Raw genomic sequence first — 57,671 nt, 5'->3', positions numbered from 1 at the left:
AAAAAGGCTTTATCAGGCTTGAAGAGGCAGATGCCTGGAAGCTGAAGGCTGGCGGCAGATATTATGTCACAAGAAACGGCTCTGCTATTATTTCATTTAAGGTGCCCGGTAAAGATTATAAGGGCTTTTTGATGACAGCATCACATTCTGATTCTCCGTCTTTTAAGATCAAAGAGAATCCTGAGCTGAGGAGAATGGATGCATATGTAAGCCTGAATGTGGAAGGCTACGGCGGAATGCTGGATGGACCCTGGTTTGACAGGCCTCTGTCAGTGGCAGGACGTGTATATGTTAAGGGAAGAGGCAGCAGCATCAATATGAAGCTGGTCAATGTGGACAAGGACCTTGTCATGATGCCTTCCCTGGCTATCCATATGAATAGGGAAGCCAATAAAGGCTACAGTTTCAATGCCCAAAAGGATATGATACCTTTGTATGGAAGCGCGGATGCTCCTGCTTTTATGGAGACAATAGCTGAGGTGGCAGGTGTTAAGGCATCCTCTATACTGGGAAGCGATCTCTTTCTCTATAACAGAGTGGCCCCCAGTGTCTGGGGAGCATCCAGCGAATATATATCAGCATCAAGACTGGATGATCTGGAATGTGTCTATACCACCTTCAGAGGTTTTATGGAAGCTGAAAACGATAAGTATGTATGCCTTCATTGTGTATTTGATAATGAGGAAGTAGGAAGTGGTACCAGACAGGGAGCAGCTTCTACATTCCTGAAGGACACTCTTATCAGGATCGGTGACAGTATGGGCAGGAGCAGTGAAGATTATTACAGGTCCATAGCAGGCAGCTTTATGCTCTCAGCAGATAATGCTCATGCAGTACATCCCAATTATTCAGACAAAGCCGATCCTGTTAACAGGCCCTTTATGAACAAGGGTATAGTCATTAAATATAATGCAAATCAGAGGTATACAACTGACGGCGCGTCTGAGGCTGTTTTAAAATATATTTTGAATAAAGCCGGTATTCCTTATCAGGCATTTACCAACAGGAGTGATATGCCCGGGGGTTCCACTCTCGGAAATATCTCCAGTACTCAGATCCCTGTCAGGACTGTGGATATCGGACTTGCTCAGCTGGCTATGCACTCACCTTATGAGACAGCAGGAGCTCTGGATCCTTCATTTATGGCCAGGGGAGCAGAGGCTTTTTACCGCTCTGATGTTAGTTTGCGTACGCAATTATAATAAAGTATAATCAAATCATATTCATGAAAGGACTACAGCTTGGGACCTGTAAATGTCTGACAGCTGAAGGGGAAAGTATATCGATGGGATTTTTAGATCTGTTTGGGGGGAAGAAAAAAGAAGCTGAGGCTCAGAAAGAGGCTCAGGAAAAGAAGGAAGCCGAGGCAAAGAGCCTTGTTGAAAGACAGAAGGCTTCACATGAAGGGCTGGGATGGCCAAAGCCCATGCCTATATCAAGGATCAAGACCGAAGGCAGCAGCGTGGAGGTCATGGATGATCCTATAAGCGAAGAGAGAAAGGAAGAGATTGGACAGATGATCTTTGAGGAGAAGATCAGTTATGAGACTATCCGCTTCCTGTCTCTTCCTGAATTGCTATTTGTTCTCACAGCTTTGGAATATTATAACTCCAAGGAAAAGCTGGAGAATTTCTCTGAGAATCACAGAACACTTTATAATGAACTGCTGGGCAGGATCAGAAATGCCGAGAATATATATTGCCTGTATGATGCAGCTACAAGTTATCCTTTTGTTGATAATGGATTTGCATATATTTACCTGGAGAAGGATCTGGCTGAAAAGGTCTCTGAAGCATACAGGCGCCAGTACAGAAAGATCGATGTCAAGGAATGTCCTGCTCATCCGGAAGGCGCAGGAGCTGAATCCAAGGGCTTCTTTGATTTCCTTTATTATCTGGGTATCGAGAAGATCGTCATTGATAATGGCAGATACAAGGCAAGGTTCTCCAGGAGCGAGATCGTGGCTCCTCCGTCAGTTATAGGCGGAGATGACAAGATGAATCCCGTCAATCCTGCTCTTAGACTGGCTATGCTGGATTTTCTTTCAGAGCTTCGCTGGCCGGTTAAATATGAGAAGAGAAATGAGAACCTGGCTCAGAAGAATGGCAAGATGATGACATTGGCAGCTTCTGCCAAGTTTATCGTTCCCCTGCAGTATGAGGGTAAAGCTGATTTTACCCCGGATGGCAAGGTGAAGTTTGATGCATCCACCAAACTCAGATTCCCTATCATGAAGCTCAAGAATGGTATGGTGATGCTTCCTGTATTTACGGATGGCTTTGAGTTTGGCAAGAGATTTGGTAAGGATGGATTCCAGGGAGGAATATTTGGCTTTGGTGAGATCCTTCGCTTTATCCAGGACAAGGACGGCATAGCCATTAACCCCATGGGAGAGAATATACTGGTACAAAAGGATAATATGGCTATGGTATATGCCAGCTCCATGGCATCCAATAAGAGCAAGATCCTGAATACTGCTCCAAAGAAGCCTATGTCACAGGCGGATATGATAAAGAGAGCCAGCGCCGAAGATGTAGCAGGCAAGATAATACAGATGCCCCTTCCCAAAGCTTCCGAAGACAAAAAGGAAGATGCAGATGAGGGTAATGATAACAACTAAATAAGCCGATAATAATTGAGGGTGCAGCTAGTACATTAAGGAAGGCGGAGATTATGTTTGACAGGTTAATGGGCAATTTCCTCATAAGCCGAGATAAGATCACAGACAATCAGCTTGAAAGAGTGTATGAGCTCCAGGGAAGAAGCAGAGCCAGGCTGGGTGTCATAGCCGTTACCGAACATCTTATGACAATACCGCAGGCAGAGGAGATCAATTCGCTTCAGGCGGCCCACGACAAGCGTTTTGGTGATCTTGCTGTGGAGAAAGGTTATCTGACAGAAAGTCAAGTGGAGAGACTGCTTGAGCGTCAGGGCAATGAATATATGTCCTTTTGTCAGGCTATCGTCGATAGCGGTATCATGACTTTGGATGATATTTATGCCGAGACTCACGCCTATCAGATTCAAAACGGACTTATGGAGTCTGAGATGGAAGCCCTCAGAAACAATGATCTGGACAGGATAGTCCCTATCTTTGCCAAGGACGCTGATGATGATATCAGGCGTCTGTTCACCATCGCCATCAAGACTATATACAGACTTCTGGATCCCCACATCAGCATAGGTTATATGACAAAGAAGTCATCAGTGACCGGTGAATGTGTGGGATATCAGGCAATGACAGGCGGCTCGGGACTTATGACATCAGTGTCAGGTTCTTATCAGGATCTCCAAAGTGCTGCAATGCTCTATACCAAGGAAGAGTTCCTGGAGACCAGAGAGGATGTAATGGATGCCCTCTGTGAACTTATCAACTGTATTAATGGACTCTATGCAACAGAAGTTAGTACAGAGACTCTTCTTGTTGAGCTGGAACCGCCGATATATAAAACGACATTTGCTAATATTGTATCAACAGATATTTGTTCATTACCTTTGCAAGTTGGGAATGCTAATATATTCCTTAATATCTCCAAGGCTGAAGCAACCGAGCTGCATTGATAATAATAGTGTACATGGAGGAAAGCTATGGCGAATATACTGATTGTAGATGATTCAAGGACGTCCAGAAGAGTGCTTAGAGATATCCTCGAGAGAGGTGGACATTCGGTTGTTGGAGAAGCTGTTAATGGCAGGGAAGGAGCTGATCTTTATAACAATCTTAAGCCCGACCTTGTAACCATGGATATTACAATGCCAGAGATGGATGGTATCGAGTCTCTCAAGGTGATCATATCCAATGATCCCCATGCCAAAGTCGTCATGGTGACTGCTGCAAATCAGAAGCAGAAGATGATGGAAGCTTTGAAGATAGGCGCTGTGGAATTCATAGCCAAACCCCTTGATGAAAATGCTATTATCAAGACCATCGATGAAGTAAGTGAAAAAAAGACATGAAAAAACATGTGACAGATGTGTCATATAAGATCGCAATAGACTATTGTAAGTGACTTTCTGAAATACGTATGCACTGCATGCCCTAGAGAAAAGATGAGTCAAATAATTTAAGAGGATGCTCGAGGCATCCTCTTTTTATAGTTCTATTAAAAATATCAGCAAAGAGACTCGTGTGAGTATCAGGTCCAGCCGCCGTCCATAGTAATGACCTGACCGGTCAAATATACGGGACTATGGAGGATGTTAATAACAAGCTCAGCGACTTCGGTAGGACTGCAGAGCCTTCCTGCGGGGATTTCTATAACAAGCTGATCCAGATCCTCCTTGGAGAGATGATCTCTGTTCATATCGGTGTCCACCACGCCGCAGGCTATGGCATTGACGGCTATATTTGAGGGAGCCAGTTCCTTCGCCAGGGCTCTGGTAAAGGCATTGACTCCGCCCTTACTGGCAGAATAGGCCACTTCCGTAGAAGCTCCCACATTACCCCAGACAGAAGAGATGTTGATGATCCTGCCTTCGCCCTCGCGGAGCATAAGGGGGATGGCAAGTCTGGAACTATTATATATAGAAGTAAGATTGGTCCTGATCACATCATCCCACTCAGAAGGTGTCATATCCGTAAGGAGTCCAAGCCAGGCGATGCCTGTGTTGTTGATGACTCCGTCAAGCCTTGCGATCTGATTAAAGAGTTTCTCCACATCTGCGTAGTTGCCTGCGTCACACTGAATGGGAATGCACTTGACTGAGTGAGTCAATGACAATTCAAAGGCAAATTTACTCAGTTCATCAATATTATTTCTGCATGTGATATAGAGGTTATTGCCATCGGTGGCCAGTCTCTTTGCTATGGCTCTTCCAATCCCTCTTGATGCGCCTGTGATCAGATATGTTTTATCCATACTTTTCCTTTTGTGATATATTGTTCGTTTTAGATCATATTTTCTTTATTCATATTGATATATAATATAGAAAGTGTCAAATCATTTACTGTTCATGAGCTGCTGCGGGTGAACAGCAAATATCATTTATTTATTGTTCATCTGCCACCGGGGCATGAATGGTAAATATCAATCTAAAATAATCTTGCACACAATTAAAAGTTGTGTTATATTAAATTGTGCAAAATACAAAATATAGGCTGTTATTACATTCATATAAAGAAGGAGGCGTTATCATGTACGATACCATCATAGTAGGAAGCGGACCTGCAGGTCTCTCTGCAGCTATCTATGCCAAAAGGGCAGGGCTGTCCATGCTGGTGATAGAGAAGAATCCTGTATCCGGAGGACAGGTACTCAATACATATGAAGTAGATAATTACCCCGGGCTTCCTGGGATCAACGGTTTTGATCTGGGTATGAAATTCAGAGAACATGCTGATGCTCAGGGCGCCGAATTTGCAGACGGAGCTGTAACTGCTGTAAAGATAAAGGATCCCGGATCTGACAGCAAGGCTCCTGTATTTGAGATTGAGACTAGCGCTGCAAAGTATGAATCAAAGACTGTGATCATCGCATCAGGAGCTCTTCACAGTAAGCTGGGCGTAGCAGGAGAAGAGGAATTCTCCGGAAGAGGCGTATCTTATTGTGCAACCTGTGACGGCGCTTTCTTCAGGGGTAAGACCGCCATTGTGGTAGGCGGAGGTGATGTTGCTGTTGAGGATGCTATATTCCTGGCAAGAGGCTGCAGCAAGGTATACCTGGTACACAGAAGGCATGAGCTTAGGGCTACCAGGATCCTTCAGGATGAGCTTATGAGCCTGCCTAATGTGGAAATAATATGGGACAGCATTGTTACGGAAATTGTAGGAGATAATGCTGTTACAGGAGCCCGCATCCAAAATGTACAGACAAAAGAGACAACTCTTGTAGATACAGCAGCAGTCTTTATTGCAGTAGGTATCAACCCTGATACACAGCAGTTTGAAGGACTGGTTGATATGGATGATAAGGGATATATAACAGCTCCCGAAAGCTGTGCTACATCAGTTCCCGGCATTTTTGCAGCGGGAGATGCAAGAGGCAAGCGCCTTAGACAAATTGTTACAGCTGTAGCGGACGGCGCTAATGCAGTTACATCGGTACAGGATTTTCTTGTGGGTAAATCGTAACATTTGACTTTTATAAATTATCCCCACAATTATAAAATTATCATAAAAGTGGCGGGAGTTATCTGACAACTCCCGCCCTCTTTATTGCTGCTAGACAAAATAGCAGGCATAACTTTCGCTATTTTGTGCACTTTTTTGGGTTAAGAATATTTAATACCTTAAAAATGAATGCAGTATTGACAAAACTGTCTCCTGATAGTATATTTGAAAATGTGTAACAAATTCGTAACAATAGCATGGAGGTCCAAATTGAAGAATACCGGAATGCGGCTGATGGCTCTTTCAGTTACAGCCGTTGTAACATTTACCAGTATGAATATGCAGTCTTTGGCAGCCACGTCGAAGGTTACAAGCGTCCTTCCCTCAGCGGGTATCGGATTCGAGCTTGCATCTGAACAGTTATCACTGGCAGAGCTTCAGGAGAGCGTATCTCCCTCAGAAGGAACATCTGTATTTGGTAATTCGGCTGCATCAGTAGCATCCACCCAGAGTGGCAAGAGGATTTTTGAGACCGCATCTCTCACATCCAGAGTGGATGAAGAAGTGCTCAGCGATATCACTAAGGCTACCGGAGCAACAACATCTTCCGGTGAAGATGGAGATTCTGAAGAGGAATCCTTTAGCAACCTGGTTATCGCACAGGTTAATGATTACGTTAATGTCAGAAGCGGCCCCGGCGAGGACAATGAGATCCTGGGTAAGCTTTATAACAATTCAGTAGGAACCTTTATCGAAGAGGAGAACGGATGGTACAAGATCAAGTCCGGTTCCGTAGAAGGATATGTTAAGGGTGAGTACTGTGTAACGGGGAAGGGCGCCGTTGAACTGGCTCCCAAGGTTGGAACACGTATAGCTACGGTCACAACTACTACTCTTAAGGTTAGAGAAGAAGCTGGAACAGATTCCATCGTTCTGGGCCTGGTTCCCATCGAAGACGAGCTTGTTGTCAAGGAAGAGCTTGACGGATGGGTAAAGGTTGAGATTGAGGAAGGTGAAGGATACGTATCTACTGATTATGTAACACTTTCCACAGAGTTCGTAGAAGCTGAGTCCAAGGCAGAAGAAGAAGCCAGGCTTGCAGCTGAGGAAGCAGCAAAGGCTGCAGCCAGAGCAGCAGCAAGTTCAGGTACTTCCAAGAAGTCCGGCAGCAAGAGCGTGAAGAGTGCTGAGTCCTATACAACACAGTCCAGCTCCATCGGTGATGCTGTAGCAAGCTTTGCTCTTCAGTTTGTAGGCAATCCTTACGTATATGGCGGAACCAGTCTTACCAACGGTGCTGACTGTTCAGGATTTGTAATGAGTGTATATGCTAACTTTGGTGTAAGCCTTCCTCATTCTTCAGCAGCCGACAGAAACGTTGGTGCAGCAGTTGACGGACTTGCCAATGCACAGCCCGGTGACCTTATCTGCTACTCAGGTCACGTAGCTCTTTACATTGGTGGTGGTCAGATTGTACATGCATCCACATCCAAGACAGGTATCATCGTATCAAATGCTAACTACAGAACACCTCTGGCAGTTCGCAGAATCTTCTGATGATAATATGAATTCCTGATCAGACAGGTTATTTGCTTCCTTTATTGGAATTATTGATCAAGGTAGATATTTATGACAGCAGTCCTTGTTATGAGGGCTGTTGTTTTTTGCGTCCTGATAAAGGCAAGTATTTTTTTGGGGGGCAGGATGAATATTTGAATAATTTGTAAACTTTTTTGGATTTTACCGAAAATTGTGGTGAAAAATTGCAAACTGCCTGTCAATAATGTTATACTATTACTGTTTACAGTAGGCTTTAAATATGCAGTCTGTCCATAAGAGCAGGGGAGTGAAGGAGCCCTTTGTCGGCAGGAGGCGGAGGCCGTAACTAATAAACAATCTATTGATAAGGTGGTGACTGCCATGAAATTTACAATCGTAGGTAAGAACATCGACGTTACTGAAGGGCTTCGTTCTGCGATTGAGGATAAGCTCGGAAAACTGGAAAAGTATTTCAGACCTGATACCAATGTTAACGTGACACTCAATGTTGACAAGGATCGCCACAAGATCGAAGTTACGATTCCTGTTAAGGGCAAGATCATCCGTTCTGAACAGGTAAGCAGCGATATGTATGCTTCCATCGATCTGGTTGAAGAGGTGATCGAGAGACAGCTCAAGAAGTATAAGAATAAGATAATAGATAGAAATCAGGCATCTGCCGCTGCTTTTAAGCAGGAATTCCTTGAACAGGATTATATGGATGAGGATGAGATCCGTATCGAGCGTATGAAGAAGTTCGATATCAAACCCATGTATCCGGAGGATGCATGCGTACAGATGGAGCTGCTGGGACACAGCTTCTACGTATTTGTTAATGCTGAGACAGATGAGACTAATGTTGTTTATAAGAGGAAGAAGGGAAATTCATACGGACTTATAGAGCCCGAGAACTGATGACCCGGGGTGAACAGCATAATTACAGGGGGCGCACTTTTAGTGCGTCCCTTTTTTCGGGAAACATGAGCTTTGCTCATTTAAATATAAAGGTGTTGCAATCACTCTTTTTCAATGGTAAAATGTAGCTACTGTGATAAAAAAATAACAATCTCATATCAAATGGAGGTACGCAAATGGCAAAGAAGGTAGTACTCGCAGGAGCATGTAGGACTGCAATAGGCAAGATGGGCGGCGCCCTGAGCGGAGTTCCCGCTGAGAAGCTTGGCTCTATCGTTATCAAGGAAGCTTTGAACAGAGCCGGTGTTCCCGGAGATCAGGTTGATGAAGTTCTCATGGGATGCGTTATCCAGGCAGGTCTTGGACAGAACGTTGCTCGTCAGGCAGCTCTTCACGCAGGTCTTCCTGTTGAGGTTCCTGCAGTGACCATCAACGTAGTATGCGGATCAGGTCTTAACTGCGTAAACATGGCTGCAGATATGATACTTGCCGGCGATGCAGATATCGTTGTAGCAGGTGGTATGGAGAACATGTCTCAGGGACCTTACGCTGTAATGAACGGCCGTTTCGGTTATCGTATGAACGATGGCAAGCTGGTTGACACAATGGTTCACGATGCACTGTGGGATGCCTTCAATGATTATCATATGATGATCACTGCTGAGAATGTAGCTGAGCAGTGGAACATCACAAGAGAAGAACTCGATGAGTTCTCAGCTGACAGTCAGCAGAAGTGCGAAGCTGCCATCAAGGCTGGTGCTTTCAAGGATGAGATCGTTCCTGTAGAAGTTAAGGTTAAGAAGGAAACAGTTCTCTTCGATACAGACGAGGGCCCTCGTCCAGGCACAACAAAGGAGGCTCTTGCTAAGCTTCGCTGCGCATCAGGTAAGGAAGGCGGACTGGTAACAGCTGGTAACGCTTCCGGTATCAATGATGGTGCAGCTGCAGTTGTTCTTATGTCTGAAGAGAAGGCTAAGGAGCTGGGTGTTAAGCCTATGGCTACATGGATCGCTGGCGCTCTTGGCGGCGTAGATCCTTCTATCATGGGTGTTGGACCTGTAGCAGCTACCAAGAAGGTTATGAAGAAGACCGGTCTTACAATCGAAGATTTCGATGTATACGAAGCAAACGAGGCTTTTGCTGCTCAGTCTATCGCTGTTGGTAAGGATCTTGGCTTTGATATGAAGAAGCTCAATCCTAACGGCGGTGCTATCGCTCTTGGACATCCTGTAGGAGCTTCCGGATGCCGTATCCTGGTAACACTCCTTCACGAGATGCAGAAGAATCCTGATTACAAGCGCGGACTTGCTACACTGTGTATCGGTGGCGGTATGGGCTGTGCTACTGTAGTTGAGAAGTACGAAGGATAAATAAATAACAATCATACTTGCAGGGCTGTCACACCCGAGCTGTGGCAGCCCTGCTGTTAGTGGGTCCCTGGGATCTGCCAAAATAAAATTGCGGCTCGGAAGAAAGGATTATTATGAGTCTGGTTCTTTATGAGCAGAAGGACAAGATCGCTGTTATCACGATCAACCGTCCTGAAGCACTCAATGCACTGAATTCCGCAGTACTTGATGAACTTGATGCAGTACTTGACAACGTTAATCTTGATGAGGTCAGAGCTCTGGTCCTCACAGGCGCAGGAGACAAGTCTTTTGTAGCCGGAGCAGATATAGGTGAGATGTCTACCCTGAGCAAGGCTGAAGGCGAAGCTTTCGGTAAGAAGGGTAATGACGTATTCCGCAAGCTGGAGACTCTGCCTATCCCTGTTATCGCAGCAGTCAACGGATTTGCTCTTGGTGGTGGATGCGAGATTTCCATGAGCTGTGATATCCGTCTGTGCTCTGATAATGCTATGTTTGGTCAGCCTGAAGTAGGCCTGGGCATCACTCCCGGATTTGGTGGTACTCAGCGTCTGGCTCGTCTTGTAGGCGCAGGTATGGCTAAGCAGCTGATCTATACAGCACGTAATATCAAGGCTGATGAAGCTCTTCGTATCGGACTTGTTAATGCAGTATATACTCAGGAAGAACTCCTTCCCGCAGCAGAGAAGATGGCTGCAACTATTGCAGGCAATGCTCCTATTGCTGTTCGTGCCTGCAAGAAGGCTATCAATGATGGTCTTCAGACAGACATTGATGCAGCTCTGGTGATCGAAGAGAAGCTCTTTGGTTCATGCTTCGAATCAGAAGATCAGAGAGAGGGAATGGCTAACTTCCTTCGCAAGAAAGATGACCCCAAAAAAGTAAAGCATGTGGAATTTAAAAACGCATAAGGAGGAACTATCATGAAGGTAGCAGTAATCGGTGCCGGAACAATGGGATCCGGTATAGCACAGGCATTCGCACAGTGTGATGCAGTAGAGAAGGTATATCTCTGCGATATCAAGCAGGAGTTCGCAGATGGCGGTAAGAGCAAGATCGAGAAGAATCTTTCTCGTCTTGTTAAAAAGGAAAAGATGACTCAGGAAGCAGCTGATGCTATCGTAGGTAAGGTTCAGACAGGTCTTAATGAGATCGCTGTAGATCCTGATCTTGTAGTAGAGGCAGCTCTTGAGGTTATGGATATCAAGAAGAAGTGCTTTAAGGAGCTTCAGGATGAGATCGTTAAGAATCCTGATTGTATCTATGCTTCCAACACTTCATCCCTCTCTATCACAGAGATCGGTGCAGGTCTTGCAAAGCCCATCATCGGCATGCACTTCTTCAATCCTGCTCCTGTTATGAAACTTATCGAGGTTATTAACGGTGCGAATACACCTAAGGAAGTTACAGCTAAGGTTATCGAAATCTCTGAGAAGCTTGGCAAGACTCCCGTTCAGGTTAATGAGGCTCCCGGCTTCGTTGTTAACCGTATCCTGATTCCCCTTATCAACGAGGGTATTTTCGTGTATTCCGAAGGTATCTCCGATATCGAAGGTATCGACACAGCTATGAAGCTGGGTTGCAACCATCCTATGGGACCCCTTGAACTGGGTGACTACGTAGGTCTGGATATCGTACTTGCGATCATGGATGTTCTCTATAATGAGACCGGCGATCCCAAGTATCGTGCATGCACACTCCTTCGTAAGATGGTTCGTGCAAAGCACCTGGGCGTTAAGACAGGTATTGGCTTCTACAAGTACAATGAAGACAGGACCAAGACTCCTGTAGACCGTCTGTAATCAGGAACCATGCAGCATCCGGCAGATCTGCTTTTAGCGGATCTGCCGCTTACAGATATTATCATAGATAAAGGAGAACGAAGATGGATTTTTTGCTTGATCAAAAGCATGAAATGGCAAGATCTCTGTTCAGAGAGTTTGCTGAAAAGGAAGTTAAGCCTCTGGCCATTGATACAGATGAAACAGAGACATTCCCCAGAGAAACAGTTAATAAGATGGCTAAGGCAGGATTCCTGGGAATCCCTGTTCCCAAGGAACTGGGCGGCCAGGGCTGCGATCCTCTTACATATGTAATGTGCGTAGAGGAGCTGGCTAAGTGCTGCGGTACTACATCCGTTATTGTATCAGCACATACATCACTTTGTATCGATCCTATCCTTACATACGGTACTCAGGAGCAGAAGGAGAAGTATATTCCTGATCTTGCTTCCGGCAGAAAGCTTGGTGCTTTCGGTCTTACAGAGCCCGGTGCAGGAACAGATGCTCAGGGTGTACAGACCAAGGCTGTTCTGTCTGAGGATGGTAAATATTGGACACTGAACGGTTCCAAGTGCTTCATCACAAACGGTAAGGAAGCTGATGTTTATATCATCATCGCTTACACTGACGTAGTTGAAGACAAGAAGGGCCGTAAGCAGAAGAAGTTCACAGCCTTCATCGTAGATAAGGATACAGAAGGCTTTACATTTGGTACCAAGGAGCACAAGATGGGTATCCGCGGATCTGCTACTTATGAGCTGATCTTCCAGGATTGCAAGGTACCTGCAGAGAATCAGCTGGGTGCACGTGGTAAGGGCTTCCCTATTGCCATGCACACACTTGACGGCGGACGTATCGGTATCGCTGCTCAGGCTCTGGGACTTGCAGAAGGTGCTCTTGATAGAACAATTGAATATGTAAAAGAAAGAAAGCAGTTCGGCAGAAGCATTGCCATGTTCCAGAACACACAGTTCCAGCTTGCTAACCTTGCTACTGAGATTGATGCTGCAAAGCTCCTGGTATACAGGGCTGCTGAAGCAAAGAGAACTCAGGACAGATACTCTGTTGAAGCTGCCAAGGCAAAGCTTTTTGCAGCAGAGACAGCTATGGACGTTACAACCAAGTGCGTACAGCTCCTTGGTGGATACGGCTATATCAGAGAGTATGAAGTTGAGCGTATGATGCGTGATGCCAAGATCACAGAGATCTACGAAGGCACATCAGAAGTTCAGCGTATGGTTATTTCCGGTGATTTACTTAAATAATTAAAAGGAGAATACACATGAAAGTAGTAGTTTGTGTTAAGCAGGTCCCTGATACAAAGGGCGGCGTTAAATTCAAACCCGACGGAACGCTGGACAGAGGTGCAATGCTTGCCATCATGAATCCTGATGACAAGGCAGGCCTTGAGGCAGCACTCCGCTTAAAGGATCAGTATGGAGCAGAGGTTACTGTTGTGACCATGGGTCTTCCCAAGGCAGACGCAGTTCTTCGTGAAGCACTGGCAATGGGCGCAGATAAAGCAATTCTTGTAACAGACAGAGTACTCGGCGGCGCAGATACATGGGCAACATCTTCAACAATCGCAGGTGCTATCAGAAACCTGGAGTATGATCTGGTTATCACAGGTCGTCAGGCTATCGATGGCGATACAGCACAGGTAGGACCTCAGATCTCTGAGCATCTTGGAATCCCGGTTATCTCCTATGCAGAAGAGATCCAGGTAGATGAGAAGGAGAAGACTGTTACAGTTAAGAGACAGTTTGAGGATCGTTATCACATGGTTAAGGCTCAGATGCCTTGCCTGGTAACAGCTCTGTCAGAGCTGGGCGAGCCCCGTTATATGACTCCCGGCGGAATCTGGGATGCATTTGATGCAGAAGTTACTGTATGGGGCAGAAATGACCTCAAGGATGTATCTGATGACAACATTGGTCTGAAGGGTTCACCTACACAGATCGCTAAGGCTTCCGATAAGGTAAAGAAGGGTGCCGGTGAGAAGGTTGTTCCTGAAACCAGCGAAGATGCTGTTAAATATATCATTGGCAAACTTGATGAGAAGCACGTAATCTGATGCCTCGTGATAGTTTAGTGTAGATTATAAGGAGAAATAACATGTCTTTAGAAGAATATAAGGGTGTATTTATCTTCGCTCAGCAGGTTGACAATGAGATTTCAAACATTGCTCTTGAACTTCTGGGCAAGGCCAAGGATCTTGCAAAAGACCTTGATGAGAAGAAAGTAACAGCAGTCCTTCTTGGTGACAAGGTTGGCAACCTTGTTGACAAGCTTGCTGAGTATGGTGCTGACAGAGTCATCGTTGTAGATGATCCTGAACTGAAGGATTACAGAACAGAGCCTTATACACATGCTCTTGCATCTGTTATCAATGAGTATAAGCCTGAGATCCTCCTGGTAGGTGCTACAGCTATCGGACGTGATCTTGGTCCCCGTGTATCATCCCGTGTACACACAGGTCTGACAGCAGACTGCACACAGCTTGAGATCGGTGATTTCCCGCTTACAGTAGCTCCTGGTCAGGAGCAGCTTCACCAGCAGCTGCTGATGACACGTCCTGCATTTGGCGGTAATACAATCGCTACAATCGCTTGCCCGAACTTCCGTCCTCAGATGGCTACAGTTCGTCCCGGCGTTATGCAGAAGATCGCTCCTATCGCAGGTGCTAAGGCTGAAGTTGTTGACTACAATCCCGGCTTTAAGGCTAACAACTGCTATACAGAGATCCTCAAGATCGTTAAGGAAGTCAGCACAGCAGCTAACATTCAGGATGCCAAGATCCTGGTATCCGGCGGACGTGGAGTTGGAAGCGCTGAGAACTTCAAACTTCTGGATGAGCTCGCAGAGGTTCTTCACGGAACAGTATCCTGCTCTCGTGCAGTTGTAGATTCCGGCTGGAAGCCCAAGGAACTGCAGGTTGGTCAGACTGGCCAGACTGTTCGTCCTCAGGTATATTTTGCTATTGGTATCTCCGGAGCCATCCAGCACGTTGCAGGTATGGAAGAGTCCGATATCATCATTGCTATCAACAAGGACGAGAACGCTCCTATCTTCGACGTGGCTGACTACGGCGTAGTAGGTGATCTCAACAAGATCGTTCCTGAACTGACCAAGCAGCTCAAGGCAGCTATCGCAGCTAAGGCTGAGTAATGAGAGTTAGTTATATGACATTGGGGCTGAATGCTCGTGTTGTATGGTGCTATGTGACCTTTTAAGGGAATTATTACATCCGGCAGAGTATAGTATACGTTTGCAGGGGACTATTGGATAAGATTGAAATAATCTAACATTCTTGTTCTTTGGTTCTTGGCTCGTATTTTATCTGCCGGATGTTTTTTGCTATAACACATTGACAAACTGAAACTATAAAGTTGCTAATATAGTCGCGTAAAATGCAACTAACAAGAAAATGGGAGATAAATATTACGAGGATGAAAAAGGCAATGGGGATTAAATGGGGGCTGCTCAAAATTGAGTTGACCAAGGATGTTAGTGAAATTACAAAAGCATATAGGGCGGAATTAAGAAAAACAAATCCGGAGGATGATCCGGAAGGCTTTAAAGAACTTCGAGCAGCATATGAAGCAGCCCTAGAATATGCTAAAGAAGATGAAGAAGAAAATGACAATAAGACTGGTATTGATCGTTGGATTGATTCGGTTGAACATATATACAAAGATTTTGAGAAAAGAATAGATGAGAATTGCTGGAAAGATTTATTGGCTGACAGTGTTTGTGAAAGCATCGAGGATGGGGAAACGGCATTTGAAAGGTTGATGACCTTTTTGATGGATAATTTCAGGCTTCCTCAGAATGTTTGGAAAGTGTTGGATGCAAGATTCGATCTTCAGGCCAGACATGATGAACTATGTGAAAAATGGCCTTCGGAATTTATCGATTATGTTATAGTCCCAGGAATCAACAACAAGGAATTGATTCCATATTATATGTTTGATCCAGGGAAAAATGCTGATGAATGTGATCAACTGATCAGTCTTTACTGTAATGCTTTTTCGGAAAGTGATGACAATGCTCTAGATATCATAAAAAAAGCAGATGGATTATCAGAGTCTCACCCTTATATCAAAGCCCTGAAAAACTATTTGATTGTACAAGCTAAAGGGGCAGAATCTGAAAAGGCTCTTGCGGATCAGGAAAAACTATATCATTCTTTCTTGGAAGACAATTGCATACGTGATAGATATATTGCTACTTTGATTTTGAATAAAGATTATGCAAAATGCGAGGCACTCTGCAAAGAGATTAGAGCGGAAAATAAGGGGGATTTTAGTATTATATCATCTCTTTCTGAAGCGCTTGTTCAACAAAATAAGCTTGAAGAAGCTTATGATGTTATCCATGATGAGGTTAAACTCAAGGAACAGCCGATTGAAATATTAGCAGTGCTTCAAAAAATGAAATCAGATATATCTGATAAGATTCTCGAAGATATAAGCGTTGTAAAAAATGATAATAACAACGAGTATTATAAGAATCTTGTATGGTATGCTTTGTCTTCTTCGGGAGATAATTATGATAAAGCTAGAGAATTTGCAAAGCATCTTGATGCAGATACCATGGATCAATTTGATTACAATTATTTAATGTCTGCGTTGTATTCAGAGTCAAAGGAGTATGACAAAGTTGTTGAGTACAATGAGAAAATTATTGAATATATAAAAAGTAACAAGGCTGTTGAATGCATGGATGAAACAGAGAGAAAAAACAGGCTGGTAAATATTTACTGTAATCAGCTTATGAATTATTCTCTGATGAAAGACATGACTCAAACAGAAAAGTATATCAATCTGGCTATATCTGAATTTCCTGATAATGACACTATTCAGATTTGTGTTATAAAGGCAAAAATGAAAATGGAAGATTATGAGGGGGCCAGACATGTTAGTGAAATGATGTTGAAGACTAATGGTCTGAACATTATCGGATGGTATTATCTTAGTGTGTCAGCTTATGGCATGTGGGATGATAAGACTGCATTTGAGGCTGGATTCAAACTTGCCCAGTTACTACCTAATCAACCGGAGGGATATATTCTTCAGCTTCGAGTTTTAGCAAGAAATAATGCTTTGGAGCGGTTTGAAGAGACGATTGCATATATTAAGGATATTCAGATAGAGATAAAAGACGAACTGCTATATTTTGATACTCTTTTGCACGAGAAAGACAACCTCCAAAAGGCTTTTGATGAATACTTGGTTTTGTATGATAAAATACGGGATAATCTTGATTCCGAAGATCCGTTTTACATAGATGAATTAAAGTCCAAACTGCTTGAATGTTTTGATGAAAAAATCAAAATGCTTAGAAGACAGGGTGAAGGAGTGGAAGCTGCCAAAGAGTGTAAGAGATGCTGTGAGCTTTTGAACGTTAAGCTTGAAGACAGTCCTATACTTTCGATTTATAAGCAGTTTTCAATGTGGGAAGAAGCAGATGCGGTTATAGATCTTGTGATTGATAGTAATGATCCGGAATCGCTCTATCAGAGAGCATTGCTGGAATTGTCAAAAGGAAACGGACCCAAAGCTCAAGAACTATACTCTCGCATTATCACCGAATATGGACTAGATAAAAATGATATCCTACATACGCACTTTATGCGATTAAAAGGTGATCTGAAAGCTCAGAAAGACTTTTGGAAAAAGAAAATAAAAGTTTTGAAGAAAAATGATGGCGACACTTTGAATGCATATGTTCATCTGGCATTTGTTTCCAAATGCTTAGGAGAAAGATTGGCTTCTGCTAAGTATGCTAAACTGGCGATTAAAATGTCGGAAAGACGGATAGCCAATGGAACAGATTATGAACCTCTGTATAGAAATAATCTAATGTTAATGGATGCTATACTCGGTAATTACGAGCTCGCTGAAACGGAGCTAATAAAATTAAGAAATTGTCAGCTTTGTGGAATGTGTGAGTATTCAGAGTGTAAAGACTCTTATATTTTTGAAGGACTAATTGAAGTGCTTAAACATAATTATGATAAAGCGCGTGAAATATTCCAATACGGCCAAAAGAGATGGCCTGATGATGTGGATTTTTATTGTTATGAATGTGAAATAAATAGTATGGGGGTATAGTATCAGGAATGATAATTGGGATAGATTTGGGAACAACCAATAGCTTGGCTGCATATTTCGATGGTGGAATGGCAAGGGTTATTCCCAATCGTATTGGTGAGGAATTGACTCCCTCTGTTGTTAGTGTCAATGATAATGATGAGGTGCTTGTAGGAAAACTGGCGCTTGAATATGGCAAGCTTCATCCTCTTGATTGTGCCAGAGTTTTTAAACGTAGTATGGGAACGCCCCAAAAATTCAAATTAAGGGGAAGGAGCTTAGATGCTACTGAGTTATCCTCACTTTTGCTAAGATCTCTAAAAGAAGACGCAGAGGAGTATCTTGGCTGTATAGTAGATAGAGCTATCATTAGTGTTCCTGCGTATTTCAATGATATGCAAAGGAAAACAACTGCAGAAGCAGGAAAGCTTGCAGGGCTTGAGGTAGTCAGAATTATCAATGAGCCATCAGCAGCTGCTCTTACATATGGGGTGGGAGAAAAAAATCAAGATGAGAGATGCCTTGTATTTGATCTGGGTGGAGGAACTCTCGATGTATCAATCCTGGAATATAGTGATGGTATCATAGAGGTGCATGCTATAGCAGGTGACAATTTCATCGGGGGAGAAGATTTTACCAAAGTTCTGGCAGAAATGTTTCTGAAAAAGTCATTGATTGCTCCTGAGGATATTGATGCAAAGACTAAAAATATTGTTATGGCGGCTGCGGAGAAGGCCAAAGTTGATATGGGTGGGGCCAAGAATGTGACCGTGACGTGTAAGATTGATGGTCAGATGATTGAACACTCTTTTAGTTCGACGGAATATGAAGAAAATTGTGAAGCGCTAAAAAATAAAATAAGGAAACCCGTGGAAAAGGCACTAAGGGATTCTGGATTTAAGCTGTCAGATATTGATAGAGTTTTATTGGTTGGCGGAACTACAAAGATGGCTATGATAAGAAATTTTGTTGCCAAGCTTTTTTTGAACTTTCCAGAGACAAAGGTGGATCCTGATAAGGCGGTAGCCATTGGAGCAGGTATTGCTTGCGGTATGAAGGAAAGAAGTGAAGAGATAAAGGAACTTGTTTTTGTTGATGTATGTCCTTATACTCTTGGGACAGAAGTTATGCTAAATAATGGCCTGTTTGATGAACCGGGACATTTTTTGCCTATTATAGAACGAAACACAGTTATTCCTGTAAGCCGTACGCAAACTGTTGTTACTGCAAGAGATGATCAGTCGAGAGTATGTGTAAAAGTCTTGCAGGGAGAGAGTCGCATGGCCACAAATAATCTGCTATTAGGAGAAATCACAGTTCCTGTGCCATTAGCTCCTGCAGGGCATGAATCTATTGATATAACTTATACATATGATGTTAATTCTCTTTTAGAGATTGAGGTGCAAGTTAATTCAACTGGAAAGAAACGAAAAATCATAATTCAAAAGAGCGAAAATAAATTAACAAAAAAAGAAGCTGAAGAAAGATTTGAACTTTTGCAGCATCTTAAGCGTAATCCTAAAGAAGATGAGGAAAATTCTCTTTTGCTTCTCAGGGGGGAAAGATTGTATGAAGAGTGTTGTACTGATGACAGATATGGTATAGACCAGGAATTGATGAAGTTCGAGCGAATTTTGGCCGGGCAGGACAGGCGAAAGATTGAGACAGCCCGTGAGGAACTTGAAAAATATCTGGATACGATAGAATCGCAAATTTGATTAAGGATTTAGGTGAGTATTATATGAATAATGTATTTGATTACGAAACGGTTGCACTTGTTGATGAGGATGATGCCATTGAGATAATAGATCAGACTCTGCTCCCCGGGGAGTGCAAGCTGATAAGGCTTAGGACGGGGCAGGAAATCTGGGATGCTATTTATCTTCTTCAGGTGAGAGGAGCACCTGCTATCGGCGTGACAGCAGGTTTTGGAATATATCTTCTTACAAAGACTTCCAAAGCATCTTCTTATGAGGAGTTCCTTGCAGAACTGAAAGAACATAAAGATTTTTTAAATTCATCAAGACCTACGGCTGTTAATCTATCCTGGGCACTTAATCGTATGGAAGAACATATCAGGGATTATTATGCCAAGCTGATGGCCCAGGATAGTGAATGTGGTTTTGACAAGCTGTTGCCTCTCCTTATTAAAGAAATGAGAGCTGAAGCCGAGACTATCAAAGAGGAAGATATCAAGGTCTGCAGGAAGATTGGAGAATATGGTCTGAGCCTTATAAAGGACGGTGACGGTATCCTGACTCATTGTAATGCCGGTAAGCTGGCTACCATCAAATACGGTACCGCTACAGCACCTATTTATATGGCCCATGAGAAAGGCCTTGCCATCAAGGCGTATTGTGATGAGACCAGGCCCCTTCTTCAGGGAGCCAGGCTTACTGCTTTTGAACTATCTTCTGCAGGTATTGATACCACACTTCTTTGCGACAATATGTCAGGAAGCCTTATGAGATCCGGCAAGATACAGGCTATATTTGTGGGCTGTGACAGAGTGGCAGCCAATGGCGACGTGGCCAATAAGATAGGCACCAGCATGGTGGCAACCCTTGCGGCTTATTATCATATTTCCTTCTATGTGTGCGCTCCCACGTCCACTATTGATCTGGACTGCAAGAGCGGTGATGATATCGTGATAGAGCAAAGGAAAGCGGCTGAAGTGACCGATATGTGGTATGAGAAGCCTATGGCTCCTGAAGGAATAAATGTCTACAATCCTGCTTTTGATATAACAGACAACAGCCTGATCACTGCTATCATTACAGAAAAAGGAATATTCAGAAAACCCTATGACCTGAAAGTGAGTTTACAATAACGCATAATTGTTTGATGGATATACGGTATTATGATAATATAAATATGATAGCATAAGACAATGTCGCGCCCTGCCTGTTAATCAATTGACTGCCACAAAGAAGAAAACATACTATGGCTGATAACGCAAATTTAACCGCAGATGCTGAATTTGTTAAGTCGATTCAGGTAGCTAAGCCCGTCCTTATCACCCCTGATTCAAAGGAGTACAAGGCAGAGCTTGATTTGTGTGTGCAAAATGGAGTCAGCCTAAAGCGCCTGACAGAAGCCAAGCTGGATTATGATCAGCTTATCGAGATCAGAAAAGGACTGGAATCAGGTGTAGATATTGATAGATATTTCAGCAACTCTTTTCCTGCAGCTCAGATGGAGGAACTTCGTCATGAGATGGAGCAGGGTATTGATATGGCTACCTATCGCAAGGAAGGTTATTCCCTTGCCCAGGTAGTTGAGATCAGAGAAGGCATTGTTGCCGGTGTTGATATTCAGGAATACACCAATAAAGACTATAACGCAGCCCAGATGAGGGAACTCAGACTGGGACTCGAAAAGAAACTTCCGATAATTTTCTACAAGGCTCCTTCATTCTCGGATGATCAGATGAGAGAGATCAGGCTGGGACTGGAGGATAACCTTGATATTTCCCTATATGCCAAAAACACAATTCCATATATAAAGATGAAGGCCATCCGTGAAGCAACTATGGAGGGTCTGATCCTCACGGAAGAACAGATAGAGAAATACCCCTCCGGTGTGATAGTGATGATGCTGGAAGCATATCGTAGCAAGGTAGATATCAGCTCATATCTGGACAAGGATTTTGATGCAGAGCAGCTGTCACAGGTGATAGAGGCGGGTAAAGAAGGCCTTGAGATGGATCAGTATATTACCCCGGAGATGAGAGGAGAGAGTTTGCAGCAGATCCGTCTGGGTCTCCAGGAGGGTCTGGACGTGTCTATATATGCCAAACCGGAATATAACTGGCAGCAGATGCGTGAAATCAGAAAAGGTCTGGAGGCCAGGGTAGATGTATCACTCTATGCCAATCCCCTCTATATCTACAGTCAGATGCGCGAGATTAGGCTGGGGCTGGAATCAGGAGTGGACGTATCTGTATATTCCAGCATGGTCAATACTGCTTCCGAGATGCGCGTGCTCAGGAGAAGGCTTGAAAGCGGAGAAAAAATAGGTGCTAAAGAAGATGAGGACGCTCATCCTGAGGAATTCAAGGAGATATCAAAGGAGATATCCGACAGTCTGGGTGTGGAGTCCAGTGTAGTACACAAGAATTTTGATGGCTCGGAGAAGGTGCAGGTCCACTATCTGAAGATGACTCCGGACGGACAACATGCTATTCTTCGTTTGCCAAGTCTGGGTAACAGGCAGGCTTCCTATAATGTGGATTTTGTCCTGGACCTTTTAAAACGAGGTGGTATCACCCACGGTATCAAAAAGAAGGTCGTAGAGGATATGATCGAGCAGAGGCGCTTTAATGAAGACATCATCGTGGCTGAGGGTGTTCCTTCCAAGGATGGTGTGGACGGCTATTATGAGTACCTATTTGATATGGATGTACCCTCAGAGATGACCTATTTGGCCAATGGTAAAGCGGACTTTTCCAAGATGAGCTTCCTGTCCCTTGTTAATGTGGGCGATAAGCTGGCTGTATATCACAAGGCCGTCCATGGCAAAAATGGCTATACTGTAAAAGGTATAAATCTCTATGGCAAGAGCGGAAGAGATTTACCGGCTCTTAAGGGGCATGGCTTTATGGTGCTGCCTGACCATGTGACATATTGCGCAGCTGTGTCCGGAGCCATCAGAATGGAGAATAATCTTCTCAATATATACAGGGTGCAGGAGGTAGATGATCCTGAGACACCTGTTAATGTAGATTTTGCAGGGTCTGTCTGGATCAAGGGCAGCCTTATGGCAGGCTCCTATATAAAGGCCCAGGGCGATGTCATAATAGATGGTACTGCCGAGAGGACAGGTATCACTGCAGGTGGCGATGTGGTGATCAGAAATGGTGCCAACGGCTTGGAGGATAGGGCCAGCATCAAATGCGGAGGCAGCCTCTATGCCGGCTATCTGTCCAATGTGGATATGGTGGTAGAAGGCTCTATACATACCAATAATATATTTAACTGCAATGCTTCTGTTAACGGTGAAGTTAAGGTATATGGCGAAGAGGGTACCATATCCGGTGGTGAGATCACCAGCCAGATGGGTGTGGATACAGCATTTCTGGGAAGTGAAGGCGGACGAAGGACACTGGTGAGGATAGGTGTCACCTCTGAGATCAACAGGACAGTATCCGATAATAAGAATGCCCTTGATAAAGTGGATCAGGAGCTGACCATGCTCAAAAAAGAGCAAAAGAGACTGAGCGGTGCAGGTATGACCAGCAGAGAGCAGCTACAGTGGAAAATCAAGATCAATCTGGCTGTCAGCTCAAAAGAGCAGGAGAAAAACATGCTGATGCAGAAGAAAGAGGAGCTTGATGCTACAATGGCCAGGATCCACGATGCCAGCTGCAGAGTAAGAGATACTATATATGAGGGTACTTATCTGATCATAGATGGTGTGAAGTTCCCTATTGTAAATTCAAGGACAGAGAAGAAAGGTATTTTGTTTGAGAAGTAGCATTTGAAGGAGAGATAATATGTCATCCCAGGAAAATGTTGAAAGCAAGCCTACACTCCTGATCGTGGACGATTCGGAGATCAACAGGGGCGTGCTGACGGAGATATTCAAAGACAAATATACTATTCTGGAAGCCGAGAACGGCAAGCAGGCCATGGCGCTGATAGTCAAGAGTCGTATGTTTCTGGCTGGTATCCTTCTGGATATCAATATGCCTGAAATGGACGGCTTTGAAGTGCTGACCGAGATCAATAAGGTCAATCTCCTTGAGAGGATGCCTGTCATCATGATAACCGGTGAAACGTCCAAGGAAACAGAGCATCTGTGTTATGAAAAGGGCGTGACTGATGTGGTATACAAGCCCTTTGATTCCATAGTGGTCAGACAGAAGGTCAATCATGCAGTGGAACTCTTTGACGTAAGGAATCACCTTCAGACCAGGGTTGATGAGCAGACCAAGGTGCTCAGGAAGCAGTATGACCAGATCAAAGAGCAGCGCGATTACATGAAGGAGACCAATACCAGGATCATTGATACGGTTTGTACGATCGTGGAATTTCGTAATCTGGAATCCGGTTATCACTTGAAGAGGATCAGAGAATCCGTGAAGATCCTGGGAAAATATGTCATGGGAATGTTTCCCGAGATGGGCCTGACTGCTCATCGTCTTGAGATAATAGCGGGAGCTTCGGCTATGCACGATCTAGGCAAGATATGTATACCTGACAGCATACTCCTAAAGCCCGGCAAGCTTACCAAGGATGAGTTTGAAGTCATGAAATCCCATACCACAAGGGGATGTGAGATATTAAAGATGCTGGCTGATGTCCAGGACAAAGAGTATTATGAAGCCAGCTATGATATCTGCAGGCATCATCATGAAAAGTATGACGGAAACGGCTATCCTGACGGCCTTAAGGGTGATGAGATATCTTTGGCCGCCCAGCTGACCAGTATCGCTGACGTATACGACGCGCTTATCAGTGACAGAGTATACAAGGCTGCATACAGTATGGACAAGGCCTATTCAATGATAGTCAACGGAGAGTGCGGAGCCTTTAATCCCAAGCTCATGGAAGCCTTTAAGGCTGCCAGGGGAGAGATAGGCGCCATGTTCCTTATGACCAAACTTGAAGAAAAAAAGGAAAATGATGCTTGACAATGGGAACAAAGTATAATATTATCATATCTGTTGCGGGTAATCCTCCGCGGCAAACATAAGGATGTGCGTGTAGCTCAGCTGGATAGAGCGTCTGGCTACGGACCAGAAGGTCGTGGGTTCGAATCCTATCACGCACGCTGAAGCGAAGACTTTGGTGTCTTCGCTTTTTTTTCGCGCAATGATATAATCTATAATGCGTAAGGTGTAGAGACAAGAAGCTCCTGCCCTTTGGGCCGGATGGAGGTATGAATTGAAATATTATAAACTGGTAGTTCCCTGCCACATGGGACTTGAAGCTGTATTAAAAAGAGAGATCACGGATCTTGGTTATGATGTGACTCAGGTAAGTGATGGAAGAGTGAGCTTTGCAGGAGATGCTGATGCGGTATGCAGAGCCAATATATGTTTGAGGACGGCAGAGAGAGTGCTGATCAAGATCGGTAGCTTTACTGCCACCAGCTATGAAGAGCTCTTTCAGGGGACCAAAGATCTTCCCCTTGAGGAATTCATCCCAGCTGATGGCAAGCTTTGGGTCACCAAGGCATCCAGTGTCAAGAGTGCACTGTTTTCACCAAGTGATATTCAGAGGGTCATGAAGAAGGCTATGGTGGAGAGGATGAAAGCTGCCTATCATAAGGAGATCATTCCTGAGACCGGGCTGGAATTTCCCATCAGAGTATTCCTTTACAAGGACGAAGTGACAGTGGCTCTGGATTCCACAGGTATGTCTCTTCATAAAAGGGGCTATAGAAAGCTGGAATCCAAGGCGCCTATTGCTGAGAACCTGGCTGCTGCCCTTATCATGCTGACTCCCTGGAAGGCGGACAGGATATTGATAGATCCTTTTTGCGGGTCCGGTACCATTCCAATTGAGGCAGCCATGATCGCTGCAGGTGTGGCTCCCGGTATGCACAGGGATTTTAATGCCAAAGCATGGACACATCTCATTGATCCCGGTAACTGGACAGACGTAATAGAGGAGTGTGAGGATAATATCGATCTGAATGTGGAGACTGATATCCAGGGCTATGATATAGATCCGGATATGATCGCCATAGCCAGGATCAATGCAGAGAAGGCGGGAGTGGGAGACCTGATCCACTTCCAGGCCAGGGACGTGGCCGATCTGTCCCATAGGAAAAAATACGGCTTTATCATCACTAATCCGCCCTATGGCGAGAGAATAGGTGAGAAGGAAGACCTCTACTCTCTATACAGGACCCTGGGACGTCGCTATAAGGCGCTGGATGACTGGTCAATGTATATGATCACTTCATTTGAGGATGCTCAGAAGGCTCTGGGCAAAAATGCAGATAAAAACCGTAAGATATACAATGGAATGATAAAGACTTATTTCTATCAATATCTGGGAGCTAAGCCGCCCAGGAGGAGAGACACCGCAGGTGAGAGACATGAATGACAGCAAGGAGATGACCCCGGATAAGAAAGTCGCTGTAGACGTAAAGAGTGAGAAGACAGAGGATGCGCATAAAGCGCTGGTCAAAAGGACCTCTATAGCTATCAGCGCTCTTAGTCTGCTGGCACTTTTGGGGATGGGGATATATCTGGAAGGAAGAGCTGTAGTCCTGGGGGGCGGCATGCACCCTCCTGTTAAGAAAAATGAACCGGTAGAGGAGTTGCTGGCCTGGGACATGGATATCATCAGGGAAGGAGATGAGATAGTCATAGATCTTCCCGAAAATGCAGGGTCTGAAGATATCAGTATGGTAAGTGACCATGAATCCGGAAAGCTCATGGTGGAGCTGGCCTGTGACCCTGACTATTATAGGGAGGGAGGCAGGATAACTGCCCCTGATGCGATAGTATCTGCCGAATGCAGCTGTGATGAGGCCGGCGAGACTATGACCATCACACTCTCAGAGGATAAGGTGTATGAGTCTACACTCTCCCTGGAAGGCGGTAGGGCTATCATCAGCCTGGATGAACCCGGGGAAGTCTATGACAATATAGTGGTAGTGGATCATGATGAGGGTACAGCTTCTCTGACCAGGGAACTGGCAGGGAAACTCCTGGCAGATGGTATAAAGGTCTATGCTATGGGACCTGATTGCTCCTACAAGGCGGGGGAAGATACTGCAAGGGGAATTACCCGCGAAGGATCCGCCAGGGCCTTTATAGAGGATATCAGGCCGGATATGGTGCTTTTCCTCAGAAAGGGCAGCACAGATATATTTTATTACAATGACAGGATATATCTAAGGGGCTATGGAAATGATGAACTGGCTATGCGTATGGCCAGAGATCTGGCCTATGAAAGAGGAGAGGCTACTGCCAGTGCAGAGGCCTATAGAGGAGATAAGGGCTTGTGGTCAGAGCTGGGGATCCCTGCAGTCATAGGAGAAGTAAGCGGCGTTTTGGAGAGATATGAAGAGCCCGACAATGCTGACTTGTCAGACATAGACAAGGTCTCATCGGGGCTTAGAAGAGGTATATGCTACGCCTTCAGGGATATGGCAGGTAATAAATGACAGCCGCGCCGTGATAACATAACACATAAGGATGATCATCAGGAGGAGGATAGATATGAGAATAGTATTTGCAACAGGTAATAAGGACAAGCTCAGAGAGATACGAGAGATCATGGGAGGGATCGGCATGGAGATCCTGTCCATGAAAGAAGCGGGTGTATTTGAGGATATTGTGGAAGACGGCTCAAGCTTTGCAGAGAATGCAGTGATCAAGGCCAGCGCCATCCACAGAGCCCTGACAGATGCAGGAGACAAGGACAGCATTGTGCTGGCAGATGATTCCGGTCTGGAAATAGACTATCTGAATAAGGAGCCCGGAATCTATTCAGCCAGATACATGGGCAAGGATACTCCTTATCCGGAAAAGAATGCCAGGATCCTGGAGCGTCTTGAAGGAGTGGAGGATAAGGACAGGACTGCCAGGTTCGTATGCGCAGTGGGCGCTGTACTTCCTGACGGCAAGATATTAACAACAGTCCAGACCATGGAAGGCATAATAGGTCATGAGATAGCAGGTGCTAATGGCTTTGGCTATGATCCGATCTTCTTCCTACCGGAGTACAAGAAGACTTCCGCAGAACTCAGCCCTGAAGAAAAAAATGCTATCAGCCACAGAGGTAAGGCCTTAAGAGCCATGCTGGATATATTAAAGCAGGAACTGGGAGTGTGAGCGCCTGTGGCGGAAGGCGGATTTGGAAATCGCCCGGGAAGATTGAACTGTTCCCGGATAAAGAAAATGAGTACAGCCTTTCGGTTGTACTCATCTACGCTCTAGTGCGGATAGAGGGACTTGAACCCTTACACCTATTCGGTACAGGAACCTAAATCCTGCGCGTCTGCCAATTCCGCCATATCCGCAAACCTTGATTATTGTACACAAATTACAGGCAAAAAACAAGTGGAAGTTCAGCTTTACCGAAAAGGACAAAAAAGCCTTCTGTAGTTGTGTCATTAAACCGATAATTTCTGTAGGTAGTAGCAAGTACAAAGGTTATTTTTAAAAAACTTTGCAAGAAGTGTTGACAAGTCCTAAAAAACTGATATATAATTGCTCTTGCGTTGCAGCTCAGAAGATTAACGAGCTAAGCTCTTCGGGGTGTGGCTCAGCTTGGCTAGAGCGCCTGGTTTGGGACCAGGAGGTCGCAGGTTCGAATCCTGTCACCCCGACTTTGGCAGCAACACTGACAAGTGAATATGCAGGTGTAGTTCATTGGTAGAACACCAGCCTTCCAAGCTGGATAGGTGGGTTCGATTCCCATCACCTGCTCTTGCATACACTGTATGCAGCGTGTGTCCGTAGCTCAGCTGGATAGAGCAACGGCCTTCTAAGCCGTGGGTCGGGGGTTCGAATCCCTTCGGGCACGCTCCTGCAGAGCAGCTGCTCTGCAGGTATCTATGGTGGCTATAGCGTAGTTGGTTAACGCGCCAGATTGTGGTTCTGGAGACCGTGGGTTCGAGTCCCACTAGCCACCCTTTTTCTTTTAAGGGCGGATTTGATGCAAGTGTTTCTTTTGATGAGAAGCTGCGTTAATATATTAGTAGGCACATCTGCTGTGTATGATGGGCTATCGCCAAGCGGTAAGGCACAGCACTTTGACTGCTGCACTCGTGGGTTCGAATCCCGCTAGCCCAGTTTGATATATACTAACCGGCTATGTTATCCGGATAGTTCATATATATGAGATACTAGCTCAGTTGGTAGAGCACTTGACTTTTAATCAAGTTGTCGTGGGTTCGATTCCCACGTGTCTCATTTTCCAGAGTCGCTAAGGTTTTAGCGACTTTTATTTTTGCATTTTTTTCCATATCTATTAATTCAAAGGCTTAAATGTTCGAAAAAGTATATGACGACATAGAAGTGCATCCATTATATTACTTTTTCGAAAGGAGTCCTAAGGTGAAAAATCTATCTCTCAGAGGCAAATTCGCATCGGTGTTTCTGCCGCTTTTCATTTGGATATTCATATTGGTATTTGGCATGACCTTCCTCATCAACCGCATCGGTCATGAGATGGAGAATACACTTTATGATCGTATATATATGGCCAATACCAATCTGATAAATGGTGAAAGAGATATGTATCAGGCTCTGGTAGCTGCAATGAATCTCAAATATTATCAGATGGAAGAAGATGTGGAAGACAACAGGCAGGGCTATGAGATCAATTACGGACAGACCCTGGACCGTGTGGCGACTGCAGAGGCTCTGATGAAGGAGGATCCCCAGGCATACTCCGAGTATACTCTTAAATTCCTGGCTGAGAAGAACGGCTTTACTCCTGAAACAGATGGAGATGGATATCTGACAGATACCCGTAGGTTTACGGATATCATAGCTATGTTTGATAAAGAGATCAAGGCTTATTATGATTCCTACAATCCGGAGACCGGAGAAGGCGATTATGATGAGCATAAGGCGCATTTTGACAATTGCGAAGAGTATATCAATAATATCAAGGACTTTATTGATATGTATGCAGTATACAAGCTTGAGCTCCTGGACAGGTCCAACAGCATCACCATCACTGTTACATTTATCGCCACCATTATTCTGGTGATCCTGCTCTTTATCTTTGCTTTTCTGACTGTCAACGGCATCTTGAAGGGTGTCAGAGTGGCTCAGGAGAATATTGAGCAGCTTGCCAAAAAGAACCTGGTATATGAGCCTCAGAAGGTGGAAGGAAAAGATGAAGTTGCCAGGATGGCAGATGCATCGGTTCAGCTCTTTGAAGAGCAGAATAATATCCTTCATCTGATCAGGAATGCCTCTAACAAGATCAGCTATGTGAGCAGGACTCTGGAAGACTCCTCGGGTAATGTAAAGAATTCAACAGGTGAGATATCCGAAGCTATCACGGATATTGTAGATAAGATCACAGCACAGGCAAGTGAAACAAAGGAAGCTTCGGAGGAAGCAAGGGTACTGGGAAACATCGTAATAGAGAGCAGTGAAGCAGCTCAGAAGCTTGCATCTGTAAGCGGTGAGATCAGAAAGGTGACTTCCGAAGGTATGGAAGTGGTGGCAGAGCTTGAGAGCAATACCAAGGCAAACGGAGAAGCCTTTGGCAGGATATTCAAGGCTATTGAAGATATGACCACCAGTTCCGCCAAGATTGGTGAAGCTTCCAGGATCATAGCAAGTATCGCGTCCCAGACTAACCTCTTGTCGCTAAATGCTTCGATTGAAGCTGCCAGAGCAGGCGAAGCAGGCAAGGGCTTTGCGGTAGTAGCAAGTGAGATCAGTGACCTGGCCACTCAGTCTGCTGATGCGGTAGGTACCATTGATAATATGCTGGATGAACTTAAGGCCTGTGTAGATCAGGCTGCAGATCAGAGAGAGCAGGTGCAGGAAGCTGTACAGGTACAGGCTGAATCAGTATCAGCTACAGGTGAAAAATATCAGATGATCGTAGAATCTGTAGAAGAGATCAACAAAGAGATCTCTCATCTTGACAGTCTGGCCGGTGACATGGATAGGAGCTGTAAGGTAGTAGTTGAAAAGGTAGATTCCCTATCCGGATCAGCAGTGGAATGTGCAGATAACTCCAGAGAGACCAGCAATTCTACAGCATATGTACAGGAATCTGTGCAGAATATCACAGGCGCGGTTGCCGAGATGCATGAACTGACGGATGAACTAAGTGAGCTTATGGATCAGTTTGTATTCTGATATGCTATAAGGGGGGTAAAGGTAAGAAAAAACTTACCAGGTAATAATATTTTGCGTACTTGTTGACTACAGTACTTAGTCTTTAAAATAATATCAGGTAGTAGGTTGTTTGTGACCAATACCGGCTGTGCCGGTATTGATCACAAATGTTTTGTTCAAAAAAGGAGACTGATAATGAAGACTGTGATCATCGGCGGCGTAGCCGGAGGAGCAAGCTGTGCTGCAAGGCTCAGAAGAATGGATGAGAAGGCAAATATTGTATTATTGGAGAAAGGCCCGTATATTTCCTATGCTAACTGCGGCCTTCCTTATTATGTAGGAGATGTAATACAGTCAAGGGATGCTCTGCTGGTTACCAGCAAGGCTCAGCTCACAGGCAGATTTAATATAGATGTCAGAGAGATGAATGAAGCCCTGTCCATTGACAGAGCTGCCAAGAAGGTGCAGATCAGAAACAATGAGACAGGTGAAGTATATGAAGAAAACTATGACAAGCTGGTAATAGCTACCGGTTCATCACCCATCAGACCCAGGATCGAGGGAATAGATGATGAGAGGATCAGGACAGTATGGACTGTGCCGGATTCCATAGCTGTGAAGGAGATGATCGCTGAGAAAGGTATTAAGGATGCTGTAGTAGTAGGCGGCGGCTTCATAGGTCTTGAGATGGCTGAGAATCTCCATACCGCAGGACTTAAGGTATCTCTTGTGGAAGCTGCGGATCAGGTCATGGCTCCTCTTGATATAGAGATGGCTCATGTCCTTCACGGACATATCCTCTCCAAGGGTGTGGACCTGCACCTGGGAGACGGTGTAGCCCGCTTTGAGTCCGGCGCTGATAAGGTAAAGGTAGTCCTTGGCAGCGGCGAAAGCGTGGAAGCAGCTCTTGTGATACTGGCTATCGGTGTAAGGGCCAACAGTAAGCTTGCTGCAGACGCAGGCCTGGAGATCAATGCCAGAGGCGGTATCGTAGTCAATGACATGATGCAGACTGCTGATCCTGATGTATATGCGGTAGGTGATGCTGTGCAGGTCAAGGACTTTAATACAGGTGATGACACCATGGTGGCTCTGGCAGGACCTGCCAATAAGCAGGGTAGGATCGCCGCCAATAACATCGCTGGCAGAGAGGATCATTATCAGGGTACGCAGGGAAGCTCAGTTGCAAGAGTATTTGATATGACTGCTGCTTCCACAGGTCTGAATGAGAAGACTTTGATCAGTAAGAATATACCTTACAAGAAGGTTACTATAGTGCAGAACTCCCATGCGGGATATTATCCGGGCGCAAAGCCCATGACCATCAAGCTCCTCTTTGCTCCCGACGGCTCCAGGATCCTGGGCGGTCAGATCGTGGGCTATGACGGAGTGGACAAGAGGATAGATACTATAGGTACCTCTATCAGACTTCATGCAACAGTGGAGGATCTCACAGATTTGGAGCTGGCTTACGCTCCTCCGTATTCATCTGCCAAGGATCCGGTGAACATGGCAGGCTTTGCTGCTCAGAACCTCTTAAACGGTGATTCTGATTTTGCAGACTGGGATGTGGATGTCAATGACAGTAACATCACCTTCCTTGATGTGAGAGAAGATGCTGAGAGACTGGCCTTTGCCATTCCCACAGCAGTAGCAATGCCCTTTGGCCAGGTGAGAGATCGCCTTGGAGAGCTGGATCCTACAAAGCCTGTAGTGGTATTCTGCGGCATAGGCGTAAGAGCTCACAGCGTAGAGAGAATCCTTCGTCAGAGCGGCTTTGACAAGGTAAGTGTATATCCCGGCGGTATGCGCTTCTATAGAGATACACACTATGATGGAGTAAAAAAAAACAGTGATATGACAGGTGCTGCTCCTGCCGGAGTATCTAAAAATGTAGCTGATGCTGCTCAGGTAAAGGCAAAAGCCCAAAGCGTATCAGAACTGAAGGCAGAGGCTAAGACAGCTGCCGGAACAAGGACTATAGACCTTAACTGCTGCGGACTGCAGTGCCCAGGTCCTATCATGAAGGTGCATGAGGCTGTGGACAAGGCAGGAGAAGGTGATGTGATCAGCGTTACAGCATCAGATCCCGGATTTGCCAAGGATATCATATCCTGGTGTGAGCATACAGGTAACACCCTTATCTCCAATACAGAGGAGGGTGGCAATTATGTAGCCAGGATCAGTAAGGGCGTTTCAAACACTGCTGATCAGAAGGCTCCTGTAGGGGCTGCAGACGCCTCTGGCAAGAATGGCATGAGCATCATCGTATTTGATGGAGATATGGACAAGGTAATGGCCAGCTTTATCCTGGCTAACGGCGCAGCTTCCATGGGAATGCCCGTTACCATGTTCTTTACCTTCTGGGGCCTTGCGGCTCTTAGAAAGGACCAGTCAGTGCCTGTGGACAAGACTGCTATGGAGAAGATGTTTGGTGCTATGCTGCCTCAGGGCGCATCTAAGCTTGGCTTGTCCAAGATGAACATGGCAGGCATGGGAGCTGCCATGATGAAGAAGATCATGAAGGACAAGAACGTGTCCTCTGTATCTGAGCTCATGGCCTCAGCTATAAGGTCAGGCGTGCGCATTATCGCCTGCTCCATGAGCATGGATGTAATGGGGATCAAAAAGGAAGAGCTGATAAACGGCGTAGAGATCGCAGGCGTAGGAACCTACCTTGGCGAAGCAGACAAATGCTCAGTGAATCTCTTTATCTAAGGATCATGAGTGTTTTATATTTAATAAGAGAAAGAAGGCACATCATGATGTGTCTTCTTTTTTTATGAAAATCACCGGAATAAATAAAACTAAGAGGAAATTCTTTTCAAATATTTTGCACCTTTTTCAAAATTAGGTGTATTTTTATCCAATAGGCATAATGATAGTATGCTAAATAGAGAAGGGTACCTGATATCGATACGAGTAATAGCAAACACAGTAAAAGCATGTAAATAACAGGAGGGAGAAAAAGTGAACAGAAAACTTACCAGGCTGTTTGCAGTGGTATCTGCTGCAGCTATGCTGGCTTCCGGCTGCGGCTCTGCAGCTTCATCCGACAATACAGCTCAGGTGAAGGGAGCAAATAAAGAGGTTACTATCAAGGTCTTTTCCAATCTGCCTGACAGAAAGAACGGACAGGGACTGGTGGAGCAGACTATCATTGACGAATATATGGCAGAAAATGAAGGGGTAAAGATTGAGGTCGAGGCTCTTGACGAAGAAGCTTACAAGACCAAGTTTAAGGCTTATGCTATGGATGGCATGCCTGATGTAGTAAGTATTTGGGGGCAGCCCTCATTCCTGGATGAGGTACTTGATGCCGGCGTACTGGCAGAGCTTAACGAGGCGGATTATGCCGATTACGGATTTATCTCCGGATCTCTTGAAGGCTTCAAAAAGGATGGCAAGCTCTATGGCCTTCCCAGAAATACAGACGTACAGGTTATCTACTATAACCAGAAGCTTTTTGATGACAACGGATGGAGTGTTCCTGCAAGCTATGATGACTTCATAGCTCTGTGCTCAGATATCCAGGCAGCAGGCATTACACCTGTAGCTATGGACGGCGGAGACGGATGGCCTATGTGCACCTTCCTTACAGATATACTGGCCAAGGTAGCAGGCACTGATTATGCATCTATTGTAGCAAAGGCAATCTCCAGTGGCGACTTTACAGCTCCCGAGATCAGAAAGTCTGTTGAGATCTTAAAAGAGTGTGCTGATGCGGGAATGTTCCAGACAGGCTTTGATTCTCAGGATTATGGTACAGCAATGAACCTCTTCACCAATGGTCAGGCAGCAATGTTTGCAATGGGAAGCTGGGAGTGCTCCATGGCAAAGAATGAGGATATTGCAGAGGATATCAGAAACAATATCAGAGCATTTAACTTTCCTGTAGTAGATGGCGGAAAAGGCGGCGACCATGATATAGCAGCATGGAATGGCGGCGGATATGCAGTGAGCGCAAGCTCTCCTGTAAAGGATGAAGCTATAAAGTTCCTGAACTATATGTATCAGCCCACCAAGCTGTCCAAATACGGCTGGGAAAACGGAGTAGGAATGTCTGCTCAGGATCAGTCCGATTATCTATCTGGAGATGAGTCAGCGCTGCAGCTGCAGGTAATGGACATGGTAAATGATGCAACAAGCGTATCCGGTACTCCTATCAATGACTGCGGACCTGCTACCTTTAAGACCTGCATTGAAAGTGAGATACAGGGTGTTGCCAACGGTTCCACATCGATTGACGATTTCCTCGCCAGATTAGGTGAAGCTTGCAAGTAACCCGGGCTATTAAAGGAGGATGCATCGGCATCCTCCTTTTTTACAAAAAGGACATAAAAAAAGGACATGACATGGAAAAATTGTACAGTAACAAAAAAGTGATCTTTACCCTTGTTTTTCCGGGGATACTGATTTTCCTTTGCGCAATACTCTTTCCCATATGCCTGAGTGTATATTATGGCTTTACCGATTATTCCGGCATGGGAAAAGCATCTTTTATAGGAATGAAGAACTATGAGGAGCTCTTTAGAGATAGTGCCTTTGGGCGCTCCCTTCTCAATTCGCTGCTGCTGGCTGTTGGTTTTATAGCTTTGCAGCATCCTATTGCCATGATAGTGGCTGCTGTACTTGATAAGCTTGGAGGAAGGGGAGAAGGCTTTTTTCGCTGCGTGTATTTTATCCCCAATGTTATCTCTGTAGCTGTCATTGCTTATCTTTGGAAATTTATATACAATCCTGATTTTGGCCTCTTGAACAGCCTGCTCCATCTCTTTGGACATCAGGAAAAGGTCAACTTCCTGTCTCAGGACACAGCCATATGGTCGGTTCTTTTGGTACTTATATGGCACGGCTTTGGCTGGGGAATGCTGATCTATTACACCGGAATCAAAAATATCGATCCCACACTCTATGAAGCTTCATCCATCGACGGTGCAGGCGTGGGTCAGACATTTCTATATATCACACTTCCTCTTATGAAACCCGTTATTCAGATCAATGTGACCATGGCTGTGATATCTGCCTTAAAACAGATGGAAACTGTATATCTGCTCACAGGAGGCGGCCCGGGAGGAAGTACCCAGTTTGCTGCAAACTATCTCTATCAGCAGGCCTTTAAATCCTTTAGATATGGCTACGGCAATGCCATAGGTGTGTTGTTTATCATAATATGCGTTTTGGTAACTGTATTTATGAATAAGATATTTAAGGAGAATGACTAAAGTTGGATAATTCGATCAATATGGCTTATTCCGTGAAAGAATCAGGGGATAATAAAGCCGGGGCAGACAGCGGCGTTCAAAAGACTATGGGAGTAGGAAAGATAGTACTTTGGACTGTGCTCATACTGGTGGCGCTGGTCCAGATATTCCCCCTTGTTTGGCTGGTGGATTTTTCCCTGGGAAGCAGTACCGAGATGTTCACAAACGGGATACTGATAATACCTCAAAAGATCAGATGGGATAATTATCTTACTGCATTTGTGGACGGAAATGTTGCACATTATCTCTTTAACAGCTTTTTTATTAACAGCCTTGCTGTTATATTGGTAATAGTGATCTCAGTTATGGCATCCTTTGCATGCAGCAGGATGAAGTGGAAGCTAAGCTCACTTGTGATGACCATCCTGCTCCTTGGGATGATGATACCTATTCATGCCACGCTTCTTCCTAATTACAAGATCTACAATACACTGGGACTCACAGATACCTTGTGGGCGCTCCTTATTCCATACGTGGCATTTTCCCTGCCTCAGGGAATGTTCCTTATGACAGGCTTTCTATCATCTATACCCAGGGAGCTGGAGGAGGCTGCGGTAATGGACGGCTGCGGGATATACAGGATCGTATTTCAGATCATATTCCCTATGCTAAAGCCCTCCATAGCGACGGTATCTATTATGACATTTCTAAATAACTGGAACGAATTCATCATGGCCAGTACCTACCTTAGCAGTCCGAAATGGAAGACACTTCCCTTCTCGGTTCTGGAATTTACAGGAGAGTACTCGTCCAATTATGCAGTACAGTTTGCTGTAATGGCGCTGACTGCTGCGCCTGCTGTACTGGTATATATCATTCTTAACAAGCATATTACCAAGGGAGTGGCAATGGGGGCCGTTAAGGGATAGAAACGGGATTATTCAGATGAGGGACAAACTGCGGAGCCTAAACATAGGAGCTAAGCTGATCTTATATATTTATTTATTTGTGACGCCTGTGCTTCTCGTGATCAGCTTTTTTCTGGTCAGGAAGAACTACAGGGAGAATCTGACTCAGGAGAACAGCCGGTACGTAAATGAGATGGACAGCCTGGTGGGCAATCTTGACGCACAGCTGGAGCAGATGATCAGCCTGGGGACTTATGTATGTATCAATGAAGAGATATTGACTATTCTCAGGTCAGGCGAAGCCTTAAATGATCCCACGATCTGGTATAAAGATGCCCCTATGAAGATCATCCAGGATATGATGGCCCTGAGCGGACAGATCAAGACCATAGCCATATATCCGGAAAACGGTACGCTCCCCTTTCTCAGATGCATGGATAATTCCGCATACATAGAGAGCATTGACGAGATAAGAGAGAGCGAGATATATGCAACAGCCTGCAGCAGGATAGGCAAATATATCCTGAGAAGGGCTGAAAAGTCAGATGACAATATCTATGTCAATAACCGCAGCAACAAGATAGTAGCCAGCAGGGAAATATATGATATCAGCCGAAGGTACAAACTGGGCTACCTGACCATAGGTATGTCGGTGATGGATTTTGACGGAGCCTGCGCAAGACTCCTTAGAAAAGACGATGAGGCAGTATATATTTTTACTGCTGACGGAGACCTGCTCTCCGCAAATGGTATATTTGATGAAAAAGAGGTCCATACAAGGATCTCGGAAGCGGGCGGAGGCCTTGTGGATAATAATATCTGCGAAAGCGCAGGCTATTATATCTATAAGTCGGTAAGTGACAAAACGGGGCTTGTTGCTTACCGTTTTGTATCCGCTTCTATGAGAAATGAGATACTAAGGTCAGTGCTCTTTACCAATATGTCTCTGCTCATAGGTATACTCCTTAGTTTGATGCCCATAGCCTATATTATTTCCTATATCATCACCAGGCCACTTAAGAAACTGAGCCAGGCTATGGTGGAATTTCAGGAAGGCAATTTTGACAGGAAGCTGGAGGTGGAATCCGGGGACGAGATCGGAATGGTCAGCGACGGCTTTAATACAATGGTAAGAGCTATCAAAGACCTTATAGACAGCAATTATGTGATCAGGCTAAAAGAAAAAGAAAGCGAGCTGGATGCACTGCAAGCCCAGATCAATCCCCACTTTTTGTACAACGCCCTGGATACCTTTTACTGGAAATGTGTGGAGGCGGGAAATGATGAGATAGGAGAGGATATACTGGCCCTGTCCAATCTCTTCAGACTGGTTCTGAGCAGGGGAGAGGGCATGATCCGTATTTCGGACGAGATCTCACTGATATCCAACTACCTTCATATACAGCATGAAAGATTTGGCAACAGATTGTCATATAAGATAGATGTAGAGGATGATATAATTGAAGAACGGATCCCTAAGCTCATACTTCAGCCTTTTGTAGAGAATGCAGTACTTCATGGCTTTGAGAAGGGTGATGAAGACTTTTCTCTGCTGATCAGAGGCAGAAGGGATGATAAGAGATTGGTCTTTGTGATATCCGACAGCGGTGTGGGCATGACAAAGGAAAAGATAGATGAACTTCTGCATGGCGCCGGAAGTGCCAAAAAGGAAGGTAGGATCTCAGGTTATGCCATATGGAATGTGAGGGAAAGACTGGATCTGTTATATCATGGGGATTATAAGCTTAAGATAACCAGTGGTGTAGGGGAAGGCACTGAGGTGATATTGGAGCTTGGTAAAATATATTTCTCAGAGGGGAGCAAGCCGCAGTCCTAAAGAGGCAGCGAAAAAGCAGGGGGGCTTTTATGAAACTTGTTATTGCAGATGATGAGGATTCCATCAGAAACGGAATAATCAAATATGTACAGCTTCACACTGACAGGTTTGCAAAGATAATACCTGCCAGAAACGGTGAAGAGTTATTGGAGATACTCTACAGGGACAGGCCGGATATCCTGTGCCTGGATATCCAGATGCCTCTGGTAACAGGTACAGAGGTCATGGAAGAGGCCTCCAAGACAGGAGTATTGCCTTATACCATAGTCCTGAGCGGATATGGACAGTTTGAATACTGCCAGAAGGCTATCAGATGCGGGGCCAAGGATTATCTGTTAAAACCCGTCAGGTCGTCTGACCTTTTGGAGAAGCTTCTCTATGCTGCAGATGCCATCGCTCCCGTGGAGACAAGGGACGAAGAGCTAGCTGCCAAAAGGGGAGTAGTAGAGAGAGCTCTGGACTATATGGAGGAGAACTACTACAAGAACCTCAGGCTGGTGGACGTAGCCGAAAAGGTAGGTATCAGCGCAGGCTATCTGTCTACACTGATATCCCGCAGCAAGGGCAAGGTCTTTGTGGATCTTCTTAATGAGATCCGGGTAGACAGAGCCTGCAGGTATCTGGATCAGGGCTATCTGAAAACCTATGAGATCGCTTACAAGGTAGGCTTTCAGGATGAAAAGTATTTTTCCAAGGTCTTTAAGAAAATAAAGGGAATATCTCCCTCCAAGTATAAAAGCCAGGACGGCTTCATAGAAAAGCTCACGGCCAAAGCGTAAGCACTTACAAATAACTGTTCATTCGCTATTGATAAATGATTGCGGGTGAACAGTTAATTAGTAACAAATCATACCCGAAAATAAAAAATGGACACCCATTTTAAGCTTTTACTGAGCTATAGTATATTTAAGGTATTTTGCCCGAAACAATAATTTAAGAATATAGAGGAGAAAGAGATGAAAAAATGGTCCAGACTATTATTTCAGCCTTCACTGCCCCTTGATGGAGATAAGAGGGTTACAGGATGCAGCGAGCATATAGCTCTGTCACGCAAGGCTGCTGAGGAAGGAATGGTCCTTCTAAAGAATGACGGCATACTGCCTCTTAGTCAGGAGAAGCCCCTTGCAGTATTTGGCAAGGCAGCAGTTGATTATGTAAAGGGCGGCGGCGGCTCTGGTGATGTATATTGCAAATATGTGCATTCACTTGTTGACGGCCTGACATCCAGAGGAGTAGCACTCTACAAGCCTCTTATCAGATTTTATGAGGATGAGCTCAAGGCTCAGTACGAGAATGGACGCTGCCCCGGTATGACAGCAGAGCCTGCGCTGACAAAGGAGCTCATCGACGGCGCAGCAGCTTTTGCAGATACAGCGCTTATTGTGATAAACAGATTCTCAGGCGAGGGCTGGGACAGAAGTAGTATCGAGTGCAACAATGAGTTCAATCCCTGGGAGAGTGAGACCAGCATGCCCAAGATCGCAGGTCAGATATTCCCTGATGGTGATTTCTATCTGACCAAAGAAGAGATCACTATGATCGAGAGCGTCAAGGAGCGCTTTGAGAGGGTCATAGCTGTACTTAATATCGGCGGCGTCATCGACCTTAGATGGCTCTATGATGATGGCATAAATGCAGCTCTCTACATGGGACAGGGCGGTATGGAAGGCGGCGATGCCGCGGCTGAGATACTCCTTGGCATGATCAATCCTTCAGGACGCCTGGTTGATACATATGCAGGCAGGCTTGAGGATTATCCTTCCACAGAAGGCTTCCATGAATCCTTTGACTATGTAAACTATACAGAAGATATATATGTAGGCTACAGATATTTCCTCACAATCCCCGGAGCAAAGGATAAGGTGATCTATCCCTTTGGTTATGGTCTCTCCTATACAAGCTTTGAGACCAGTCTCCTGTCAGCTTCTGATGCAGATGAGAGCTTTATCTTTAATGTAAAGGTGACCAATACAGGTGACAGAGCAGGTAAGGAAGTAGTACAGCTCTATTACAGTGCTCCTGCTGGGGTACTTGGTAAGCCTGCTGCAGAGCTTGGCGACTTTGCAAAGACAAAGGAGCTCCAGCCCGGTGAGAGCCAGGTGCTCACACTGTCTGTATCCAGATATCTGATGTCATCCTATGATGACCTGGGCAAGATCGCAGATGCATCCTATGTACTTGAGAAGGGCAGATATGATTTCTACCTGGCAAAGGACAGCCTGCACCTGGGTGATAGCGTATACAGCTTTGAGAATAGTGAAGATATCATTACATCTAAGCTCAGCCACCAGCTGGCTCCTGTAGAGCTGAAGGAAAGGATGCTCGCTGACGGTTCTTATGAAGCACTTCCTCAGGGCGAGCACAGAGATATCAATGAGAGCGTCATCAAGAAGATGGAGCCCGGCACAGAGGAAGCTCTCACACCTGTTGTAAAGATGAGAGACAGATTCTGCCTGACTACTCCTTTTAAGAAGGGTGCCCACATCCTGATGGAAGTAGCAGAGGGCAAGATCAGCCTGGATGAGTTTGTAGACCAGCTGTCACTGGAAGAGCTGATCCATCTCTCCGGCGGACAGCCCAATACAGGCGTAGCCAATACCTTTGGCTTTGGTAATCTTCCTGAATATGGCGTACCTGCTGCTATGACAGCAGACGGACCTGCAGGTGTGCGTATCGCTCCAGAGACAGGTATCCTGACAACGGCATTCCCCTGCGCAACACTGATGGCCAGCAGCTGGAATACAGATATCCTCCATGCAGTAGGCAGAGCGGGCGGTGAAGAGCTCAAGGAGAACAACCTGGCAGTATGGCTCACACCTGCCATCAATATCCACAGAAGTCCTCTTTGCGGAAGGAACTTTGAGTACTACTCAGAGGATCCTATTGTAGCTGGTAAGATGGGTGCAGCACTTGTAAATGGTATCCAGGAGAATCATGTAGGTGCTTCTGTTAAGCATTTCTGCTGCAATAACAAGGAGACCAACAGAAAGCACTCCGACTCCAGAGTATCTGAGAGAGCGCTTAGAGAGATCTATCTGAAGGCATTTGAGATCGTAGTCAAAAAGTCCGATCCTTATACCATCATGAGTGCGTACAATGCAGTAAACGGCCAGCGTGCATCTGAGAGCCGCGACCTTCTTACAGGTATCCTCAAAGGAGAGTGGGGCTACAAGGGCATGGTAACAACAGACTGGTGGACCAGAGGCGAGCACTACAAGGAAGTCAATGCAGGCAATGACCTGAAGATGGGCAACGGCTTTGACGAGCGTCTCCTTGAGGCTGACAAGCTGGGTGCTCTGGATCATGAGCAGCTTAAGGCCAATGTAAAGAGGATCCTTGCTACTATCCTGAAGTTTGACTGATAGGACAGCATACATTGTATACATCTACTATTTGAATAAAAAAACACATAAAAAGTCCAAAGGCTTTCCGCCTAGCAGCGGTGTGCCTTTGGACTTTTTCAATAGGAATGATTATCAATATTTCGCACGAAAATTTGTATATTATTTATACTATATTTTGTTGAGATAATATAGCAATGCTACTATATCTTGTGTTATAATGCGCTTATGAGAATCGCAGGAACAATAAAGCACTCATTGGTTAACGGCCCGGGAATACGCTTTGTCGTCTTTTTCCAGGGCTGCCTTCATGGGTGCCGCGGCTGTCACAACCCGGAGACTTGGGATATGAATGGGGGGAGTGTGACAGATCCGGAGAGTATTTGTTCAATGATAGAAAGCGCCGGACATTTGGACGGTGTGACACTCTCGGGAGGAGATCCTTTTTATCAACCGGCTGCAGCTGCGGCAATTGCGAGATTTTGCCATGAACATGGGCTAAACGTATGGTGCTACACAGGCTTTACATACGAGGACATATTAGCGGGGATAGCGCCTGGGGGGGCGCTGGAGCTCTTAAATGAAGTGGACGTTTTGGTAGACGGCCCTTTTAGAGAGGAGCTCAAATCTGAGGAGTGCCTTTACAGGGGGAGCAGCAATCAGAGGCTTATAGACCTCGATTGCTGCAGAAAGGCATCCGGCAGAGTTTGCTTATATGATCCTGACTAAGATCTATGCGCAGTGATGCGTAATCAGCTTTTCCATAGCAATAAAAGTTTTTCTGAGTTACTTGTATTCTGCAAGAATTAATGTCACATGAACATATATCAGGGGAGGAAGCCATGATAAACACTATTATCAAACGTGATGGAACGGAGCAGAAATTTGATGAAGAGAAGATCACATCCGCTATGAGCAAGGCTCTGGATGCGGTCAAGGAGGACTATTCAGAGAAGGACTTAAAGACTCTCACCGGTAATGCGGTTGTAGACCTCTATGTAAACTATGCAGACAAGGACCAGCGCGTAAGCGTAGAGCAGGCTCAGGACGCCGCAGAAGCTGCGCTTATGAAGAATGGTTATTATACAGCAGCAAGAGCCTTCATTCTCTACAGACAGAACCACAAGATCATCAGAGGCATCAGTAAAGAGGTCAAGAACTTTGCTGTAGGCATGGTAGACGGATCCCTTGGTGCGGCTTCCGAAGAGGATAATGAAGATCCCTGCCAGGCAATGGATATCATCAAGAATCAGAACGCTTCCACAGCAGGCGGTACCATGGGCGCAGCTATCCTGGCTGAGTCTGAGGCTATCACCAAGATGTGGTGGGAGAATATATATGACGGCGAGATCAGGTCTCTCTGCCAGGTCGACGGCGGCTGCGGCGAGATCTATATCCATGATATGGGTATGGCAGCAGGCTATTGTGCAGGCTGGTCACTTAAGGACCTCTTACTTAACGGCCTTGGCGGCGTAGCCAATAAGATAGCTTCTGCGCCAGCTTCCCATCTGTCCACAGCTGTTATGCAGCTGGTCAATTTCCTGGGCATCATGCAGAATGAATGGGCAGGAGCTCAGGCGGTATCCTCCTTTGACACATATCTGGCTCCCTTTGTCAAAGTGGATAATATGTCCTATGAAGAAGTAAAGCAGTGCATGCAGTCCTTTGTATTCGGCGCAAATGTATCCAGCAGATGGGGCAGCCAGTGTCCTTTCTCCAATATCACTCTGGACTGGACTGTGCCTGAAGATATGGCTATGCAGCATGCTATCGTGGGCGGCAAGGAGCAGGACTTTACCTACGGCGACTGCAAAAAGGAAATGGATATGATCAACAAGGCATTCCTGGAGGTAATGATCGCAGGTGATGCCAATGGACGCGGCTTCCAGTATCCTATCCCTACATATTCCATCACACGTGATTTTGACTGGTCAGATACAGAGAATAACCGTCTCCTCTTTGAGATGGCTGCAAAATATGGTACACCTTATTTTTCAAATTATATCAATTCAGACATGAAGCCCTCTGATGTCAGATCCATGTGCTGCAGACTGCGTCTGGATCTTAGAGAGCTGAGAAAGCAAAACGGCGGTAACTTTGGCGCAGGCGAGAATACCGGTTCCATCGGCGTAGTGACCATCAACCTGCCTCATATCGCATATGTGTCTGCAGATGAGGATGCCTTCTTTAAGGAACTGGAATATGCCATGAACATCGCTGCCAGATCCCTGGATATCAAGAGAAGAGTGGTCACCCAGTATCTGAATAAGGGCGCTTATCCTTATACCAGGGTATATCTCAAGGCCGGTTTTAAGAATCATTTCTCCACCATAGGTCTGGTAGGTATGAATGAGACCTGTCTCAATGCAGCATGGATTCGCGAGGATCTCACCCATGACAAGGCTCTTAAGTGGGCAGGCAAGGTGCTTGATTTCATGAGAAACAAGCTCTCTGATTACCAGGAAGAGTATGGATGCCTCTTTAATCTGGAGGCTACTCCTGCTGAGTCTACCTGCTACACCCTGGCTCGTATGGACAGGAAAAACTATCCTGACATCATCACAGCAGGCGTAAGCGGCGAGACACCTTACTATACCAATTCATCACATCTGCCTGTAGGCTCTGTGGATGATATATTTGATGCTCTGGACAAAGAGGATGATCTTCAGACCAAGTACACCAGCGGAACAGTATTCCACACCTTCCTGGGTGAGAGACTGCCCGACTGGAAGCAGGCTGCAAAAGTAGTAAGGACTATAGCTGAGAACTACAAGCTTCCTTACTTTACCCTGTCACCTACCTATTCTATCTGCGAAGACCACGGATATATCGTAGGAGAAGCTACTGAGTGTCCTGTATGCGGCAAGAAGGTAGAGATCTACTCCAGGATCACAGGCTACTATCGTCCTGTCAGCAACTGGAATGCAGGTAAGAGTCAGGAATTTGAAGACAGACGCACCTACAATATGAAGGTGATGCTCTCAAAGTCAGAAGCAGAAGCTATGAATACTGCACAAACTAATAAGAGCCAGGATGAAAGTCATGCTGAGACAGAAAAAGCTGTTGCCGGAGAGAACTTTGTAGCATCTGCCAATGCACCCTTTGTATCAGAGAGACTGAGCATCATGCTCCTGACCACCAGTGAGTGCCCTAAGTGCAGGATGGCAAAGACTGCCCTTGATAAGAAGGGTATCGACTATACAGTCCTTACGGCAGAAGAGGGTACAGGCCGCGACATGGCCATGAAATATGGCATCATGTCAGCTCCTGCCATAGTAGTAGCCAGCGGCGATGAAGAGAAGGTCATCAAGGACTTTGGCGAAGTCCTCAGATTCATCGACCAGGCATCCTGAGGGGGCATTGTCGAACGGCCAAAGCTATCCCATCTGCTATTCGAGGGGTGGCTTTGGCCGCGTTTTCTATATACTATGCTATATAGTGTTATAAAGCGATTGATATATTAATGTAAAGCTATAGGAAACGCATATTTATTACCAACTAGATCTTGTAACATAATTGAGATTGTATCTGCATAGATCCAATCCGTAAAACTATCATCTTCAATCATATATACATAGCCATTGTTGCCGAACATTACCATATCACAAGCAACAAAGTCACTACTTTTTCTATATGTGTTCAACCACAGTCCGAGTTTTGATCGTTGATCTATTTTTAATGATTTTAAGTTGTCAGTCTCGTGTTGTAATTTTTTTATTGTCGTTGTAATAGAGGAGTATGTTCTTTTATGTAGGGTCTCATATGTTTCCTGCAGACATTTATAATATTCGGCACATGTTGGATATATGCTCTTATCATATTCGAGTATTTCCCGCATTTCGGCAGTGTCATATTGAATGGACTCTAATTGCTTTAAGCATTCTTCAATTTTTTCAAAATCTGCATTATCGTATAAGTCGTCTATTTGTTTAAGGAGTCTTTGGGTTAGCAGTTCATTTCTTAAATCGGTAGTATCGTATTGGTTAATTTCAAGATTGATTAGGCACTTTTCAATTTCTGTATAATCTGATTCTAAAAATAACTCCTCTATCTTTGCGAGTTCATCAGAAATATGTTCTTGACGCTCTGCTTCTATTTTTCTCTTTTGATGTATGTAAGAAGCAACCATAACACTAAGGACTATTGTAAAAACAAGTCCCGCTATAATAATATACGAGATTTTTCTCTTTTTATTTATGATATTCGATTTGCAGTGAGGACAAATATTTGCTGCATCGGATATTATTTCTCCGCAATGAGGACATTTGATTAAGGCCATATCCCGCCTCCTTATGGAGATGCTATTATAAATCATTTGTTCACTCTCTTATGATTATAATCTTCTCTTCTCCTGCGATATTACAACGTACTGTAATCGGCTTGTTATTTGTTTGTATTTCTCGTGGCATAGTAATTGCTGCATGAAGAGTAATGCTTTCTAAAGCACCTAGCCCATCCCAAGTATAAACTTTATCAATGTCGCTCCCGCTACTTGTATATAATCCGCATCCTTTAGATAATGTTGCTCCGTTGTATTCTATACGGCAATCCTTTACTAAATCATCAACACCTAATATATCAACGTCTATGTTTTTGATCTGAAATACCATATCTATAAATGTTTCATTATCGTCGTTGGTGTGGTAATACAAATAATAACCACTTGTGCTATTGGGTAACAGTTTTGCACTGATGTTTGTCTTTTTATACGTTATCTCCCATTTGTTTGTGCTAAATGTATCGCCTGGATTGATGATCTTTTTTCGATCTTCCTCTTCTTTCTGGAGTTTGGAAAATAATGTTTCAGCATCCTTGAGGTTGTTATAATTCTTTACTTCGGATTTTTGGTTACTTGGAACAGAATTATATGCTGATCTTGCATTTTTGATTTTTTCTTCGCTGCCAAGTTTAACATCGCCAATATTGTTTATGGCAGTTATAGCAGCCTCCACTGTAACAGATGCAAATTCTTCGGCTGCTGCTGTAAGAGTACTTTTATTTGATACTTTTTGTGCATCTTCATCTGAAAGTTTATTGTATGCTTTTTGTGCCCTATCTATTTTGTTTTTTGAGTCAGTTGTCACAGTGCCAATATTTGAAATAAGACTTTCTACTTTTTTCACACGTAATTCTGATAATTCATCATATGATTCAGATATAACGTTAGCATTAGTAACTAGCTTCTTTTGTTCATCGGTAAGACTATCATACGAAAACTGTGCAGCGTCGATCTTTTTTTGGCTGTCTTCACGAACTTTGCCGATTTCATCTATTAGTTTAATGGTCTCATTTGCCATTAAGCTGTTATATTCATTCCGTGCAGTTATAATGGTATCGTGTGTTTTGATATGTTTTTTGCACCGATCGCTTAGTTCTTCATATAGATCTTCGGCTTTTGTTATTTTTGCTTCACTTTCAAGTGTTACATTTCCTATTTCGGCTATTGTTGCTTCTACACGATTGACTGCACTCTGCTCTTCTGGTGATAACTTATTAAGAATCATGATAATGCTAGCTGCAATAATACAAACAATAATGATTCCCCCAATAATACAAATCTTAATAATCGGTATCTTTTTTTTATTAGCTTTATTATTTTTGATTGGGTATCCGCAATGAGGGCAATAGTACACTGTATCAGATACTTCTTTTCCACATTCAGGGCAATTAATTAAAGACATTTCCTGTTACCTCCAAAATTCATGAATGGATTCTAACTATACGAGTTAACTGATAAGTATGTTAATACTAGTCGTTTCTAACAGTTTTATATTTATGTCGTGTATTTATTTTGATGACTATGGATATAATTGCAGAAAGATTGCCAAAAGTATAAATGGTATGTTTATTATTCATGTAGATATAATGTGAAATAATCCTCCAAAGCGAAAATTAAACAGCGAGCTTATGTCTATGTTTTATCTCGGTTAAATATGTCAATTTATTTATCTTTGGAATAATGGAAATCGATTATATTTCAGAAGTTGTTTTGATGGATTATTTCAAACATCTATACTTTCTATTGTAAAAAAAGAATTGTGATTTAAAGATTTGATGGCAGAAATAGGGTTATTCTGATACACTCATGGTTGTAAATATATGTTATGAAATGGAGAGAAGTATGTTATCGGATAATCAGGAATTCTTAAACCTTGTAGATGCAGCGGCAAGGGGAAATATAGAGGCTGCCAGGAAGCTGGGGGAAGGCTACTTTAAAGGGACCTTTGATGGCAAAAAGAATCTGGAGAAGGCTGCCAAGTGGCTAAGGTATGCAGCAAAGCACGGTGACATCAAGGCAGAGGCTATACTGGAACAGATTGAGTGACAGCCGGCTATGACACACGATATATTTACAGAAAAATATTGCAAAAGATTAAATAAAGAGCAGTACGAGGCTGTGACTAAGGTAGACGGCCCCGTACTGCTTCTTGCGGTGCCCGGAAGCGGCAAGACTACAACTCTGGTCACAAGACTGGGCTATATGATAGCTGTGAAGGGGATAGATCCCTCAAGGATACTGACTCTGACATATACTGTGGCTGCAACGAGGGATATGGCTGAGAGGTACAGGAGCCTTTTCCCATCAGGACCTGTGCCGGAATTTCGTACTATTAATGGTATCTGTGCCAAGATCATAGCATATTACGGGAGTCAGATAGGTAAGACACCCTATGAACTGGCAGGGAGCGAAGACAGGACCGGGAATATTTTGTCCCAACTATACTATAAGTATATGGGTGAATATCCCACTGAGACTGATATCAGATCGGTCAGGACTCTCATAGCTTATGCCAAGAATATGATCCTCACAGAAGATGAGATCACAGAGCTGGGTGAGGAAGAGAATACCAGGATATTGCCCATATATCAGGGCTATAATGCAGCTCTGAAACAGGCTGGGCTCATGGATTATGACGATCAGCTGGTATATGCCTATAAGCTCCTAAGGGCTGTGCCATCTCTCCTTGAGCATTACAAGAGGCAGTATCCATATATATGCGTGGATGAAGCTCAGGATACCTCCAAGATCCAGCATATGATCATCAGCCTCCTGGCAGGAGAGAGGGGCAACCTCTTTATGGTGGGAGATGAGGATCAGAGTATATACGGCTTTAGGGCTGCCTATCCTGAGGCACTACTATCCTTTGACAGGGATCACACGGGTGCCAGCACTATGGTCATGGATATCAATTACAGGTCTGACGGGCATATAGTGGCTGCTGCGGATCATCTGATAAGGCATAATAAAAAAAGGCATGCCAAGACTATGAAGACGGACAGACCATCCAATAATCCTGTGCAGTTTAAATCTATAGGAAGGAGAGAGGATCAGTACGCCTATCTCCTGGACCTGGCGGGTCAGGTGGCGTCAGAAGCGGATCATTCATCTGAAACAGCCATACTGTATAGGGACAATGAGTCTGCACTTCCCCTTATCGATCTTCTGGACAGAAAGGGCATTCCTTACAGGATGAGGAGCACGGATATGAGCTTCTTTACAGGGAGAGTAGTCACAGATGTGCTGAGCATCATGAGATTTGCCTATGAGCCTTCGGATGCAGGCCTCTTTATGAATATCTATTACAAGATATCCACTTATCTAAAAAAGGACCAGGCTGAGAGAGCCTGCAGGGCTGCCAAAAGATCCGGCAGGTCAATCCCGGAAGAAGCGGCAGCTCTGCCGGATATTGCAGAATATACGGCTGTAAATATCAAGAACCTGTATGTAAAGCTCATATCTATGAGAAAGATGAGCCCCCTTAAGGCATTGACTCTTATAGAGAGCGGCCTAGGCTACGGGGAATATATAGGCCGCAATCAACTGGACGCCGGCAAGCTCTTTATACTAAAGCGCCTGGCAGAGAGGGAGCAGGAGCCTGTATCATTTATGAAGCGCCTGGAATATCTCCAGAGGCTGGTAGCAGATGGGGGACAGGGTAAGAGGGACTGCCATTATAGGTCTAGTGATGATCCCGGTTATGGTGGCGCGCAGGATACAGCCGGCGAATACCATAGAAGTGGCGGAGTGATATTATCAACCATCCACGGCAGTAAAGGCCTGGAATATGATAATGTATATATAATAGATATATGTAACGGGATCCTGCCTCAGACCATGCCCATGGGCCGGGCTGTCAAGGTATCTGCCCGGGAGAGGCGCCTGGAGGAAGACAGGCGTATACTATATGTAGGTATGACCAGGGCCAGGCATAAGCTGACATTACTTACATATGGCTCCTATGCATCTCCTTTTATTAAAGAACTAAGAGTGCCGGTAAGCACCGGTGGGAGAATCGGAAGTGGAAGCGTAAACGCGGCATCAGGCGGCAGGAGTGGCAGCTTATCTGGTTCAAAGCCAAAGGCTTTTATTAAAAAACGGAGAGAGTTGTGAAAAAGTCTATCATAAATTATCTATATACAGCAGCATATCAGCTCTTCCTCATATTGATCCCTCTTGTCACTACGCCCTATATCGTCAGGACTCTGGGCGCAGAGGGCATGGGAAGCTATGCCTATGCACATTCGGTGGCATATTATTTTTGCCTCTTTGTTAAGCTGGGCATTCAGAACTATGGCAGCAGGCTGGTGGCAGCAGCCGGTGATGACAGGAAAAAGCTGTCGCAGGCCTTTGGAGAGCTCTATGCCATGCAATGCGTGATGATGCTCATCTGCACGGGCCTATATCTTATCTACTGCATGACGATGGCTTCAGATAGCAGATTTGCGTTTATATTTGCGCTCTTTATCCTGGCTGCAGGCTTTGATATCAGCTGGTTTTACTTTGGAATAGAGAATTTCAGGTATACTGTTATTAAGGATTTTATCGTCAAGATATTGTCTGTAACGGCTATTTTTACCCTGGTCAAAAGTGCTTCTGACGTATGGATATACGCAGTGATACAGGGAATGGGGATACTGATCAGCCAGCTTGTATTATGGACATCCATCAGGGGCTATGTGGACATCATTAGGCCTGGGCTGGATGATATCATGAGGCATATCAGGCCCAATCTCATACTCTTTGTACCTGTCATTGCAGTCAGTGTCTACAAGACCATGGACAAGATCATGCTGGGAGCTATGACCGGGGAAAGAGAGCTGGGCTATTATTACAGCTCGGAGAATATCATACAGATCCCTCTGGCCCTTATCATCTCCCTGGGTACTGTGATGATACCCAGGATGACCAAGGTATATAAGGGTGCAGGCGGAGATAACAAAGCAGAGAGGATATTTGAGAGATCCATATATTTTGCAGTATTTATCGCATCATCTGTCAGTATAGGCATCATGACGGTGGCGAGAGAATTTGTGCCTATATTCTACGGAGAAGGCTTTGACAAGTGTGTGGGCATATATTACATAATGCTGCCCAGCTGCGTATTTATAGCATTTGCCAACGTGATCAGGACTCAGTATCTGATACCCAATAATTGGGACAGGGTATTCGTGACATCCCTTCTGTCGGGAGCAGGACTGAATTTCCTCATGAACCTGCTGCTGATCCCCAGGCTGCAGTCTTACGGGGCTGCTCTGGGTACCCTCTTTGCTGAAGCGCTGGTATGCATTTATCAGGCTGTGGCTGTGAGAAAGGTGCTGCCCATAGGACGATATCTCATAGGAAGCGTGAAATTCATCCTGGCTGGGTATGTGATGTTCGCCGCTTTTTACAAGATGCCTTTTGCTATCACAGGCAGAGCGGTAGCTGACCTTATGATCAAGATCATAGTAGCCGGAGCTGTATATATGCTGTGCCTGGGGATTGAGATAATGATAGAGCGCTATGCCCTGGGGGCAAAAAATAGGACAGCTGAGTGATCTTATAGCCTGCAATAACTGTGCTGTTGTCTCATGAAAGCTTCTGATCAAAAAGGAATATATATGTCTGATATAGAAAAAACAGGTCATGTACCCGCTGTGACAATTGTTGTCGCAGCCTGTAATGTGGAAAAGTACATAAGAGAGTGCCTTGAGAGCCTCGTGGCCCAGACTATTACGGATATAGAGATCATATGCGTGGATGACTGCTCATCGGATGCTACAGGCAGGATCATAGATGAGCTGGCGGAAAATGACGACAGGATCAGGGTATTTCACAATGAGAGAAATCTGGGAGTATCTGAGTCAAGGAATCTGGGTATAGATGAAGCCCGCGCAGACTATATATGCTTTGTAGACGGAGATGACATAGCAGCCCCTGATATGTCAGAACTCCTCTTCAAGGAGGCCACTTCCGTCGGAGCAGACCTGGTCATAGGAGATTACTATGTTGCTGATGGTGATACAGCGAGATGGGAGAGCTTCTATGGAGGGAGAGATATATCAAGGGAGCGCATGGAGAGGGATGCCATCCTGGGAATAAACGGCCTTAGCACATCTGTAGGCGTACCATGGGGCAGGATCTACAAGAGGAGCTTTCTACTGGAAAAGGGGATTAGATTCGTTCCAGGGTTAAAACGCATGCAGGATATGATATTTAATAATTATGTCTTTGAACTGGCAGGGAAGATATCCTTTGTAAACAAGCCCATCTACTACTACAGGATACACAGGTCATCTGCAGTCAGGGCTATGGACATGGGTTTTGCAGATACTGCGGCTATTATCATGGATGAGCTAAGGAGCTTTGCAGCAAAATATAATAAGGAATGGGAAGAAGTCCTCATCACCAAAGAGATGAACCTGCTCCTGGAAGCGATAACTCTATACCCGCTGCGGAAGGCTAAAAGCCTGACCTACTGTCAAAAGATAGCCTATATCAGATCGGCATCTGATAAGCTGCTTTCTGAGCTCTATGCTCATCGGGGGAATGTAGGCGGCTCGTCTCTTTTTAAGCTCAAGTACTTCCTGATGAAGAGGCAGATGTTTGGGAGTCTGTATCTTCTTTGCAAGATAAGATATATTTTTTGAAGAATGTATTCATCTTTAATCAGCGGAAAACTGCAAAAAATCCATTTGACCGCTGATTAAAACAGGTCCATAATAAAACTATGATAGGACGAAAAAAAGAAATCGCTGAACTAAATAGATTATATGATAGTAAGAAAGCTGAGCTGCTGGCTATCTATGGCCGACGACGTGTAGGGAAGACATATCTTGTCGATGAGACTTTTGAGGGAAGGATCACCTTTAGGCACGCCGGTCTGTCACCTACTGAGACAGCCAAAGGGGCACTGCGTCTTCAACTGAGGAATTTTTACAATTCATTGTTGGATCAGGGGATGCCTGAAAGCAAGGCTCCGGACAATTGGCTTGATGCTTTCTTTATACTGGAGCAATTCTTAAAATCCAAGGATACAGGAGAGAGACAGCTTGTTTTCCTGGATGAGTTGCCGTGGCTTGATACGCCAAGATCCGGATTTATCACTGCTTTTGAGGCTTTCTGGAATAACTGGGCATGCCACCGTAAGAATCTGATGGTGATCGTATGCGGCAGTGCCAATTCCTGGATACTGGACAAGCTGATCAATAATCATGGTGGATTGTATAATCGCGTAACATATGAGATTAAGCTATCGCCATTTTCCCTGTCTGAATGTGAAGAGTATTATTCAGAACAGGGTGTTAGCTTTAGCAGGTATGATATTGCTCAGAGTTACATGATCCTGGGAGGAGTACCATTTTATCTCGGATATATGCAGCGCAACAAGAGTCTTGCTCAGAATATTGATGACCTCTTTTTTTCAAAGGGGGCAAAATTGTCTGATGAGTATGACAGGCTGTTTGCATCTGCGTTTAGCAATCCCGAAGCGATGAAGGAAATAGTGGCTGTTCTTAGTGGAAGGAATATGGGTTATTGCAGAGAAGAATTGGTCGCAAGGCTCAGGCATTCTGATGGCGGGACTCTCTCAAAGCATTTAAAAGCACTGATCGCAAGTGATTTTATAATCAGTTATTATCCATTTGGTGAGGGTAAAAGAAAAGAATATTTCAGGTTGACGGATTCTTTCTGTCTCTTCTATCTGCATTTTAAAAGCAAGATAAATTCAAAGCCTGAGCTCTATTGGGAGAAAAACGTTAGCGGTCATGAAATATCATCTTGGAGAGGATTTGCTTTTGAACGCTTATGCTTTAACCATATCCCTCAGATCAAGAAGGCACTAGGGATAAGTGGTGTGATCACTTCAGAATCAGCATGGAGCAAAAAGGCGGATGATGAAGATGGTGTGCAGATAGATCTGCTGATCTTGCGAAATGACAATGTGGTCAATATGTGTGAGATTAAATATTACAGTGATGATTACACTGTTGATAAGGACTATTACAGAACTATGCTGAGAAGGACCGAGATCCTGTCCGGTATGGTTCCCAAAAAGTGTGCTGTATATGGCACTTTGATTACGACTTTCGGCCTGAAACATAATGAATATAGCGGCGTCTTTAATAATCTGGTAACGCTGGATGACCTGTTTGAGGCTTGACGCTATAAGAGTAATATATAGGAAAAAGATGATTAGATATAAAAAGAATATATAATGTAAAAGCCCTCTATTGCCGATATATCTAGCAGACACAGATATGTGCACGGTAAGTAACGCTGCAAAGACAATATTTCAAGAGGGCTTTGGACATGGCAAGAACATCTACAATTCCTGCAGAACAGATGGTCATCACTAAGGGCAGGAAGATCATCGAGTTAAACTATAGCGAGATATATGAGCATAAGGCCAATATTTATAAGTGGATCAAAAGGGTATTTGATATTGTGGCAGCCAGTCTGGCGCTTATAGCACTCTCGCCTGTATTTCTCATCACAGCATTGGCAATCATAATGGAAGACGGCGGTCCTGTATTTTTTACCCAGGAGCGCGCAGGCAAGGATATGAAGCCTTTCAAGATCTACAAGTTCCGCAGTATGTACAAAAATGCCGAGGCTCTCTTTGAGAAGATGCAGCAGCAGAACGAGCAGACAGGACATGCCTTCAAGATCAAAAACGATCCCAGGATCACCCATGTAGGCAAATTCATCAGAAGATATTCCATAGACGAGCTGCCGCAGCTCATCAACATCATCAAGGGAGAGATGAGTGTGGTAGGCCCCAGGCCCATCCTCTACAATCAGATGCAGGAGTGCAATGCATATGAGAAGCAAAGGCTCATCGTAAAGCCGGGGCTGACCTGCTACTGGCAGGTATGCGGCAGAGCCAGGATCCCCTGGGATCAGTGGGTAGAGCTGGATCTGAAATACATCCAGGATATGAGCATACTCAAAGACCTGGAGTTGATACTCAGGACCTTCCCCGCAGTATTTGGCAAGGATGGTGCTTATTAATACTATAGGATATAGAATGTGACGAGGGCAGCTGCATTGAGCAGCTGCCTTTTTAATGCTTGCTGGTTGCTGTGTGTGAACAGAAACGCCTTTTTAAATCTGCCCTGTCTTTACAGAGAATGCTATTAATTATAGAAAAACTAGCATAATAATGCTATTATATAGATATAAACTAGCATTTATATCTTATTCTGATGCTACAAATGCTAGATAAAAGGCGTAAAATGCTATTTATGTCAGCTAAAATGCTATTTTATCCGGTATGATAATGATATCATTGCTTTTGGGACGATAAATGAAGGAGACAATACTATGTCTGACTCAAGAATAGATATGCTGATAAAAGAAAAATCAAACAGACAACTGACCTATGGGGAAATAGCACAGAGTTCGGGGCTATCTCTGAGTACAGTACAGAAGGTCCTTGAGGGCAAGGTGGCATCTCCAAGGTCAGAGACTATTGAGGCGTTGGAGTCGGCTTTATTTGGTGATATACATTATTCTTTGATGGGACAGAGAGAAATATCAATTGGTAATCAGGATTTTGAAGCCATAGTACGCAATGGCTACTTTTATATCGATAAGACGTGCTTTATCAGGAACTGGTGGGAGAGTGCTGATGTGGTGACACTTATCACCAGGCCCAGACGATTTGGCAAGACTTTGAATATGAGCATGCTGGACTATTTCTTCTCCAACAGGCATGAAAATAGTGCAGAGCTCTTTGAAGGGCTTGAGATATGGAAGGATGAGAAATATAGGACTATCCAGGGGAGATTTCCGGTGCTGTTTATAAGCTTTGCGGCAGTCAAGGGGAATAATTACGATACTGCAAGGCAGCAGATCATACAGGAGATAGTAGCTTTATATAGGAGCAACGACTATCTGATCCATTCTGAGCAGGTTAATGATATGGACAGACAGTTCTGGGACATGGTGGGATATGATATGAATGATGCCACCGCTGCCTCAGCCATCAGGTATTTGTGCGAGCTTATGAGCAGGTACTATGGCAGTAAGGTGCTTGTCCTTTTGGATGAATATGATACGCCTATTCACGAGGCATATACAGAGGGCTTCTGGGATCAGATGACGAGCTTTATCAGGAATCTCTTTAATGCTACGTTTAAGACCAATCCCTTCCTGGAAAGGGCTATACTAACAGGTATCACCAGGGTTAGTAAAGAGTCGATCTTTTCGGATCTCAATAATCTGAAGATAGATAGTATGATTGGCGCAAGGTATGACAAGGATTTTGGATTTACTGAAGCTGAGGTTCGGGCAGCACTATCAGCATATGGCCTTTCAGATCAATACGAAGCCGTGAAGGAATGGTATGACGGATTCAGGATAGGAGACAGCTTAGACATATATAATCCCTGGTCAGTGACAAGGTATCTGGACGCAGGCGTGTTGGATAATTACTGGGCTAACACCAGTGAGAATTCCATGGTAGAGAAGCTGATCAGAGAAGGCGGCATAGATGTAAAGAAAGATATGGAGAGTTTGCTAGCAGGAGAATCAGTATCTGCACTTATAGATAATGAGATAGTATTTGACCTGATAGATAGAAATGAGTCGGGTATATACAGTCTGCTCCTGGCAGCAGGGTATCTAAAGGCGGAACAAAGGCAGGATGATACACCCGGAGTTCGCAAAAAATTTAGCATGTCACTGACTAATCTTGAGGTGAAACATGTCTTTGAGGATATGATCAAAAGGTGGTTTGAAGGTGATAATGTCAGATACAACGACTTCATCAAAGCTCTTCTTCTAAATGATCTGAAGTATATGAACCGCTTTATGAATGAGGTGGCTGAGAATACCTTCTCCATATTTGACAGTGGTAGCAGGCCCTCGGTAAAGACAGAACCTGAGAAATTTTATCATGGCTTCGTGCTTGGGCTCATAGTGGAGCTGCAAGATAAGTACCATGTCAGATCTAATAGAGAAAGCGGCTTTGGCAGATATGATGTATGCCTTGAACCCAGGGAGCCGGGCATGCCAGCTTACATATTGGAATTTAAGGTGCATGATCCTGATGACGAGGATAGCTTGGAAGATACAGTTCAAAAGGCGCTGGAACAGATCAGAGAAAAGAACTACGATGCGGACCTCATAGCCAGGGGCGTAAAAAAGAAGGATATACATCATTATGGATTCGCATTTGAGGGGAAGAAAGTGCTGATCGGGTGATGAGAGAAGCAGGCAATATAATTTATAGATGAATAATATTTAAAAAGTTACTGTTCAGACCCCAACTTGAGATAAAAATACCGGTGATCTAGACTTTTATCAGTCGGACCACCGGTATTTTCTATCAAATATCTCTGACACATTCGTGTAAATATTGCTGGGATCATTTTCGCGCAGCGTAACCAGCACACCCAATCCATCGCAGTAATACTCTAGACTGCTGAATGACCGGTATGTCATGACCTGCTTGATTTTACGTTTTACCTTACGAGCCTGACGCTCACTTAAGTTATTATTGTGCGGAACTCTTTTATCATGAAGGAACAGCAGATGGTTATGCATGTATTTCTCCATTCGTTTATACAGGTTGTAACCATCCTTATAATACTTG

At 44.5% G+C, this 57,671-nt stretch carries 41 protein-coding genes, 8 tRNA genes and 1 pseudogene (1 of these 50 running past the window's edge); 45 read left to right on the top strand and 5 right to left on the bottom strand.

Annotated features, from left to right (window positions below):
• The 4 genes from G636_RS0103980 to G636_RS0103965 all read left to right on the top strand — a co-directional run.
• A protein-coding gene (locus tag G636_RS0103980) for a M18 family aminopeptidase (protein ID WP_026506973.1) crosses the window boundary here: on the top strand, positions 1–1,202 show its 3' portion. Its footprint begins 91 nt before the window's first position; only the last 1,202 of its 1,293 coding nucleotides appear in the window; its start codon lies beyond the left edge, outside the window; its stop codon occupies positions 1,200–1,202.
• Positions 1,203–1,285: 83 nt separating this feature from the next.
• Positions 1,286–2,620, top strand: a complete 1,335-nt coding sequence (locus G636_RS0103975; protein WP_026506972.1) for an SseB family protein — start codon at positions 1,286–1,288, stop codon at positions 2,618–2,620.
• 53 nt (positions 2,621–2,673) lie between these two features.
• Positions 2,674–3,561, top strand: coding sequence for a hypothetical protein (locus tag G636_RS0103970; RefSeq protein ID WP_026506971.1), 888 nt, complete (start codon positions 2,674–2,676; stop codon positions 3,559–3,561).
• A 27-nt stretch (positions 3,562–3,588) separates the two neighbouring features.
• Positions 3,589–3,957, top strand: coding sequence for a response regulator (locus G636_RS0103965; RefSeq protein ID WP_026506970.1), 369 nt, complete (start codon positions 3,589–3,591; stop codon positions 3,955–3,957).
• 179 nt (positions 3,958–4,136) lie between these two features.
• Here G636_RS0103965 and ymfI read toward each other — a convergent pair whose 3' ends face one another.
• Entirely contained in the window at positions 4,137–4,859 is a 723-nt protein-coding gene (gene ymfI, locus G636_RS0103960) for an elongation factor P 5-aminopentanone reductase (RefSeq protein WP_026506969.1), read from the bottom strand.
• A 275-nt stretch (positions 4,860–5,134) separates the two neighbouring features.
• Between ymfI and trxB the strand changes: the two genes are divergently transcribed.
• From trxB to rdgB, 18 genes are all read left to right on the top strand, one after another.
• Positions 5,135–6,070, top strand: coding sequence for a thioredoxin-disulfide reductase (trxB, locus tag G636_RS0103955; RefSeq protein ID WP_026506968.1), 936 nt, complete (start codon positions 5,135–5,137; stop codon positions 6,068–6,070).
• 249 nt (positions 6,071–6,319) lie between these two features.
• The gene (locus G636_RS0103950) at positions 6,320–7,606 is read left to right on the top strand and encodes a C40 family peptidase (RefSeq protein WP_026506967.1); all 1,287 of its coding nucleotides are present in this window, start codon (positions 6,320–6,322) and stop codon (positions 7,604–7,606) included.
• 363 nt (positions 7,607–7,969) lie between these two features.
• Positions 7,970–8,503: a ribosome hibernation-promoting factor, HPF/YfiA family gene (hpf, locus tag G636_RS0103945; protein ID WP_026506966.1), complete on the top strand. Its 534-nt coding sequence runs from the start codon at positions 7,970–7,972 to the stop codon at positions 8,501–8,503.
• Positions 8,504–8,679: 176 nt separating this feature from the next.
• Positions 8,680–9,873 (top strand): acetyl-CoA C-acetyltransferase, encoded by a 1,194-nt coding sequence (locus tag G636_RS0103940; protein WP_026506965.1) that lies wholly within the window; start codon positions 8,680–8,682, stop codon positions 9,871–9,873.
• A 113-nt stretch (positions 9,874–9,986) separates the two neighbouring features.
• Positions 9,987–10,781 carry an enoyl-CoA hydratase-related protein gene (locus G636_RS0103935; RefSeq protein WP_026506964.1) on the top strand — a complete coding sequence of 265 codons (795 nt, stop codon included), beginning with the start codon at positions 9,987–9,989 and terminating at the stop codon, positions 10,779–10,781.
• 12 nt (positions 10,782–10,793) lie between these two features.
• The gene (locus tag G636_RS0103930; protein WP_026506963.1) at positions 10,794–11,672 is read left to right on the top strand and encodes a 3-hydroxyacyl-CoA dehydrogenase NAD-binding domain-containing protein; all 879 of its coding nucleotides are present in this window, start codon (positions 10,794–10,796) and stop codon (positions 11,670–11,672) included.
• An 83-nt stretch (positions 11,673–11,755) separates the two neighbouring features.
• Positions 11,756–12,916, top strand: coding sequence for an acyl-CoA dehydrogenase (locus G636_RS0103925; protein ID WP_026506962.1), 1,161 nt, complete (start codon positions 11,756–11,758; stop codon positions 12,914–12,916).
• Between the two features lie 17 nt (positions 12,917–12,933).
• Positions 12,934–13,725: an electron transfer flavoprotein subunit beta/FixA family protein gene (locus tag G636_RS0103920; RefSeq protein ID WP_026506961.1), complete on the top strand. Its 792-nt coding sequence runs from the start codon at positions 12,934–12,936 to the stop codon at positions 13,723–13,725.
• 41 nt (positions 13,726–13,766) lie between these two features.
• Positions 13,767–14,819 (top strand): electron transfer flavoprotein subunit alpha/FixB family protein, encoded by a 1,053-nt coding sequence (locus G636_RS0103915; RefSeq protein ID WP_026506960.1) that lies wholly within the window; start codon positions 13,767–13,769, stop codon positions 14,817–14,819.
• A 281-nt stretch (positions 14,820–15,100) separates the two neighbouring features.
• Positions 15,101–17,767, top strand: a complete 2,667-nt coding sequence (locus G636_RS0103910; protein WP_026506959.1) for a tetratricopeptide repeat protein — start codon at positions 15,101–15,103, stop codon at positions 17,765–17,767.
• A gap of 8 nt (positions 17,768–17,775) precedes the next feature.
• On the top strand, positions 17,776–19,464 hold the full coding sequence (locus G636_RS0103905; RefSeq protein WP_026506958.1) for an Hsp70 family protein: 1,689 nt from the start codon (positions 17,776–17,778) through the stop codon (positions 19,462–19,464).
• Positions 19,465–19,487: 23 nt separating this feature from the next.
• Positions 19,488–20,576, top strand: a complete 1,089-nt coding sequence (mtnA, locus tag G636_RS0103900; RefSeq protein ID WP_026506957.1) for an S-methyl-5-thioribose-1-phosphate isomerase — start codon at positions 19,488–19,490, stop codon at positions 20,574–20,576.
• 113 nt (positions 20,577–20,689) lie between these two features.
• On the top strand, positions 20,690–23,221 hold the full coding sequence (locus tag G636_RS0103895) for a DUF342 domain-containing protein (RefSeq protein WP_026506956.1): 2,532 nt from the start codon (positions 20,690–20,692) through the stop codon (positions 23,219–23,221).
• Between the two features lie 19 nt (positions 23,222–23,240).
• Positions 23,241–24,380: a response regulator gene (locus G636_RS0103890; RefSeq protein WP_051226483.1), complete on the top strand. Its 1,140-nt coding sequence runs from the start codon at positions 23,241–23,243 to the stop codon at positions 24,378–24,380.
• Positions 24,381–24,446: 66 nt separating this feature from the next.
• Positions 24,447–24,520 (top strand) — tRNA-Arg (locus G636_RS0103885).
• A gap of 113 nt (positions 24,521–24,633) precedes the next feature.
• Positions 24,634–25,803, top strand: coding sequence for a THUMP domain-containing class I SAM-dependent RNA methyltransferase (locus tag G636_RS0103880; RefSeq protein ID WP_026506954.1), 1,170 nt, complete (start codon positions 24,634–24,636; stop codon positions 25,801–25,803).
• Positions 25,796–26,872 carry a hypothetical protein gene (locus G636_RS0103875; RefSeq protein ID WP_026506953.1) on the top strand — a complete coding sequence of 359 codons (1,077 nt, stop codon included), beginning with the start codon at positions 25,796–25,798 and terminating at the stop codon, positions 26,870–26,872. Before G636_RS0103880 ends, G636_RS0103875 begins: the two co-directional genes overlap by 8 nt.
• 55 nt (positions 26,873–26,927) lie before the next feature.
• On the top strand, positions 26,928–27,542 hold the full coding sequence (rdgB, locus tag G636_RS0103870; protein ID WP_026506952.1) for an RdgB/HAM1 family non-canonical purine NTP pyrophosphatase: 615 nt from the start codon (positions 26,928–26,930) through the stop codon (positions 27,540–27,542).
• Positions 27,543–27,647: 105 nt separating this feature from the next.
• Here rdgB and G636_RS0103865 read toward each other — a convergent pair.
• Positions 27,648–27,730: transfer RNA gene (locus G636_RS0103865), tRNA-Leu, on the bottom strand.
• 234 nt (positions 27,731–27,964) lie between these two features.
• On the opposite strand from G636_RS0103865, the gene G636_RS0103860 reads away from it, so the two are divergent.
• The 16 genes from G636_RS0103860 to G636_RS0103785 all read left to right on the top strand — a co-directional run bounded on the left by G636_RS0103860 (position 27,965) and on the right by G636_RS0103785 (position 45,164).
• Positions 27,965–28,039 (top strand) — tRNA-Pro (locus tag G636_RS0103860).
• A gap of 29 nt (positions 28,040–28,068) precedes the next feature.
• Positions 28,069–28,139: transfer RNA gene (locus G636_RS0103855), tRNA-Gly, on the top strand.
• Positions 28,140–28,162: 23 nt separating this feature from the next.
• Positions 28,163–28,236, top strand: a tRNA-Arg gene (locus tag G636_RS0103850).
• Between the two features lie 34 nt (positions 28,237–28,270).
• A tRNA-His gene (locus tag G636_RS0103845) sits at positions 28,271–28,344 on the top strand.
• 89 nt (positions 28,345–28,433) lie between these two features.
• A tRNA-Gln gene (locus tag G636_RS0103840) sits at positions 28,434–28,505 on the top strand.
• Between the two features lie 47 nt (positions 28,506–28,552).
• Positions 28,553–28,625: transfer RNA gene (locus G636_RS0103835), tRNA-Lys, on the top strand.
• A 144-nt stretch (positions 28,626–28,769) separates the two neighbouring features.
• The gene (locus G636_RS0103830; protein ID WP_026506951.1) at positions 28,770–30,542 is read left to right on the top strand and encodes a methyl-accepting chemotaxis protein; all 1,773 of its coding nucleotides are present in this window, start codon (positions 28,770–28,772) and stop codon (positions 30,540–30,542) included.
• Between the two features lie 174 nt (positions 30,543–30,716).
• Positions 30,717–33,239, top strand: a complete 2,523-nt coding sequence (locus tag G636_RS0103825) for an FAD-dependent oxidoreductase (protein WP_196803026.1) — start codon at positions 30,717–30,719, stop codon at positions 33,237–33,239.
• A 252-nt stretch (positions 33,240–33,491) separates the two neighbouring features.
• Positions 33,492–34,805 (top strand): ABC transporter substrate-binding protein, encoded by a 1,314-nt coding sequence (locus G636_RS0103820; RefSeq protein WP_026506949.1) that lies wholly within the window; start codon positions 33,492–33,494, stop codon positions 34,803–34,805.
• Between the two features lie 71 nt (positions 34,806–34,876).
• Positions 34,877–35,746, top strand: coding sequence for a carbohydrate ABC transporter permease (locus tag G636_RS0103815; protein ID WP_026506948.1), 870 nt, complete (start codon positions 34,877–34,879; stop codon positions 35,744–35,746).
• Positions 35,747–35,832: 86 nt separating this feature from the next.
• Complete coding sequence (locus G636_RS0103810) at positions 35,833–36,654, top strand: carbohydrate ABC transporter permease (protein ID WP_026506947.1); 822 nt, start codon at positions 35,833–35,835, stop codon at positions 36,652–36,654.
• 97 nt (positions 36,655–36,751) lie between these two features.
• A complete protein-coding gene (locus tag G636_RS17205) occupies positions 36,752–38,470 on the top strand; it encodes a sensor histidine kinase (RefSeq protein WP_196803025.1) in 1,719 nt (572 codons plus the stop codon).
• 29 nt (positions 38,471–38,499) lie between these two features.
• Positions 38,500–39,249 carry a response regulator transcription factor gene (locus tag G636_RS0103800; protein WP_026506946.1) on the top strand — a complete coding sequence of 250 codons (750 nt, stop codon included), beginning with the start codon at positions 38,500–38,502 and terminating at the stop codon, positions 39,247–39,249.
• Positions 39,250–39,426: 177 nt separating this feature from the next.
• The gene (locus tag G636_RS0103795; RefSeq protein ID WP_026506945.1) at positions 39,427–41,832 is read left to right on the top strand and encodes a glycoside hydrolase family 3 protein; all 2,406 of its coding nucleotides are present in this window, start codon (positions 39,427–39,429) and stop codon (positions 41,830–41,832) included.
• A gap of 207 nt (positions 41,833–42,039) precedes the next feature.
• Complete coding sequence (gene nrdG, locus G636_RS0103790) at positions 42,040–42,540, top strand: anaerobic ribonucleoside-triphosphate reductase activating protein (RefSeq protein WP_026506944.1); 501 nt, start codon at positions 42,040–42,042, stop codon at positions 42,538–42,540.
• Positions 42,541–42,653: 113 nt separating this feature from the next.
• Positions 42,654–45,164: a ribonucleoside triphosphate reductase gene (locus G636_RS0103785; RefSeq protein WP_026506943.1), complete on the top strand. Its 2,511-nt coding sequence runs from the start codon at positions 42,654–42,656 to the stop codon at positions 45,162–45,164.
• Between the two features lie 107 nt (positions 45,165–45,271).
• Here the strand turns inward: G636_RS0103785 and G636_RS0103780 are convergent, their stop codons facing one another.
• Positions 45,272–46,090: a zinc ribbon domain-containing protein gene (locus G636_RS0103780; RefSeq protein ID WP_026506942.1), complete on the bottom strand. Its 819-nt coding sequence runs from the start codon at positions 46,088–46,090 to the stop codon at positions 45,272–45,274.
• 40 nt (positions 46,091–46,130) lie between these two features.
• Positions 46,131–47,492, bottom strand: coding sequence for a zinc ribbon domain-containing protein (locus G636_RS0103775; RefSeq protein ID WP_026506941.1), 1,362 nt, complete (start codon positions 47,490–47,492; stop codon positions 46,131–46,133).
• A 440-nt stretch (positions 47,493–47,932) separates the two neighbouring features.
• On the opposite strand from G636_RS0103775, the gene G636_RS17200 reads away from it, so the two are divergent.
• The 7 genes from G636_RS17200 (at position 47,933) to G636_RS0103740 (ending at position 57,280) form a co-directional block, all read left to right on the top strand.
• Positions 47,933–48,136, top strand: coding sequence for an SEL1-like repeat protein (locus G636_RS17200; RefSeq protein WP_035778714.1), 204 nt, complete (start codon positions 47,933–47,935; stop codon positions 48,134–48,136).
• A 9-nt stretch (positions 48,137–48,145) separates the two neighbouring features.
• Positions 48,146–50,203 (top strand): ATP-dependent helicase, encoded by a 2,058-nt coding sequence (locus G636_RS17195; protein WP_051226478.1) that lies wholly within the window; start codon positions 48,146–48,148, stop codon positions 50,201–50,203.
• Positions 50,200–51,630 carry an oligosaccharide flippase family protein gene (locus tag G636_RS17190; protein ID WP_051226476.1) on the top strand — a complete coding sequence of 477 codons (1,431 nt, stop codon included), beginning with the start codon at positions 50,200–50,202 and terminating at the stop codon, positions 51,628–51,630. Before G636_RS17195 ends, G636_RS17190 begins: the two co-directional genes overlap by 4 nt.
• A 63-nt stretch (positions 51,631–51,693) precedes the next feature.
• The gene (locus G636_RS0103755) at positions 51,694–52,722 is read left to right on the top strand and encodes a glycosyltransferase family 2 protein (protein WP_026506940.1); all 1,029 of its coding nucleotides are present in this window, start codon (positions 51,694–51,696) and stop codon (positions 52,720–52,722) included.
• A gap of 80 nt (positions 52,723–52,802) precedes the next feature.
• On the top strand, positions 52,803–54,233 hold the full coding sequence (locus G636_RS0103750) for an AAA family ATPase (protein ID WP_026506939.1): 1,431 nt from the start codon (positions 52,803–52,805) through the stop codon (positions 54,231–54,233).
• A 149-nt stretch (positions 54,234–54,382) separates the two neighbouring features.
• On the top strand, positions 54,383–55,084 hold the full coding sequence (locus G636_RS0103745; protein ID WP_155832314.1) for a sugar transferase: 702 nt from the start codon (positions 54,383–54,385) through the stop codon (positions 55,082–55,084).
• A gap of 312 nt (positions 55,085–55,396) precedes the next feature.
• Positions 55,397–57,280 carry an AAA family ATPase gene (locus G636_RS0103740; RefSeq protein WP_330363897.1) on the top strand — a complete coding sequence of 628 codons (1,884 nt, stop codon included), beginning with the start codon at positions 55,397–55,399 and terminating at the stop codon, positions 57,278–57,280.
• Between the two features lie 99 nt (positions 57,281–57,379).
• Here G636_RS0103740 and G636_RS20725 read toward each other — a convergent pair.
• Positions 57,380–57,671: pseudogene (locus G636_RS20725) on the bottom strand (IS66 family transposase); the annotation flags it as partial.

The organism is Butyrivibrio sp. MC2013 (genome assembly GCF_000424585.1).
Taxonomy (GTDB): domain Bacteria; phylum Bacillota; class Clostridia; order Lachnospirales; family Lachnospiraceae; genus Butyrivibrio.
This window is presented reverse-complemented; position numbering and strand designations above follow the sequence as displayed.

Coding starts and splice junctions, on each gene's coding strand:
- G636_RS0103975 (WP_026506972.1), top strand. CDS start 1,286: ATGGGATTTTTAGATCTGTTTGGGGGGAAGAAAAAAGAAGCTGAGGCT.
- G636_RS0103970 (WP_026506971.1), top strand. CDS start 2,674: ATGTTTGACAGGTTAATGGGCAATTTCCTCATAAGCCGAGATAAGATC.
- G636_RS0103965 (WP_026506970.1), top strand. CDS start 3,589: ATGGCGAATATACTGATTGTAGATGATTCAAGGACGTCCAGAAGAGTG.
- ymfI (WP_026506969.1), bottom strand. CDS start 4,859: ATGGATAAAACATATCTGATCACAGGCGCATCAAGAGGGATTGGAAGA.
- trxB (WP_026506968.1), top strand. CDS start 5,135: ATGTACGATACCATCATAGTAGGAAGCGGACCTGCAGGTCTCTCTGCA.
- hpf (WP_026506966.1), top strand. CDS start 7,970: ATGAAATTTACAATCGTAGGTAAGAACATCGACGTTACTGAAGGGCTT.
- G636_RS0103940 (WP_026506965.1), top strand. CDS start 8,680: ATGGCAAAGAAGGTAGTACTCGCAGGAGCATGTAGGACTGCAATAGGC.
- G636_RS0103935 (WP_026506964.1), top strand. CDS start 9,987: ATGAGTCTGGTTCTTTATGAGCAGAAGGACAAGATCGCTGTTATCACG.
- G636_RS0103930 (WP_026506963.1), top strand. CDS start 10,794: ATGAAGGTAGCAGTAATCGGTGCCGGAACAATGGGATCCGGTATAGCA.
- G636_RS0103925 (WP_026506962.1), top strand. CDS start 11,756: ATGGATTTTTTGCTTGATCAAAAGCATGAAATGGCAAGATCTCTGTTC.
- G636_RS0103920 (WP_026506961.1), top strand. CDS start 12,934: ATGAAAGTAGTAGTTTGTGTTAAGCAGGTCCCTGATACAAAGGGCGGC.
- G636_RS0103915 (WP_026506960.1), top strand. CDS start 13,767: ATGTCTTTAGAAGAATATAAGGGTGTATTTATCTTCGCTCAGCAGGTT.
- G636_RS0103910 (WP_026506959.1), top strand. CDS start 15,101: ATGAAAAAGGCAATGGGGATTAAATGGGGGCTGCTCAAAATTGAGTTG.
- G636_RS0103905 (WP_026506958.1), top strand. CDS start 17,776: ATGATAATTGGGATAGATTTGGGAACAACCAATAGCTTGGCTGCATAT.
- mtnA (WP_026506957.1), top strand. CDS start 19,488: ATGAATAATGTATTTGATTACGAAACGGTTGCACTTGTTGATGAGGAT.
- G636_RS0103895 (WP_026506956.1), top strand. CDS start 20,690: ATGGCTGATAACGCAAATTTAACCGCAGATGCTGAATTTGTTAAGTCG.
- G636_RS0103890 (WP_051226483.1), top strand. CDS start 23,241: ATGTCATCCCAGGAAAATGTTGAAAGCAAGCCTACACTCCTGATCGTG.
- G636_RS0103875 (WP_026506953.1), top strand. CDS start 25,796: ATGAATGACAGCAAGGAGATGACCCCGGATAAGAAAGTCGCTGTAGAC.
- rdgB (WP_026506952.1), top strand. CDS start 26,928: ATGAGAATAGTATTTGCAACAGGTAATAAGGACAAGCTCAGAGAGATA.
- G636_RS0103825 (WP_196803026.1), top strand. CDS start 30,717: ATGAAGACTGTGATCATCGGCGGCGTAGCCGGAGGAGCAAGCTGTGCT.
- G636_RS0103815 (WP_026506948.1), top strand. CDS start 34,877: ATGGAAAAATTGTACAGTAACAAAAAAGTGATCTTTACCCTTGTTTTT.
- G636_RS0103810 (WP_026506947.1), top strand. CDS start 35,833: ATGGGAGTAGGAAAGATAGTACTTTGGACTGTGCTCATACTGGTGGCG.
- G636_RS0103800 (WP_026506946.1), top strand. CDS start 38,500: ATGAAACTTGTTATTGCAGATGATGAGGATTCCATCAGAAACGGAATA.
- G636_RS0103795 (WP_026506945.1), top strand. CDS start 39,427: ATGAAAAAATGGTCCAGACTATTATTTCAGCCTTCACTGCCCCTTGAT.
- nrdG (WP_026506944.1), top strand. CDS start 42,040: ATGAGAATCGCAGGAACAATAAAGCACTCATTGGTTAACGGCCCGGGA.
- G636_RS0103785 (WP_026506943.1), top strand. CDS start 42,654: ATGATAAACACTATTATCAAACGTGATGGAACGGAGCAGAAATTTGAT.
- G636_RS0103780 (WP_026506942.1), bottom strand. CDS start 46,090: ATGGCCTTAATCAAATGTCCTCATTGCGGAGAAATAATATCCGATGCA.
- G636_RS0103775 (WP_026506941.1), bottom strand. CDS start 47,492: ATGTCTTTAATTAATTGCCCTGAATGTGGAAAAGAAGTATCTGATACA.
- G636_RS17200 (WP_035778714.1), top strand. CDS start 47,933: ATGTTATCGGATAATCAGGAATTCTTAAACCTTGTAGATGCAGCGGCA.
- G636_RS17195 (WP_051226478.1), top strand. CDS start 48,146: ATGACACACGATATATTTACAGAAAAATATTGCAAAAGATTAAATAAA.
- G636_RS0103755 (WP_026506940.1), top strand. CDS start 51,694: ATGTCTGATATAGAAAAAACAGGTCATGTACCCGCTGTGACAATTGTT.
- G636_RS0103750 (WP_026506939.1), top strand. CDS start 52,803: ATGATAGGACGAAAAAAAGAAATCGCTGAACTAAATAGATTATATGAT.
- G636_RS0103745 (WP_155832314.1), top strand. CDS start 54,383: ATGGCAAGAACATCTACAATTCCTGCAGAACAGATGGTCATCACTAAG.
- G636_RS0103740 (WP_330363897.1), top strand. CDS start 55,397: ATGTCTGACTCAAGAATAGATATGCTGATAAAAGAAAAATCAAACAGA.